The following is a 56,146-nucleotide window of genomic DNA, read 5'->3' as shown; positions in this document are numbered from 1 at the left end:
TTGGTGACGGTCGGGTCGTCGTAGCGGCGGCCGATCAGGCGCTTGACCGCGTACAGCGTGTTGGACGGGTTGGTGACGGCCTGGCGCTTGGCGGCCTGGCCGACCAGCATTTCGCCGCTGTCGGTAAAGGCGACCATCGACGGGGTGGTACGCGCGCCTTCGCTGTTCTCGATGACGCGGTTCTCGTCCCCTTCGCGGATCGCGACGCACGAATTGGTCGTGCCGAGGTCGATGCCGATAACCTTGCTCATGTATCTTCTCTCCTGTCAGCGGCCCGGACCGGCCCGAAGCACCGGAATGGACCCTAGAAAATCTGCCGTGTGGTGGAATGACCGGACTGTTTTACCACATCCGCCCGTACCGCCATGGCCGTATCCAGCATGTATTCAGCCATGGCGCCTGTTTCAAGGGGCGCCGTCGCCGGGCGGCGCCTCCCCAAGGTTCAGCCCGCCGCCGGCGGGGCGCCCTTGGAGACGACGACCATCGCCGGCTTGAGCAGGCGGCCGTGCAGCGTCCAGGCCGGGGTCCAGGCCTGGATCACGGTGCCATGGGCGTGCTCGTCGCTATGCTGTTCGGCCATCGCCTGGTGGTGGTTGGCGTCGAACGGGTGGCCGGCCGGGTCGGTGGCCGAGATGCCGTTGCGCTCCAGGATGCCCAGGAACGACCGCTCGGTGCTTTCGATGCCCTCGCGCATGCGGGTGATCAGCGGGTCCTCGCCTTCGGCGGGGGCGGGCAGGCTGCCGAGCGCGCGCTTGAGGTTCTCGGCGGCCTCGACGACGTCGCGGGCGAATTTCTGCGTGGCATATTGCCGCGCATCGTCGACCTCGCGCTTCGTGCGGGTGCGCAGGTTCTGCATCTCCGCCTCGGAGCGCAGCCATTTCTCGCGCATTTCCTCCACCGCCGCTTCCAGCTCCTGGATGCGGGGGTGGGCGGCCTCGGCCTGGCCGCTTTCCGGCCGGATCGGGTCCTGATCGGTGCCGGGGTGTTGGCCCGGCGCGGACGCCCCGGTCTCTCCGCTCGGAGAGTCGGCGACGTGGGTGGGGTCTGTATCGTGGCTCATGCCTTCTGAAGTAGGTGAGCCCGCGCGCTTGGACAAGGCGTCACGACCACCATCAACGTGATGTTCATGCGGCTTTCTGCCCTGCATGCCGCCCCGCGCGGGGCAGGAATGCGCCGGATGAAGATGGATGGATCGTCATGAGCCGGCAGTCATGACATCGGCACATGGCCGGGGCTAAGATGGCGCCTGGACTGTACGGGGCCGCATCGCCGCCCCCGGCTGGACACAAGCAAGGCCGACCCCGGCCTGGAAGGGAGCGAGAACGCCGCGATGGAGCCGACGAAACACACGATCGCCCTGGTCGACGACGACCGGAATATCCTGGCGTCGGTCCAGATGACGCTGGAGGCCGAGGGGTTCAACGTCCGCACCTATACCGATGGCGAGAGCGCGCTGCACGGGCTGATGAGCCGCCCGGTCGACCTGGCGGTGCTGGACATCAAGATGCCCCGCATGGACGGCATGGAACTGTTGCAGCGCCTGCGGGCACGCTCGCAACTGCCCGTCATCTTCCTGTCCTCGAAGGACGAGGAGGTGGACCAGCTGATGGGCCTGCGGCTGGGGGCCGACGACTACATCACCAAGCCGTTCTCGCAGCGGCTGCTGCTGGAGCGCATCCGCGCCCTGCTGCGTCGCAACGAGGTCAACCGCGTCGATGCCGGGGGGGCGGCCGCCGGCGGCAGCCTGGTGCGCGGCGACCTGTCGCTGGACGAGACCCGGCACCAGTGCCTGTGGCGCGGCAAGGATATCCAGCTGACGGTGACGGAATTCCTGCTGGTCAAGGCGCTGGCGGCGCGGCCGGGGCTGGTCAAGTCGCGCGACCAGCTGATCGATGCCGCCTATGGCGAGAACATCTATGTCGACGACCGGACCATCGACAGCCATATCAAGCGCGTGCGCAAGAAATTCCGCCAGGTGGACGAGGATTTCAACCAGATCGAGACGCTGTACGGCATCGGCTACCGGTACAAGGAAGAATAATGCCGGTGCGCGGCGAGGCGGACGGCGTGCCGCCCTCGGGCGTGGTGGCGCGGGTGCGCGGAGCGATGGCGTCGTGGGCCGAGATCCAGAGCCACGACGCGGCCTCGGCCTTCCACGAATATCGCACGCGCTTGGTCTCGCCGCTGATGCGGCGCATCCTGCTGGTCAATGCCCTGCCGCTGATGCTGCTGGCGCTGACGCTGGTGTACCTCAACCAGTTCCAGAACAGCCTGCTGGAAGCCGAGGTGATGGCCCTGCGCGAGCAGGCGCGCATCTATGCCGGCGCGCTGGGGCAGAATGCGGTGACAGCGGGGCGCGGGGGCGACCCGGCGCTGGATGCCGCCCAGGCGCGGCCGCTGCTGCTGCGCCTGACCGAGCCCAGCCCCAGCGCCCATGCGCGGCTGTTTGCCCCCGACGGGCAATTGGTGGCGGACAGCCGGGTCGAGGCGGCGGCGGTGCGCCACCATCGGGTGCGGGGCCAGATCGATGCCCAGCCCCTGCCCTCGCCCGTTGCGGGCGACGATGGGGACGACCGGGTTGTGGACAGCGCGGCCAATGCGGGGTTTGCCGAACGGTTCTACGACCGGCTGCTGTCGATGCTGCCGACCCTGTCGGGCACGCGGATCATCACGCTGGACACGCCCGATACCGATCCCTCGGTCCAGCCTGTCGCGGGGGGTGGGCAGGCCGCGCCGGAAATGCCGCCCTATATCCGCCGGACCGCCAACCGGCACCTGATCGTGACCGTGGCCGAGCCGGTGATGCATGAGGGCCAGACGGTCGGCATCATCCAGCTGACGCGCCAGGCGCGGGATGTGGACCGGTCGCTGTTCGCGGTGCGGTCGTCGATCCTGTCGCTGGTGCTGCTGGCGCTGGCCATTACCGTGCTGCTGTCGTGGTACCTGTCGCTGACCATCGCGCGGCCGCTGCTGCGGCTGGCGGCGTCGGCCCATGTCATCCGCGAATCCTCGGGCCGGTCGGACAGCGTGCCGCCGCGCCTGCTGGCCCGCCGGGACGAGATCGGCGAGGTGGCGCGGGCGTTGCAGGACAGTGCGCGCGCGCTGTGGGCGCGCATGGATGCGATCGAGCGCTTTGCCGCCGATGTCAGCCACGAGATCAAGAACCCGCTTTCCTCGATCCGCTCGGCGATCGAGACGCTGCTGCGGATCGAGGACCTGAACCGGCAGCGCCGGCTGCTGTCGATCATCAATGACGATGTGCGCCGGCTGGACCGGCTGATTACCGACATTGCCGATGCCAGCCGGGTGGATGCCGAACTGTCGCGCACCCGGGCCGAGCCGGTGGCGGTGGTGCCGATGCTGTCGGTGCTGGCGGAAATCCACCAGGCGACGCGCCGCCCGGGCCAGCCGGTCATGAGCGTCAGCAGCGCCGGGTCGCCCGAGCGGCCGCTGACGGTGATGGCGGTGGAGGACCGGCTGGTGCAGGTGCTGCGCAACCTGATCGGCAATGCGATCTCGTTCTCGCCGCCGGACGGGCAGATCGTGCTCAGCGCCGCCGCCGCGCCCGGCGGGATGGTGGAAATCGCCGTGACCGACCAGGGGCCGGGGATACCGGCCGCCAAGCTGGGCAGCATTTTCGACCGGTTCTATTCCGAACGGCCCACCAGCGAGAATTTCGGCCAGCATTCCGGGCTGGGCCTGTCCATCAGCCGCCAGATCGTCGAGGCGCTGCGCGGCACGATCCGGGCCGAGAACCGGGTGGGGCCCGACGGGCAGGTGGCGGGGGCCCGCTTTGTCGTGACCCTGCCGCGCGGAGGCTAGGGCGCGCTCGGCAGGTTGGTGTCGAAGAAGCGCATGGTCCACAGATAGGCGGTCTGCCAGTCCTGCGCGCGCAGGAAGGCGTGGCGCTCGGCGGGAAGGGCGTGGTCCTCGAACGGGACGTTCAGTGCCGTCAGCATGCGGGCCAGCAGGACGGATTGTTCGAATTCCACCGTGCGGTCGTCGTCGCCGTGGACCAGCAGCACCGGTGCATGCCAGTGCGCGACGTCGGCGGCGGGGGACGATTGCCATTCGGAGACCCGCGCCTGCTGTTTTTCTTCGGGCGACAGGCCGGGATGGTCGGGCTCGGTCAGGTCGTGCACGCCGTGGAAATCGGCCCCGGCGGCGAACAGGCCGCTGTCGCGGGCCAGGGCCAGTGCCGTGAGGTAGCCGCCCCAGCTTCCGCCCCAGATGCCGATCCGGCCCGGGATCACGTCGGGGCGGGCGCGCAGGTACAGGCCGGCCGCATGCACGTCGCGATATTCGGTGGCGCCGGCGCGGCCGATGCCGGGGGCGTCGCGGAAGGCCAGGCCGTAGCCGGTTCCGCTGCGATAATTCACCGACAGCACGACATAGCCGCGTGCCGCCATGAGCTGGTTCATGAGATAGGCGTTGGAATAATACCCCATCGGGTGGAAGGCCGGCAGCATCTGCCGCTCCGGGCCGCCATGGACGAAGATCAGGGCCGGGTGCGGGCCGGGCGTGCCGGCCGGGGGCAGGAACAATTGCCCGTGGATGTCGCGCCCGTCCTCGCTGTGGACATGCACGATCCGGGGGGCGACGAAGGTGAACCCTTCGGGGGACGCGGGGGCGACCGGTAGCCGGCGGGTGCCGTCCCGAAGCACGACCGGATGGGCGGGCTGCGTGATGCCCGTGGCCGTGACCGCGATGGCGGGGCCGGCCGTGACGAGGTCCATCACCTGTTCGTCCTCGCCCGTCAGCGGGCTGGCGGGGCCGCCGTCGAGCGGCTGGGACCAGGCGCGCCAATGGTCCGGATCGCCGGCATTGGCGGTATAGAGCAGGTGCGTGCCATCGGCCGCGAGGCGGTAGGAGGCGATTTCGGCGCCGTCCGGCGTCAGGCAGCGTGGTTCCGCCGGATTGGCCGCGACCGGGAGCGCGCAGAGGCGCAGCCAGCCGCTGCCCTCCCACGGGAGGAGCAGCCGGCCGTCGCGGGTCCAGGACAGGCCGACGCCTTCCGGCGCCCAGAAGCGGCTGCCCGCGCCTTCCGGCGCTGTCCAGAGCGTGCGTTCGGTGCCGGTGGCGATGTCGTAGGCCTGCACCGACCAGAAGCGCCCCTTCCCCGGTTCCGCCGTCAGCAGGGGATCGCGCGTGCGGACGAAGGCGATGGTGTGGCCGTCCCACGAGAAGGCCGGCATCCGGTCGTGCGCCATGGCGGCGGGCAGGAAGACGGGCGGCGCGTCGGCGGCCTTCGGCTGCCACAATGCGATGAGGGCGTGCGAGCCGCGATCGATCTCGATGGCCAGCCTTGTGCCGTCGGGCGACCAATGCAGGGCGGTGATCGCGCCCGGTGTCGTCAGCACCGCCCGCGCGCTGCCCCCTGCCCTGCCGACCAGCAGCGTGCCGCCATGGGCGAAGGCCAGCAGTTTTCCGTCCGGCGAGAAGGTGGGCGCATATCCCTCCCCCGCCGTGACGATGTGCCCGTCGGGCAGGACGACGCGCACCGTCTGCTTGCCCGGGACCGGCGCATTGCCGGCATTGGGCGGGGCGTCGTTGGAATATTCCGGGTCGCCGCCTTCGACGAAGGCGAGCATCTGGCCGTCCGGGCTGAGGGCGAGGCCCCAGAGGTCGGTTCCGTCATCCTGCGTGTAGGCCGTGACGCGGTGCGGGGCCGCGCCGCCGTCCGAGACCAGGATGTTGCGCACGCCGCCCCGGCGTTCCACCCACGCCACGCGGGGCGCGTCGGCCGCGCCGGCCATGCCGGTGGCGTAGGGCATGGCCAGCAGGCCGGCCAGGCGGGGTGCGTCCTCCGCCGGCGTGGCGTGGGCGGGGACGATGGTGATGGCCAGCAGGGCGGTGGCGGCCAGAAGGGAGGATCGGATGGGCATGCGGTTTATTGTCCGGCTCCGGCGAGGGCGGTGAACAGCGCTTCCTCGACGCGGGTGAAGGAGGAATAGGTGCCTGGCCGTTCCTGCCCGTCGTCGGGGAAGCCGTCGGCCGCGAACAGGAAGCCGTCGCCGGTTGCCGGGTCGTACCAGAACCCCGACCGCAGACCGTACGCATCGCCCAGATGGCCGGCCAGGTCGCCGGAATAGCCCTTGTAGGGCCGGGTTTCGCGCCCCGAGGAATCCCGTGCGCCGGTCAGGCGGGCGATGCTGAGCCCGTAGGCGGCGATCGGGTAGGGGCAGGTGCCGTTATGGCCGTCATACTGCCAGGTCGGTGTCAGCATCCGGTCGATGCTCTGGGGCGAGAGCAGGCGCACGCCGTCCAGCGTGCCGTGGCCGAGCATGAAGCGTACGAGGCGGGTCAGCCCCTGCATCGACACGCGCAGGCCGCCCTGGGGCGAGAACAGGGTACCGTTGGTGCCCGGCATGTAGGCATCGAGCGCCGCCCTGCCCCAGCCCTTGACCGGCAGCGTGTCGGTTTCGGCCTGCCAGCCCGTGGGCAGGTGGTGATAGAGGGTGGCCAGGCGGTCGGGATGGGCCAGGGCGGCGGGGTTGTAGCCGCCGTCGATCCCCAGCGGGCCGAGCACATGCGCCTGCTGGAAACGGTCGAACCGTTCGCCGCTTGCGCGCTCCATCATCGTGCCGATCAGGCCGTAGCAGAGATTGCAGTAATCGAACCATGTCCCCGGCGGATGGCCGTCGGCATGGGCGAAATGGTAGCCGGGGTCGCCGGGTTTGCGGGCGGGGTCGAACAGCTCCGCGATCCGGCGGCCGGGCGGGATGGTGTAGCTGTCGGCGTCGCGGATGCTGGATGTGTGGTTGAGCAGCATCCGCACCGTGATCGGCACCTGCGGGAAATCGGGATTGCGCAGGCGGAAGCCCAGATAGTCGGACGCATCGCGGTCGAGATCGATCCGGCCCTGTTCGACCAGTTCCATCAGGCCGATGGTCGTCACGATCTTGGAGATGGAGGCGATGCGGAAGAGCGTGTCGGGCCCGACGGGTACCGTTTCACCCGGTGTCTGGCGGGCGAAGCCGCCATAATAGCTGTAGGCGACCTGGCCGTGGCGCAGGCGCACGGCTGCGATGGCGGCCAGGGGCCGGGCCTCGGCCTGCGTCAGCACGCGGTCCATTGCGCGGTCGGTGGCTGTCCGGGCCCGTGCGGCCGGGGCCAGGGCTGCCAGCGTGAGGAGGGCGAGGCCGCAGGTGCGGAGCGGGCTCATCGCGGTTTCTCCGGCTGGAGGGTCAGCCGCCGGACGGCGGCGGCGTTGACGCTGTGGGTGCCGAAGGACAGTGGCTGCATGGCGCCGCGCAGCCAGACGGGCAGGAAATCGGCGTAATGCGGCGAATGCGGGTCCGCCGACTGGCCGGGGAAATTGAGGAACAGGGATTTGTCCCAGTCCCCGACATCGCACACCATCAGGTAGCTTGCCCCGCCCGTTGCGGCGTAGGCATTCGGGCCGCCCGCGTGCGGGCTGTACCAGCGGGCCATGACGGTGTAGGGGTCGCCGCCGCTTTGCGCGGCCGGGCCGCCGATGGCGGGAAAGGCGGCCGCCACGGCCGGGACCGTGGCCAGCGGGTGGTGCAGCGTGATGGTGTGCAGCGCCCCCCATCGCCATGCGGCCGGCAGGGGGCCCAGGCGCGTGCGCAGTTCGGCCACCGCCGCGCCGAACGTGTCGGCCAGCATCCTGTCCCGCCCCTGTGCCGGGTCGGGGCCGAACCGGGAATCGGGTGACTGGAACAGGGAAAGCTGCACCGTGGCGCCCACCGGGCCGGGCAGCAGGTCGCGCAGCGACGGAGGGATGATCAGCGCGTGCAGCGCGCGTTCCAGCCGGGTCCACCAGACTTCGTACAGCGCCGCCGCCGCGCTGTCGGCGTCCACGCGGCCGTTCCAGGCCCGCAGCAGCGCGGCCTCGGCGGCCAGTGCGGGCGGGAGGTCGGGCAGCAGCCGCACCATTTGCAGGGCCGGCACGGACAGGGTGTCGTGTTGCAGCGCCACGCTGTCGGCCAGCGTGGCGCGCGGGGTTGCGTCCAGCATCTGGGCCACGCGCTCGTGACGGAACCGGTCGCGCCATTCGAAGCTGACGCGGCGCTGTTCCGCCGGGTAGTCGGGGGGCAGGTTCATTTCGTTGGAGTTGCCGAACCAGCCGCGCGCCGGGTTGAAGCTGCTGGGCAGCGCCTCCAGCGGCTGGAGCCCCTGCCAGTCGTACCGGCCGTCGCCCGGCGCGGGCATCAGCCCGTCATGGCCGTCGGCGCGGTGGGGCAGGCCGCCTGCGGCCTGCCAGCCGATATTGCCGTCGATATCGGCGTAGGTGAAATTGGTCGGGCTGGTATGGACCCGCAATGCCTCGCGGAAGCTCGGCCAGTCATGGGCGAGGTTGATGCCGATATTGGCCAGCAGGCCGTTCGCGCCCGGTGCCAGCCAGGTGGCCGACACCGCCGTTGCGCGGTTGCGTGCCGGATCGCGCGATACCACCGGCCCGTGCACCGAATGGAAGAGGCTTACCACCCGGTCGGGCTCGCCGTGGACCGCGATCCGTGTCTCGACCTGTTCCATGCGCTTCCAGCCGCCCTGGTGGGCGTAGCGCAGCGGGTCGTGCGGGTCGGTGCGGAGGATGAACAGATCTTCCTGGTCGATATGGAAATTCGTGCGGCCGAAGGCGATCCTTGCATTGTGGCCTTGCATCACGCCCGGCATGCCCGCCGAGCCGCCGCCGATGACGTCCAGCCCCGGTGCCGTCAGATGCACGACATGGCGCGGGCCCGGCGCGCCGAATTCCAGATGCGGATCGTTTGCCAGGATCGGCCGGCCGGTGGCGGTACGGCTGGGGGCGATGACCCACGCATTGCTGCCTTCGTTCCGTCGCCGCGTCGCGTCCTCGGCCGCCGCGTGCAGGCCTTGCAGCGGCAGGGGGGCTTGCAGCACCGCGAACAGCCCCAGATCGCCCACACCGACCGCGCCGACATCCAGCCCGTCGGGCACCCGCAGCGTGTGGGCGGGTTCCAGCGGGGTCATGATCGTATCGTAGGCCAGCGCGCCGCGTGCGGCCAGCTGTGCGCGGCGGATTTCGGCGCTGGTGTTGCCCGTGACCTCGGCGCGGATGCGGATCAGGTCCAGCGCGTCCCATTCCAGCGGCGTGCAGGCGAAAAGGGCGAATTCGGGCGGCAGGAGGGCCGGCGTGGCCGTGACCTCGGCGATCCGGGCGTTGATGCCGGCGACATAGGCGCGCGCGCATGCCTGCACCAGCGGCGAAAAGGCGGCGAGTTCGCGCCCGGCATCGCCCCGGAACAGCACCAGCCGGTTGGCCGTATCGGACGGCACGAAGGCCGGGCCGAACAGTTCGGCCAGCCGCCCCAGCGACCGGCGGTGGCCGAAATCGAGCTCCCACAGCCGGTCCCGCGCCACCAGATACCCATCCGCGAAGAAGGCGTCGGGGATGGTGCGGGCGCGTACATGCGGGACGCCCCAGCGATCTTCCAGAATCTCGACCGGCTGGGCGAGGCCGGGCAGGACCGGGAGGGAGGTTGCTGCCCCGGCGCCGCGCATCGGCAGGGACAGGGTTGCGGCGACGCCGCCGAGAAGAACCGCGCGACGGGTTGCCTGCATCAGAACCTTGCCTTTCTTACCCGATGGCCCGGGCGTCGGCCCCGGACACGATCTCTTTCAGCCGCATGGCCGAGCCGACCGACAATGTGAAGCCGAGGGCGCCGTGGCCGACATTGAGCAGCAGGTTGCCGTAGCGGGTTCGCCCGATCACCGGGACGCCGGTCGGCGTTGCGGGGCGCAGCCCGGCCCATGGCGTGTCCTCGCCCTGCCCCAGCGCCCCCGGCAGCGTTTCCGCGACCAGTGCGCGCAGTGCCGCGAGGCGCCTTGGGTCCGGTACCGTGTCTTCCGACCCGATATCGACCATCGCGGCCACCCGCAGCCGGTCGCCCAGCCCGGCATAGACCACGCGATTGTCGTAATCCGTCACGCTGACCGAGGGCACGGTGCCGGGCGGTGGCCGCGTGGTGAGGCTGTAGCCTTTCAGGCCGTAAAGCGGCAGGTCGATCCCCAGCGGCTGTGCCAGCGCGCGCGAGGCGATGCCGGCCGCGAGGACGACCAGATCGGTCTCGAACGGGCGGCCATCGACGCCGACGGCGCATCGGCCGGCCGGGCCGGGGCCGAGCGTGGCCGTGCCCCGCACCAGGCGAAAGCCCGGTTCCGCCGACAGGGCCTTGCGCAAGGCGGTGCAGAACAGGAAACAATCCCCGACCTCGTCGTCCGGCGAGAAGATCCCGCCCGCGAGCCGGGGCTGCAATCCCGCGAATGCGGGTTCGACCGCCGCGCATTCGGACGGCGACAGGGTGCGCTGCCCATTCGGATCGGTGACGGCGCGTGCCGCCTTGCGGAAGGTCGATGCGTCGCGATACAGCACCAGCTTGCCCGGGCGGCGCCACAGGAAATCGTCCAGTCCGGCGTTGCGCCATGTCTGGAGTTCCGCCTGTCCGCTCAGTGCAAGATCGAGCAGGATCGCGGCATTCTTGCGATTCATGTGCCGGTTGCAGGCGTGGAGAAAGGCGAGCAGCCAGCGCCACTGGCGCGGATCGGCCCGCAGCCGCAGCGCGATCGGCGCCTGCGGGCGCAGCAGCCAGCCCAGCGCGTCGCGCGCCACGCCGGCATCGGCCAGCGGGCTGACATAATGGTAGCTGAGCTGGCCGCCATTCGCGAAACTGGCTTCCCGCCCGACATCCTCGCCACGCTCGACCAGTGTGACCGTGTGCCCGTCGCGGACGAGGGCATAGGCGGCGGCGAGACCGATGACGCCCCCGCCGATGATGGTGATGGTCCGTCTGCCGGCCATGAAATTCCCGAATAGGCTGGGCGCGTGGGGACGAGGGGGCCCCGTGCGCCGTCATGATGGACAAAGCCTAGAAGTCCGGGAGCATTCCAGCCAATGCAAAGAGACCGTCCTCTTATAACCTGTGGTTAAGTGGTTGTTTTGTTAGGAAAACGAATTGGAAAGGGTTTCTGTTCTTTTTTGGAAAAAAGAACCAAAAAACTTTTGATTTGTTCAGGGATTTTTTGCCGGGGCATGGGAGGCTCCTGAACGGATCAAAGTCTTTTTGCTTCTTTTTCTTCAGAAAAAGAAGAGGCTTCCTTCCTGGGGTGCAGATCCTGCGCATCGAAGCTGAAATCGGACCCGATCACGCGCATGCTCATGCCCACCACCTTGCCCGAGACATCGCGTTCGAACTGCACATAGGAATCGTCTTCGGCATCCTGCCCGCGATCGTCCCACCGGACGACGAACAGGTCGTGCGGCAGGGCCGAGAGGGTTCCCGCCAGGCCATCGGCGTGGCTGAATGCCATGCGCAGGTCCTGCCCTCGCAGGCTGACGGTGATCGGGCCGCGCCAATCGTCGCGATAGGTGCCCGCGTATTCCTGCCGCGCGCTTTCGGACAGCGTGATGAAGGGGCGCGCGGGCGAGCCGGGGCCGGTGGTGGTGGCCGCCTTGGCCGTCGCCGCGTCTTCGGCGTTCTTGGCATCCCGCCAGTGGGCGACCCAGTCCGCGCTGGTGCCGGTGGCGACATAGGCGCTGAGGGTCGTCGCGATGGAATAGGTCGCGTTGTAGTCGTCATGGTTGGTCAGGATGACGATGCCGGTCTTCTGTTCCGGCAGGAAGGTCACGTAGCTGACCATGCCGTCGATGGTGCCGGTGTGCCACACGCGCTTGTAGCCGAAGAAATCCTCCATGAACCAGCCATAGCCATAGGCGCGGAAATGGGTTCTGGTCGCCTCTGCCGTGCTGGGCAGCGGCAGCAGGGCGTGCGGTGCCCACAGCGCGTCGCGGCTGGCCTGGCTGAAGACCTGCCTGCCGTCCGGCGCGCGGCCGCCGGCGAGATAGGTCTGGGCCCAGCGCGCCATGCCGTCGGCACTGCACCAGATGCCGCCGGCGGGGGCCACGGCGGGCAGCAGGCGCGTGGCCTTGTCGGGCAGGGCGCCGCTTTCGCCTTCGCCGGTGGCGACGTCCGTCTGGCCCCTGACCGGGGGCGTGCTCTGGCAGGCGGGCAGGCCGGCCGCGTCGATCAGCCGTTTCTGGACCACCTCTTCCCAGCTTTGCCCCGTCAGCCGCTCGACCAGGGCGCCGGCCACGACATAGAGAAGGTTGTTGTAGGCGTACTGGGTGCGGAACGGCGCGGTGAAGGGCATGAAGGGCAGGCCGGCCAGGACTTCCGGCCGGGTGAGCGTGCTGTGGGAGAACAGCATCAGGTCGCCCGCGCCCAGGCCCATGCCGCTATGGTGGGTCAGCAGGTCCGACACCCGGAAATCGCGCGTGATCGACGGATCGGCGACGCGGAATTCCGGCATATGGTCGATCACGCGGTCGTTCCAGTCCAGCTTGCCCTGCTCGACCAGTTGCGCCAGCGCCGTCGCGGTGAATTCCTTGGTGTTCGACCCGATGGCGAACAGCGTGCGCCCGTCGACCGGCGCGCTGGCCTTGTCCTCGGCCCGGCGCCCGTAGCCGTGGCTGAACACGATCTGCCCGTCATGCACCACCGCCACCGCGACGCCCGGCACGTTGAAGGCCTGGCGGGCGCGTTCGACCGTCGTGGCGATTTCCTGCTCCGTCAGGCCCGGCGGCAGGGAGGCCGCGCGGGCGGGGCACGAGGCGGACAGGAGGGCGGCCGCCGGGACGGCCATCATGCACGCATATCGGAAACGCTGGATCATCGACGGCCCTGGATGTGAAATTCCGGCCCCCGGTCATGGATGGGCCGCAACGGAAAGGGGTCCATTGAAAGCACGAAACGTTTCGCCCGTCGCGTCCCCAAATGCATGTCTCCCTTAACCTGGGGTGAAGGGCTTTCCGTACGTCATTCCGCCAGCGCGGCCAGGTCGATTTCGAGTTCGCTGCGCAGCAGGGCGAGGATGTTCTGCGAGATATGCGACAGCGCATGGTCGGCGCGGAACAGGACGGTGCAGGTCACGTCCAGCGGCGGGGAGAGCGGGCGCGGCCGGGGCAGGCCCGGGTGATGCAATGCGGTCAGGGCATCGACGATGGCGCAGCCCCCGCCGAGGCGCACGAGTTCGGCCGCCATGAAATGGGTGCGCACCCGCACCGGGGGCGTGGTGGGAATTCCGGCCTCGTCCAGCGCCATGTCGAGCAGGCGGGCCGTGGGATCGTTCTCGCTCAGCCCGATATAGCGGGCGGGGTCGATCGCGGAGAGGCTGACGGGGCCGCCTCCGCCTTCGCGGTCGATCATCAGCAGCGGGATATCCGCGATATGCAGCGCGGTCAGTCCGTCACGCGAATAGTCGCCGAACACGATGCCGAGGTCGAGATCGTGGTTGAGGATACGCGACACGATTTCCGTGCCGTGCAGCGCGTCGATCGTCAGTTCCATGCCCGGATGGGCGGCGCGGTAGCGCTGGACCACGCGCGGTACCAGGCTGAGCCCCAGGCTGGGCACGCAGCCGATGCTGATGGAATGCCCGTCGCGCGCATAGCGCAGATTGTCGGTCAGGCGTTTGAGGTCCGACAGTTTTTCGAAAATGGCGTTGACGTGCGGCAGCATGATGCGGGCCTCGCGCGTCGGTACCAGCCGGCCGCCCGCGCGCTCGAACAATGCGAAGCCCAGCGATTGTTCGGCGTAGCGCAGAACCTTGCTGGCGGCCGGCTGCGAGACATGCAGCAGTTCGGCGGCACGCCGGAGCGAGCCCGTCGTCATGATCGCGTAGAAGACTTCGATCTGGCGCAGGCGCATTCTGGGTCCTTCCGGGGAGGTGGAGTTCTGTTCTTTTTTGAAAAAAGAACCAAAAAACTTTTGATTCGTTCAGGAGCTTTTTGCTGGGGACACGCGATGTCCCTGAACGGATAAAAGTCTTTTTGCTTCTTTTTCTTCAGAAAAAGAAGAGAACATTGCGTCGGATTTCACGAGGGATGGACCCGCCGTATGGTTCCGCCCTGCGCAAGCCCGTTCGCCTGGAGCAGGAACGCGACGATGGCCCGTGTATCTTCCGGCGACAATGTGCCCGGCGCCATCAGCGGCATGGCGCGATGGACATAGGATTCCAGTTCCGCCACCGGGGCGCCCGCCCAGTTCGCGACGAAGCGGCCGGTCAGGGCCGGGGTCTGGAAATTGCCCTCCAGCGTCGGGCCATGGCACATCGCGCATGCCGCGCGGTAGAGGTCGGCGCCGTGGGTCGCCTCGGCGGCCGGGCGGGCCGAGGCGATGCCGGGCAGGAGGGCGATGAGGGTGAAGAGGATGGCCTGGCGCATCGTCATGTCAGCCGCCCACCATCGGCATGCGGGCGAACAGGTCGGCGAACACGCCGATGGCGCGCGCGGCTTCCGCCGGGTCGGGATGTTCGAAACTGTTGCCCACGCCCGTCATTTCGCCCAGCCCGTCCAGGTCCACGGCCTGGATCATGACGCCGTCGGTCTTCGACAGCAGGGCGGCGCCCCGGTAATCGAGGCCGTACGGGGCCTCGGGCCGGGGCGGCAGCCAGGCCGTCTGGCCCCGGACGGGGATCAGGCTGTCGTCGCGCCACCATTCCCGCGCCGCGTAGCCGGGGCAGTTGATGATCGCCTTTTCGGGCAGCGAGGCCAGGTCGTGGGGGGTATGGAATTCGCGGATGACGATGCGGCCGCCGGCCTGATGGAATTCGGACAGCAGCAAATGGCCGTAGGCGCCGAAATTGTAGATCATCAGGGAATGACGCCGCGCATGCGGAGCGGCGAAGGGGTTCTCGGCGTCGGGAATATCCTCGACGGCCGGGACGATGTCGCGGATCCTGCTTTCGTAGGTTGCGAAATCCTCGGTAGCGCGCGGCATCGTTCCGGGGGCGCCGGCGGGCGGGGGTGGGGCGGGCCGGTCGTCGAAAGGCTTGTCGGAGAGGATGTAATTATCCTCGAACATGATCGGCGCGCCGGGCAGGCCGAGATAGGTGCGGTAGGTCGCCCAGGAAAAACGGGCCATCTGCTCCCACTGGTCGGCGAAGGCGGGGCCGGCGGTCTGGGTCAGGGCGATGCGGGAATCCGGGGTCCAGCTTCCGTTCGCGCGGACCGAGCGCGTGTGGGGCAGCAGGTCGCGCGTGTAGATCGTCACGTCGAAGCCCGCGCGCTGTGCCGTGAGCGCGCTTGTCAGCCCGACGATGCCGCAGCCGATGACCGCGACCTTGCGGTGCAGCGTGGCCGCCACATTGCCGACCACCAGGTTGGCCGACCCCCAGGACAGGGACCAGCCGCTGCCGCCATGGCCGTAATTATGGAAGATCGTCTTGTCGCCGATCCGCTCGACATCCAGCCGGGGGCCGGCGGCGCGAAAGGGGCGGATGCAGACCTTGAGGTCGGTGATCTGGTCCACGCGCGGGTGCAGCGGTGCCAGACGGGGGCGATGCGGCGGGACAAGTGCGTCCCCTGCCGTGGCGCTGTGGGGCAAGAGGGTGCGCTCGCCCGCCATCATGGCCACGGCGCCCAGTGCGGCGCCGCCCGCGAACACGCCCCGGCGTGAAATCCTGCCTGTATCCATAATCGCGCCGCCACCCCGCTGCATGAGAGACTGTCTGCAAAATCGTCCTGCGGGCGTGGCCCCGGCGCGTTGTCCGCGCTGCGCGGTACGCCCGCCCGGCAGGGCGGCTTTGCAGGCAGCCCCTTGTCGATCGCTCCTTCCTCCTTCGCCGATCGTGGCCCGCTTAGGAAGGCGAAACTTTTCCACAGGTGATAACCCAAGGCTAAGGCATGGGAATCTCGGTGAATTGGTCGGGCATGAAAACGAAGATTATAACGGTTTCGCAATGCGTGGCTCCATGCCCGAGGAGAGTGACCGTGCCGCTATCCGGATTTCGATTCTGGCTGATCCGCGCCGGTGCCGTCCTGTGCGGGCTGGCGCTTCCGGCCGGGGTGGCGTGGGCGGCCCGCGCGGACGCGATGGCGGATTCGGTGGCGCGGATCGTGGACGGGCGGCCGGGTTTCTTCGCCGTCTATGCCGCGCCGTCGGGGAAGGCGCCGGATGTGTGCCTGCATTGCGACGAGCCGATCAATGCCGCCAGCACCATCAAGCTGTTTGTGATGGATGCCGCCTATGCCGCCTTTCGCGACGGCACGCTGAAGCCCGACGAGGCGATTGTCGTCCATAACCGTTTCCACTCGCTGGTCGGCACGGGCAGTTTCGCGCTCGACCAGAAGGAGGATTCCTACGATCCGCTCTATGCCCAGGCGGGCCAGCCTGTCACGGTGATCGAATTGCTGCGGGTCATGATCCAGTACAGCAGCAATCTTGCGACCAACCTGATGATCGAGCGGCTGGGGGTGCTGCCCATTCGCGCCGTCGTGGCGCGGCAGGGGCTGGAGGGCATCGTCTTCGGCCGGATGATCGAGGATTTCGATGCCGATGCCCAGGGCATCCGCAATCGCGTCACGGCGCGCGGGCTGGGCGGGTTCCTGCAGAAGCTGGACCAGGGGGCCATCGTGGGGCCCGAGGAAAGCCGGGCCATGATCAGCATCATGCTGGGCCAGACCTTCAACGATATCATTCCGCCTCCCCTGCCCGGCGGGACGCCGGTGGCGCACAAGACCGGGTGGGTCAACGGCGTGCGCAACGACGCCGCGATCGTGTTCCTGCCGAACGGGGCGCATTATATCCTCGTGGAACTCAGCCGCGACCTGCCGGACGAGGCGGCGGGGATCCGGGTGCTGAATGCGGTTTCCGGGACGGTCTTCACGGCCTATCACCGCCGCCTTGGCGGTCCCTAGCCGAGGGCAGGCGCCAGGCGGGCGGCGAGGTAGAGCCGGTTCATCAGGCGCAGCTCGTCCGGCGCGCCGGGTGATGTCGGTGCGGTGTTCAGGACCATGCCCAGCATCGTCTTCATGTTGTTGAGCACGACGGTTGCGATATCGTCGGCCTCCCGCGGGTCAAGCTTCGGCGCGCAGGCGCGCAGCGCGGCGGAAATGCCGCCCAGGGCCGTGGCCCGCGACTGGCGGCTGAGTTCGGTCCGGTCGGTGCGGACATCCATCAGGGCGGGCAGCGATTTCACACGCGGATAAAGCGTGGCCAGGAGATCGATCAGGATATCGGCCAGTTCCTGGGGCGTGGCGCCAGCCGCGCGGTGGCCGAGCGCGTCATAGGCCTCGCGCAATATGTCGAGATGCCGGCGCAGCAGGGTATCGGCGATTGCCTCCTTGTTCGGGAAAAAACGATAGAGGGACCCGATCCGGGCGCCGGCACGCTCGGCGATCGCGGCCATGGTCGTGGCCTCGTAGCCGCGTTCGGCGATGAGGTCGGAGGCCGCCGCCAGCAATTCCGCCACCCGCTGGCGGCCGACCGCGCGCTGGGGCTGCAACGCGGCGCGATGGGTGCTTGACGAAGTTGAGCCCATGCTCAAATAATGCCCCTGCTTGAGTTCGTCCTCAAATTCTATCGAACCCCGCCGGTGCCGACAACGCGCCGGGGGAACGAAGGCAACGATATCGGAACCGCATGATGATATCCCTCCCCGCTTCCCGGACCGCCCTGGTGTTGATCGACCTCCAGAAGGGCATTGTCGGCCGCGCCGTGGCACCGCACTCGGGGGACGAGGTGGTGGCGCGCGGCAAGCGCCTGGCCGGCCGTTTCCGGGCGGCCGGCGCGCCGGTGGTGCTGGTCAATGTCGCCTTCGCGCCCGATTTCGCCGATGCGGTGCGGACGCCGGTCGACCGGCCGTTTTCCCCGCCGCCGGGCGGCTTTCCCGAGGACTGGACCGAACTGGTGGACGGGTTGGCCGAACCGGGCGACCTGACGGTGACGAAGCGGCAATGGGGGGCCTTCTACGGCACGGACCTGGACCTGCAACTGCGCCGGCGCGGCATCACGACGATCGTGCTGGGCGGGATTGCGACCAATATGGGCGTGGAATCGACCGCACGGGCCGCGCATGAGCATGGTTATGCCGTGGTGGTGGCGGAGGATGCGACGTCGGGCCTGTCGGCGGAGATGCATCGCTTTGCCTTCGCGCAGATCTTTCCGATGCTCGGCCGGGTGACGGCTGCCGATGCCGTCGAACTGACGGCCTGAACCGCCGCATGACTGGCCCCGGCTTTTCGGCATGAGCCGCGCGGCGGAGGCGGGCGCGTCGCCCGGGGAGAGCGACCGGCTGCCGCCCGGCATCTGGAAAATCGCCAGTGTTGCGGCCATTGGTTCGTTCATGTCGCAGCTCGACGCCACGATCGTCAATGTCTCGCTGCCGGGGCTGGCGGGGACGCTGCATGCTGCGTTCCCGACCATCCAGTGGGTCATGAGCGGGTATCTGCTGGCGCTGGCGCTGACATTGCCGCTGAATGGCTGGCTGGTCGATCGTATCGGGGCGCGGGCGCTGTATCTGTGGTGTTTCGCCGCGTTCACCCTGGCATCCGGCCTGTGCGGGCTGGCATGGTCGGCGCCGTCGCTGATCGGTTTTCGCGTGGTGCAGGGGATGGCGGGCGGCTTTCTGGCGCCGATGGCGCAGATGCTGGTGGCGCGCGCCGCCGGCCGGCACATGCCGCGCGTGGCCAGCATGGTGGTGATGCCGGTCCTGCTGGCGCCGCTTCTGGGGCCGGTCGTCGCGGGCGGGATCCTGACATTTGCCTCCTGGCGCTGGATCTTTCTCTTCAACCTGCCGGTCGGGCTCCTGGCTTTTGTGCTCGCGTGGCGTTTCCTGCCCGACGATCGGCAGCAGGTGCGCCCGCGCGTGCTCGACCTGGTTGGTCTGGCGCTGCTTTCGCCGGCTCTTGTGTTCTTTCTTTACGGTATCGACCGTCTTGGCCAGCGCGTGGGCGGTGCGCTGGTGTGCGGTGGGCTGTTGCTGTTTGCGGTGTATGGCGCGTGGGCGCGCCGGAAGGGCGATGGGGCGCTGATCGATTTGCGGCTGTTCGGGGGGCGGGTCTTTTCCGCCTCGGTCGGCACCATGTTCCTGCTGAACGGTGCGCTGTTCGCGGGGCAGATGCTGGTGCCGGTCTGGCTGATCCATGGCGGTGGCCTGTCGCCCGACCGGGTCGGCTGGCTGATGACGCCCATGGGGCTGGGCATGATGTGCACCTATCCGCTGATGGGGTGGCTGACGGACCGGTTCGGTATCCGCAGGCTGACGCATTGCGGCGCACTGGTGGCGTTTGCGGGGACCCTGCTGCTTGTGTTTTTTGCCTTGTACGGGGTCGCTTTTTCGATCCTGGCCGGTGCGCTGTTCCTGCGGGGGGCGGGGATGGGGGCGATCGGCATTCCGTCGATGAGCGCGGGATATGCCGCGGTGAAGCGGCAGGACCTGCCGGTGGCGACCACGGCGCTGAATATCGTGCAGAGGCTGGGCGGGCCGATCTGGACGACGCTGTGCGCGATGACCCTGGGCGGGCAGGCATCGGCCGGCCCGTTCATGGCATCGCGGGTCTTTGCCGTGGCGTTCGGCGTGCTGTGCGTGCTGCATGCGCTGCTGTGCCTGACGACCCGCCTGCTGCCGGTGCGGCTGGCCGGGAAACCGGCGGGATAGGGGGTTGGGCGGTCTGCCCGGATGGTCTGCCCGGTTGGGGTCTAATGAAGGATTGATATGATTTTATACTGTTATGTTTTCATGCTTGTTTTTGGTGTTTGTTTCCATGTTCGTCTGGAACATGATTTTAGTTATGATGCCGGGCGTTTCGAATTGACGAAAATTGTCCCCGATCCTTATGCTGACGGGGTCGGCACAAGATTTTCGGATGGCACACGATGCGCGGAACCGTTCTCGATTATGATCCCCGGATTGGAGAAGGATTGATCAGCGGGGACGACAATAATCGATATACGTTCAAGGGAACGAGCGTACGGTCCGATTTTTCCGCGCTGAAGAAAGGCGTGAAGGTCGATTTCGACAAGAGCAATGGCGAGGCGCTGTCGATCTTCGTCATGTCCGAGCCGCCGCTGGGCAGCATCAATATCGATATCAACGGCTCGGGCGAGAAATCGAAGATTGTTGCGGGGCTGCTGGCGTTTTTCCTGGGCGGGTTCGGGATTCATAAATTCTATCTGGGGTACAACAAGGCCGGGATCGTAATGCTGCTGATTACGATGTTCGGCTTTATCTTTTTCGGCATACCGGGGGCGGTGATCTGGCTGATCGCCTTTATCGAGGGCGTTATCTACATCTCGAAATCCGACCAGGATTTCTATGAGACGTATGTTGCCCATCAGAAGGAATGGTTCTGAGGGCCCGACCGGAAATGCGCGCTTGCGGACACGCGGCGAGGGAAAATCCGGGGTCATCGGATATATCCGATGACCAGAAAAAAAGAATGAAAGATCCCGGATCGATATCGTTCCATCTTTCGTAACGACCGGGTTTCCAAAGGGCGACTGCCCTTTGGTGGGTCAAGGGCAAAGCCCTTGCTGCCCCCTACCCCGGCGCGTTGCCGTACCGGCGATAGACCAGTGGCGGCGGTGTCTCCGGCAGGTCGGCCAGGATCCTGCTGATCCGGGCGTGGTCGGGCGAGCGGGTGCAGACCGGGTCGGTTGCCGCGGCGTCGCCCAGCAGGGCCAGGGCCTGGCAGCGGCAGCCGCCCCAATCCTGTTCGCGCAGGTCGCAGCCGCGACAGGGTTCGGGCATCCAGTCCGTGCCGCGAAACAGGCGGAACAGGGGGGCGTCGGCCCAGATGGCGGCCAGGCTGTCGGTGCGGATGTCGGGGATGGGGACGCTCTTGATCGTCTCGGCGGCGTGGCAGGGCAGGACGTGGCCGGTGGGCGAGATATTGACGAAGCGCCGGCCCCAGCCGCCCATGCAGGGCTTGGGCTGGTCGGCGTAGTAGTCGGGGGTGACGTAGTCGATGGCCAGCGTGCCCGCCAGACGGGTGCGGGCGTCCTCGACCGCGCGGGTTGCTTCTTCGAGCTGGGCGCGGCTGGGCATCAGGGCGGCGCGGTTGACGAGGCCCCAGCCGTAATACTGGGTATGGGCGATTTCGGCCCGGCGGGCGCCCAGCGAGACCGCCAGGTCGAGCATGCGGCCGATGCGGCCGACATTGCCGCGATGGATGACGAAATTGGTCGTCAGCGGCATGCCTTCGGCCACGATCAGGCGCGCGGCGGCCAGCTTCTTTTCCTGCGCGCCGGGCATGCCGCCCATGGTTTCGGCCGGGGCGGTGTCGACGTCCTGGAACGAGAGCTGCACATGGTCCAGCCCGGCCTCGGCCAGCTGGGCCAGGGTGGCCTCGGTCAGCAGCACGCCGGAGGTGATGAGGTTGGTGTACAGCCCCAGCGCTGCGGCGCGGCGCACGAGGTCGGGCAGGTCGCGGCGGGCCATCGGCTCGCCGCCGGAGAAATGGACCTGGAGCACGCCGAGTTCGGCCGCCTGTTCCAGCACGCGGAGCCAGTCGTCGGTGGTGAGTTCGTGCTCCCGCCCGTCCAGCGCCAGCGGGTTGGAGCAGTACGGGCACTGGAGCGGACAGCGGTGCGTCAGCTCGGCCAGCAGGCTCATGGGCGGTGGGACGGGGATGTGGGTCATGCGGTCAGTACCTGCCGCTGGGCCAGGCTGGCGATCATTTCCAGCACGTCGTGGGCGATGACCGGGCGCGGGGCGGCGAAGCGTTGGGCCAGGATGTCGATGATGGCGGCGACCGGGCGCGTGCCGTCAACCAGGCGCAGGATCTCGGCGGCGATCGGGTCGGCGATGAAGGCGCGTTCCGGTGCCTGGATCACCCACTGGTCGCGCACCCGGTCATGTTGCAGGCGGGTCCCGCGCAGGAAGCGGACGACCGTGTCTTCGGCGACCGGCGGCGGGGCGGGGGCGTCGGTCATGCGGGGTCGGGCGTGAAGGCGCCGGGGGGGATGCGGCCGGGGACGACATAGGCGTAATCCAGCGCGTCCAGCATCGACCACAGTACGGCGCATTTGAAGGTCAGCGCGTCCAGCACCGATTTCTGCTCGGCCACGGTGCGGGCGTGTTCGCGGACATAGGCCAGGGCGAAGTCGGAATCGCGGGGGGCCTGGGTCAGCCGGGGCTGGAAATAGGCCAGCGTTTCCGGGGTGACGAAATCATAATGGTGCAGCATGCCCGACACGCGCTCGCTGATGATGGTGGGCGAGAACAGCTCGGTCAGGGACGAGGCGATGGCCTCCAGGATCGAGCGGTCGCGCACGAACTCCACATAGGCATCGACGGCGAAGCGGGTGGCGGGCAGCAGCCCTTCCAGCGACTCGACATAGGCGCGGTCCAGCCCGACGCCGTCGGTGAGCTTCAGCCAGCGGGCCACGCCGCCGGTGCCCGGCGCGTCGCCGTCGTGATCGACCAGGCGGCGCCGCCATTCGCGCCGCAGCTCTGCCGTGGGCAGCCGGGCCAGCAGCGTCGCGTCCTTGGCGGGGATGCGGCACTGGTAATAATAGCGGTTCAGCGCCCAGGCCTGCACCTGGCCCCGGGTCAGCCGCCCGTCATGCAGCGCGCGGTGGAACGGGTGCAGATTGTGGTAGCGGGCGGCGCCGATGGCACGCAGCGCGGCCTCCAGTTCGTCCGGGGAAAGCGGAAGGCTGGTCATGCCGTCATCCTCATGCCGTCGAAGGCCACGTCCCATCCCGCGTCGCGCGCGGCGGCGCGCTCGGGGCTGTCGGCCAGCAGGACGGGGTTGGAATTGTTGATGTGGATCAGGATCCTGCGCCCGATTTCGAGGTCGGAGAGCGCGTGGATGGTGCCGTCGGTGCCGCTGACGGACATGTGGCCCATGCGCTGGCCGGTCTTCTGCCCCACGCCTGCGCGCAGCATTTCGTCGTCGGTCCACAATGTGCCGTCAAAGAACACGATATCCGCCCCCCGCAGGCGGGCCCGCAGCGCGTCGGTCATGCGGGCGCAGCCGGGAATGAAGAAGACATGGCGTGTGCCGTCGGTGATCGCCAGCCCCACCGTCTCGCCATTTTCGACGATGGCGGCGGGGTCGGGGCCGGTTTCGGCATAGAGCGGCACCTTGCCGGGTACCGCGAAGGGGGTGATCGTCAGCCCGGCCGGTTTTCCGTCGGGCAGGGCGAGCGGGTAGGGCTGGTCCAGCGCCAGGGCCAGGCGCGGCACGATGGCGCGGTCCAGGGCCTCGAAGATCGGGTTGGCGTCCAGCAGGTCCAGCACCGGGCGGGTGCCCAGCAGGGTGAAGGGCTGGCGCTCGCGCAGGGTGAGCAGGCCGGTCACGGTATCGACCTCGCCGCCGGTCAGGATCACCCCGGCGATGGGGGTGGAGCGCAGGCCCTGATGCGGGTGCAGCGCCGGCGTCTGGTTGATCTGCGTGCGCAGGTCGGGCGAGGCGTTGACGACGAACCAGTGGGTGCCGTCGCCGCTGATGGCGATTGAGGCCTGGGTCCGGGGCAGGGCGTCGGGGTCGCCCGCGCGGGCGCGTCGGCACCCGGCTGCATTGGAATTCCATTGCGGAAAGCCGCCGCCGGCGGCCGCGCCGAGAACGATGATGTCGATCATGGCGCAGATATCTAGAACAGAAACGCCGCCCGCACGAGGCTGGGCGGCGTTTCGTGCGGCTTATTTCTTCTGGCCGCAGACGTAGCTGTTGATTTCCGCGCCCAGCGGAACTTCGGTGATCTTCGGAGCAGTCCAGGCCATGTGATCCTCCATCATTCAGGTCATGAAGGCGGGGCTCCCGCTTTCAGATCGGATGTGACGCCCGATGGTCGCGGCTTTCAAGCCTTGATCGCGGCATTTTCCGGACCATCGGGGTTCCGAATGCTCACGTTTCTGTGAAAATGGGGCGACCGGGGGGGGCATGCACCGCGTCGGACGCGTGGCACCAATGTTGATGCGCGTTATGCCTTGCGTCGGCGCGGGCGGGGGACTACGCCCCATGCAACGGCGGTCGGGCGGGTCCTGTCCGCCGAATGCTGTTGGCGAGGCTGGGGCATGATGCTGGCTCCCGAGAGTGAAGAAGCGGATTCGTTCGAGACGCGCCAGCAGCAACGGGCCATCGAGGTCGTGCGCCGCAGCCGTTTCAGCGCGCAGACCATCTGCCTGCTGATCCTGACTGTGCTGGCGGTCTTCTACACCTTGTATTTCGCGGCTGCGATCATCCTGCCCATCGTGCTGGCGCTGGTGGCCAACCTGCTGCTGTCTGCGCCCATGCGCGTGCTGCATGCGCGGTTGCGGCTGCCCAAGACGCTGGCGGCGCTGATCCTGATCCTGTGCCTGTTCGGGGTGGTGGGGGCGATCGGCACCGCGATTTCGGTGCCGGCCGCAGGGTGGATCAGCCGCGCGCCGCAGACCATGGCCGCGATCCAGGCCCATATGGCGGTGCTGCACGGGCCGCTGCGGATGATCCAGGCCGCCAACGAACGGATCGAGAGCTTTCTGGCCGTGGTCAGCGGCCGGGGCCACGAGGGCGCGCAGGGCGCGCTGCTGGCGCCCGCCGCGCCGTCGGCCGAGGGGGGGCTGGGCACGTTCGGCTCCAGCGTGCTGCTGGGCACGCGGGCGTTCGTGGGCCAGCTCTTTACCATGATGCTGATGCTGTTCTTCCTGCTGGCGCAGGGGGACAGCCTGCTGCGGCGCTTCGTGGAGATCATGCCGACCTTTGCCGACAAGCGCCGGGCGGTGCAGATCGCCTACCAGATCGAGCGCAACGTCTCGCTGTACCTGACGACGATCACGATCATCAACGTGCTGGTCGGGCTGGCGAACATGCTGCAATGCTGGGCGTTCGGCCTGCCCAACCCGCTGCTGTGGGGGGTGCTGGCCTTTCTGCTGAACTATATCCCGATCATCGGTCCGCTGACCGGGATCGTGATCTATTTCGTCATCAGCCTGTTCGTGTTTCCGTCGGTGCTCCAGGCGCTGCTGCCGCCGATGGTCTATCTGTGCATCCATCTGATGGAAGGCGAGACGATCACCCCGATGGTGCTGGCCCGGCGCTTTACGCTGAATCCGGTGCTGGTCATGGGGTCGCTGATGTTCTGGGACTGGCTGTGGGGGGTGTGGGGGGCGTTCCTGTCGGTGCCGATGCTCGCGGTGTTCAAGATCATCTGCGACCATGTGGAGGTGCTGACCCCGATCGGCCATATCGTGGGCGGCCCGACGCGTGGGCCGAAGATGCATCCGCCGGCGGTTCTTCCGGAGCCGAGTCCCGAGGTCGAGTGAGGGATCCCAGGGCGCTCCCTGGACCCGGCAGGGCCTGAGGCCCTGCACCCCAATTATTTGATGACGAATGGGTTTCCAAAGGGCTTTGCCCTTTGGTGGGTCAAGGGCAAAGCCCTTGGCGGGCTATCCCTTCAGGCGGCCTCGCCAGCGGCCAGGGCTTCCAGCCGCTCCATCGCGGTGATGCGCACGGTGTGGCCCTTGCCGATCGCGACCAGGCGTTCGGTGCGCATCCAGCTGAGGGTCCGGCTGACGGTCTCGATGGTCAGGCCCAGATAGTCGGCCATGTCCGAGCGGGTCATGGGCAGGGGGACGTCCTCGGAGGGGTTCGGGACCTCGCGCACGCGTTCCAGCAGGAAGCTGGCCACCCGTTCGCGCGCCGTCTTGCGGCCCAGCAGCAGCATCTGGTTCTGGGCGGCCACCAGTTCGTTCGAGGCTTCGGCCAGCAGCCGGCGTTCCAGGCGGGGGAAATCGTCCATCAGCTGGCGCATGCGCGCCCGCGAGAAGCGGCACAGCCGCACCGTGTCCATGGCCTCGGCGCCGAAGGCGTACTGGTCCGACACCGCCAGGCCCAGGAAATGGCCGGTGGTGGCGAAGCCCGTGATCTGCCGCCGCCCGTCGGGCAGGGCCTTGAACAGTTTCACGTTGCCCGAGGTGATATTGTAGAAATCGGTCGCCGGGGCGCCTTCCTCGATGAAGGTGCGGCCGGGCAGGACCAGCGTTTCGACCGCCGTTTCGGCCAGCCGGGCGATGTCGTCATCGTCGATGACGCTGCACACGCTCTGGGCCCGGATGCCGCAACTGAGGCAGTAGCCGGGCTGCCGGTGGGCGCCGGCCAGGATCAGGCGGCGCGGGCGCGCATCGCGCTGGCAGGTGGTCTGGTCAGACATATCGTCCGGGTTCCTCCCGGTTCTGGCCCGCCGGAGGGCGGGCCGGTCGTTTCGGCGCGGGCGGCCATCCGTCCGCTCGGGCCGGAACATACCGCAGAATGCGGGCTGAATTGATCTGAATCAATGTCTTTTACTGCATCGGACCCAAGCGTGCGGGAATGGAAGGTTTCTGCCGCGCCCGACGATGAATGCCGACCCTGCCCTTGTCGTCGGTCTGTTGCGGGCCGAGGACGCCGCGCTGGCCTATCCGCTGGTGCGCGCGGCCTATCCCGCGATGGCGCGCGGAACGTGGATGCGCCTGGCCCGGCGTGCCCTGCGCACGGGCCCGCGCGGCCGGCACGGCATCCTGGTGGCGCGGCATGGCCCGGCCTGCGCGCCGTGCGGGCTGATATCCTTTCGCTGCGATCCTGATATGCGCCACGGGCGGGTCCTGACGGCGGAGCATTTCGTTGCACTGACGTTCGGCGAGGTCTGGTCGGTGCTGGATGCCTTTCTGCCCGCGCTGGAGAATATGGCCTGCAAGGCCGGCTGCGGGAGCGCGCGCGTGATCCTGCCCGGGAACCAGCAGGCGCTTCTGGCGCGGATGGCGGCCCGGGGGCGGGTTGCGGGCCACCCTGTGGCGATTCGCACACTGATCGAGATCTCGCAGAATATGGCTTGATTTATGTCAAGGCGATGACAGGCGGTGCGTGATCAATGCACACCACACGATGTTGTTTATCGCTGAAAGTTGAAAGGCGCACACGATGAAATTGACCCGTAGCCTCGTCGTTCCGGCCCTGGCCGGCCTGTTGGCGCTGGCGCCGGGCGCGGGACGTGCCCAGACGGCGACGCCGTCGGCCTATGTCAATGCGCCTGTTGCCGCCGATGCCGTTCCGCCGCCGCCCTCGCGCCGCAGCCATTGCGGCCTGTTCGAGACCTGCGCCAGCACCAAGATCGGCCTGGGCAAGGGCGATTTCCTGATCCGCCTGTCCGCGCTGGGCGTGCTGCCCGAGGACCGCGACAGCAAGCTGTGGATCAACAACGCGGCGGTGCCGGGCCGGATCAAGACCACGCGTCAGGTCACGCCGGAGCTGACGTTCGAATATTTCTTCACCGACAACCTGTCGGTGGACCTGATCGCGGCCAGCTCGCGGCATGAGGTCGCGGCCGAGGGTGTCGGCGGGGCGGCCCATGTCGATGTCGGCAGCGCCTGGGTGCTGCCGCCCACCGTGACCTTCGCGTGGCATTTCCGGCCGCACAAGCGCTTCAACCCCTATGTGGGTGTCGGCGGCACGATGGCGTGGTTCCATAACGTCTCGCCGGCCGGTGGTCTGGTGCAGAAGCTCAATGTCGGCTTTACCGGCGGCCCGTCGGTCAATGCCGGCTTCGACTACCAGCTGGTGGGCAACTGGTTCTTCAACTTCGACGTGAAGCAGATGTTCATGCGGATGCATGCATGGGCCAACGACCGCGGCACGAGCAGCCCCTTCATCAAGGCGCATGACTCGCTCGACCCGACCGTGGTCGGTGCCGGTATCGAATACCGGTTCTGATCCAGTGGACACGTTGCCCCCTTCCGACGTTCTGGTTCGGTATGGGGGCAACTTGCCGCGCTATACCAGCTACCCGACCGCGGCGCAGTTCGACGCCACGGTCGGCGCCGCCGAAGCCGAGGCGTGGCTTCGGGCGGTTCCGGCGGGAACACCGATCTCGCTTTACCTGCATGTTCCGTTCTGCGACGTGCTGTGCCTGTTCTGCGGGTGCAATACCTCGGTGGTGCGCGATTCCGGCCTGCGGGCGGCCTATGGCCTGCTGCTGATCGACGAATTGCAGCGGGTGGCGGCACGGCTGGGCCCCGATCGCCCGGTGCGGCATGTGCAGTGGGGCGGCGGCACGCCGACGACCCTGCCGCCTGCGACCATGCGGGCCGTGATGGAGACGCTCCACCGGCTGTTTCGCGTGGAGGCGGGTGCCGAAATCGCCATCGAGCTCGATCCGCGTTTCCTGCCCGAGGATTATCCGCCGCTGCTGGGGGAGTTGGGGTTCAACCGCGCCAGCCTCGGGGTCCAGGATCTCGACCCGGTGGTGCAGGCGGCCAGCGGGCGGGTGCAGAGCCTGGAACAGACCGAGGATTGCGTGCGCCGGATGCGCTCGGCGGGGATTTCCTCGATCAATGTCGACCTGATCTACGGGCTGCCGTACCAGACCACCGACGGCGCGGGCGACACCGCGCTGACGGTCGCGGACACGCTGCGGCCGGACCGGCTGGCGGTGTTCGGCTATGCCCATGTGCCGTGGAAGCAGAAGCGCCAGGCCCTGCTGCCCCAAGGCGCGCTGCCGCCGCCGGCGGAGCGGCTGGCGCAGCGCGCGCGCATCGACGCGGCCCTGCGCCTGGCGGGCTATCGTGCCATCGGGCTGGACCATTATGCGCGGCCCGGCGATGCGCTCTGCCGTGCCGCCGAGGCCGGGACCCTGCACCGGAATTTCCAGGGTTATACGGTCGACCCCGCGCCGGTGCTGATCGGGATCGGTGCCTCGGCGATTTCCAGCTTCCCGCAGGGCATGACGCAGAACGTGCCGGCCCAGGCCTTCTATGCGCGTGCCATGGAGACGATGCCCGACAGCCTGCCCGCCGTGCGCGGCGTGTGCCGCACCGCGGACGACCGGCTGCGCGGTGAGGTGATCGAGCGGCTGATGTGCGACCTGAAGGTCGACCCGGCGGCGGTGGGGGCCCGCCATGGGGCCCCGGCCTCGTGGTACGACGGGGCGTGGCCGGCCCTGCGGCAGGCCCAGGCGGACGGGCTGGTGGTGCTGGACGGCACCGTGATCCGCGTGACCGAGGAGGGGCGGCCTTTCCTGCGCAATATCGCGGCGGTGTTTGACGCGCATCATGCGCCCGCGGGCGTCAAGCGCCATGCCGGCGCGCTGTAGCCCTGCCGTGACGGGAACGGACGGGCCGGAGCCCAACCGGCCGGCTGCGTCGGTGCGGGGGGCCGAGGCCCGGGCGTGGCCGTTCGCGCACTGGCTGCTGGACGACGTGCTGCCGCCGGCGGCCCAGGCCGCGCTGCTGGCGTGGGACCCCGGGGCGGCGTCCCATGGCGGGGATACCGGCGGGCGGCGCGATGCCCGCAACGGCCGGCGCGTCTTCGTTACGCCCGCAACGCGCCGCGAGCCGGGGCTGGACCTGCTGGCGCGGCTGTTCGATGCGGCCGAAACGCGCGAGGCCATTGCCGCGCGCTGCGGTGCCCGGCTGGCGGGGACCGCCCTGCGGCTGGAGCTGTGCCTGGATACGGACGGGTTCTGGCTGGAGCCGCATACCGATATCGGGGCCAAGAAGCTGACCCTGCTGGTCGCGCTTTCGACCGGTGCCGGGGCGGCGGAGTGGGGTACCGACCTGATGACGGCGGATGGCCGGGCGGTGGCGCGGGCCAGCGGCGCGTTCAATTCCGGCCTGATGTTCGTGCCCGGCGAAGAGAGCTGGCATGGGTTCGTGCGCCGGCCGATCCTGGGCCTGCGCCGGTCGCTGATCGTCAATTTCGTCTCGTCCGAATGGCGGGCGACCGGGGAGCTGGCCTTCGGCCCCCCGGCCTGACCCTTCCGCCGGTTTTGCGTTCCGCCCCCGTTCGGTTCTAGGAAGGCATAAATCTTCCAACCAGGCCGTGGCGTTCATGGCGCAGCAGCAGGACGAGGCGAGAAGGGCGATGACCGAACACGCACGCGAGACGATGGAATTCGATATTGTCATTGTCGGTGGCGGCCCGTCCGGTCTGGCGGCGGCGATCCGCCTGCGGCAGCTGGTGCCGCAGGCCAGCGTGTGCCTGATCGAGAAGGGCAGCGAGATCGGGGCCCATATCCTCTCGGGTGCCGTGATCGAGCCGCGCGCGCTGGACGAATTGCTGCCCGACTGGCGCGAGACCGGGGCGCCCCTGAATACGCCGGTTACGGAGGAGGCGATGCTCTTCCTGACCGAAAGCCGGGGCTATTCGGTGCCGATGCTGGACCGGGTGATGCCGCACATGCGCAACCACGGCAACTACATCGTCAGCCTGGGCGATGTGTGCCGCTGGCTGGCCGGGCGCGCCGAGGAGATGGGGGTGGAGATCTATCCCGGGTTCGCCGGCGCGGACGTGCTGGTCGAGGACGGGCGGGTCGTGGGCGTGGTGACGGGCGACATGGGCATCGGCCGCGATGGCGAGCCCGGACCGAACTATGCGCCGGGCATGGAGCTGCGCGCGAAATACACGCTGTTCGCCGAAGGGTGCCGCGGGTCGCTGACCAAGCGGCTGATGGCGATGTACAACCTGCGCAAGGGCGTGGACCCGCAGACCTACGGGCTGGGCATCAAGGAATTGTGGGAGGTTCCGGCGGAGCAGCATCGCCCGGGGCTGGTGCAGCACAGTTTCGGCTGGCCGCTGGACGACCGGACCTATGGCGGCGCCTGGATGTATCATTTCGGCGAGAACCTGGTCTCGTACGGTTTCGTGGTCGGGCTGGATTATCCCAATACCTGGCTCTCGCCGTTCGATGAGATGCAGCGCGTGAAGCTGCACCCGTCCTTCCGCGCCACGTTCGAGGGCGGCCGCCGCATCGCGTATGGCGCCCGGGCGTTGTCGGAGGGCGGTATCCAGTCGATTCCGCGCCTGACCTTTCCCGGTGGCGCGCTGATCGGCGATACGGCGGGCTTTCTGAACGTGCCCAAGATCAAGGGCACCCATACCGCCATGAAATCGGGCATGCTGGCGGCCGAGGCGGTGGCCGAGGCGATGGAGGGCGGCCGGGCCGAGCCGACATCGTATACCGCGCGGGTGCGCAAATCCTGGCTGTGGGAAGAGCTGCGCGCGGTGCGCAATGTGCGCCCCGCCTTCTCGCGCTTCGGGATGAAGGGCGGTGCCCTGTATGCGGGGATCGACGCCATGCTGCTGCGCGGCCGGGCGCCGTGGACCCTGCATCATCGCCATGCGGATAACGAGGTCCTGGAATCGGCCAGCCAGTCGGCGCCGATCGCCTATCCCAAGCCGGACGGCAAGATCACCTTCGACAAGCTGTCGTCGGTGTTTCTCTCCGCAACCAACCATGAGGAAGACCAGCCCGTTCACCTGAAGCTGCGCAGCGACGCGCTGTGGAAGACGGTGAACTGGGATGTGTTCCGCGCCCCCGAGAGCCGCTACTGCCCGGCCGGGGTCTATGAGGTCGCGGATGCCGAGACCGCGCCGCGCCTGCAGATCAACGCCCAGAACTGCGTGCACTGCAAGACCTGCGACATCAAGGACCCGGCGCAGAATATCGACTGGGCGACGCCCGAGGGCGCCGGCGGGCCCAACTATCCCGGCGGGATGTGATTTTTCGGTGAAATGGGCTATGGGGGGCGCCCTCCCCTCGGGTGAGTGCCCGCTGACAGACAGGCGAAGAGGTCCATGAAGGTTCTTGTTCCCGTAAAGCGCGTGATCGATTTCAACATCAAGCCGCGCGTGAAGGCGGACGGCACGGGTGTCGAGACCGCCGGTGTGAAGATGTCGATGAATCCCTTCGACGAGATCGCGGTCGAGGAAGCCGTGCGCCTGAAGGAAAAGGGCATCGCGACCGAAGTGGTGGCGGTGTCGGTCGGCGTGCAGCAGGCGCAGGACACGCTGCGCACCGCGATGGCGATGGGGGCGGATCGTGCCATCCTGGTCCTGACCGACGTGGCGGTGGAGCCGCTGGCGGTGGCCAAGATCCTCAAGGCGCTGGTCGCGAAGGAAAATCCCGACCTGATGCTGCTGGGCAAGCAGGCGATCGACGACGACATGAACGCCACCGGCCAGATGCTGGCCGGTCTGCTGGGCTGGGGCCAGGGCACGTTCGCCAGCAAGATCGAGATCGCGGATGGCAAGGCGACCGTGACGCGCGAGATCGATGGCGGGCTGGAGACGCTGACGCTGGCGCTGCCGGCCATCGTGACGGCCGACCTGAGGCTGAACGAGCCGCGCTATGCCTCGCTGCCCAACATCATGAAGGCGCGCAAGAAGCCGCTGGAGACGATTGCGCCCGCCGACCTGGGCGTGGATGTGACGCCGCGCCTGACCATCGTCTCGGTGGCCGAGCCGCCGGCGCGCCAGCAGGGCATCAAGGTCGAATCCGCCGCCGACCTGGTGGCCCGTCTGCGCAACGAAGCGAAGGTGATCTGATCATGGCCGTACTCGTTTTCCTGGATCATGAGTCCGGTGTCATCCGCCAGGCGTCGCGTTCGGCCGTGACCGCCGCGCGGGCGCTGGGCGAGGTGCACGTGCTGGTGACGGGCGATGCCCCGGTGGCCGAAGCCGCCGCGCGGATCGACGGCGTGGCCAAGGTGCTGCGCGCCGCCGGTGCCGCCGCCGCCCATGAACTGGCCGAGCCGCTGGCGGCGGTGATCGCGGACCTCGCCCCCGGCTACAGCCATATCCTCGCGGCCTCCGGCGCCAGTGGCAAGAACGTGCTGCCGCGTGCCGCCGCCCTGCTGGACGTGCAGCCGATCCCCGACGTGGTGTCGATCGTCGATGCCGATACCTTCGTGCGCCCGATCTATGCCGGCAGCGCGCTGGCGACCGTGAAATCGTCGGACGCGAAGAAGGTGCTGACGGTGCGCGCGTCCTCTTTCGACCCAGCCCCGGCCGAGGGCGGTGCCGCCCCCATCGAGCAGGTGGCGGTGCCCGAGGGGCCGGTGCTGTCGGAATTCGTCTCGATCGCGCTGTCGCAGTCCGAGCGGCCCGAGCTGGAATCGGCGCGGGTGATCGTCTCGGGCGGTCGCGGCATGCAGAACGAGGAGAATTTCAAGCTGCTGAACCCGCTGGCCGACCGGCTGGGTGCCGCCATCGGTGCCTCGCGCGCCGCCGTCGATGCCGGTTTCGTGCCCAACGACTACCAGGTGGGGCAGACCGGCAAGATCGTGGCGCCGGACCTGTATATCGCCGTCGGTATTTCCGGTGCGATCCAGCATCTGGCCGGGATGAAGGACAGCAAGGTCATCGTCGCGATCAACAAGGACCCGGAGGCGCCGATCTTCCAGGTGGCCGATTACGGGCTGGTGGGGGATCTGTTCGAGATCCTGCCGCAGGTCGAGGCGGCGCTGGATACGGCGGGCTGAAGGGGGGGAGGGTCGGGCTCTGCCCGAACCCGCAAGGGGCCGGCGGCCCCTTGACCCCGATTCGTTATTCTTCGCCCAGGACCGCGCGGGCGCGTTGGACGATTGTTTCGTATTCTTCCTGGTCCAAGTGCCCCTCGTGCAGCATTGCGCTGGCGCGGGCCAGCGCGTCCCGGGCATGGGCGGCGTCGGGGATCGGGTAGCGGCGGCCGGGTAGGGCGAAGGCGCTGTCGGGCAGGGCGTTGCGTTCTTCTTCTGTCAGGCGGGACATTGGGTGGTCCTTTCCTTTGAGGGTCCGTTCAGGCTCGCGCCGCTTCGTCGGCGATCTGCTCTTCCTCGTCCAGTTCGTTCAGTTCGGCCATCGCGCTCTTCGCGGTCCGGCCGGGCAGTTCGGTGGCCAGGCCGGGGACGATCCGTCCGGGCTTGAGGTTGCGCACGACCGAGAAGGCCGTCAGCACCGCCCAGGTGCCGAAGACCACGCTGCCTAGCACCTGCCCCACCTGCACCCCGCAGGGGCCGAAGCGCATGCCGATCCAGACGAACGGGATGGTGCCCAGCGTTGCCCGCCCCCAGTTGAACAGGGTGGAGTAGAGCGGGAAGCCCAGATTGTTGAAGGCGGTGTTGGCGACGAACAGCATGCCGATGAACAGGTAGCCGCCTACCGTCCAGGTGCAGAACAGGCGGATCAGGTCCGCCGTGGCGCCCTGGGCGGCGAAGGCGCGCACCACCAGGTCCTGCGCCGGCAGCAGGATCGCCCAGGTCAGCGCCACGCAGATCGCCACCAGCTTCAGTGACGCCACCAGCGTCTGGCGCACCCGGTCGAGCTGCCCCGCGCCCTGGTTCTGCGACATGATGGGCCCCACCGAGCCCGTCAGCGCGAAGACGAAGGCGAAGGCGACGGGCACGATCCGGTCGATGGTCGCCTGCCCGGCCACCGCCGCCAGCCCGAACGTGGCCATGGCATGGGTGACGAACAGGCCGCCGATGGGGGTGGCCAGGTTGGTCAGGATCGCCGGCATGGCCACCCCGCCGACCAGCCTGGCATCGTGCAGGATGTAGCGGCTGGAGGGCATGGCCAGCAGGTCGTGCCGCTTGACCGCCAGATAGCCCAGGATGGCCACCAGCGCGCGCGACAGGATGGTGCTGATGGCGGCCCCGGCCAGCCCCATATGCAGCCAGAAGATCAGCAGCGGGTCGAGCATGGCCGAGGCCAGCGCGCCGATCAGCGTCACGTTCATGGAATATTTGGCGTCGCCCACCGCGCGCAGCAGGCTGGAACAGCCCATGCCCGTGGCCACCAGCCACAGCGCGGGCGAGACGATGCGGATATACTGGCCGGCCTGTTGCGCCACCCGCCCCGTCGCGCCGAACAGGTGCAGGATCGGGGTCGAAAACAGGGCCGTCGCCAGCCCCAGGGCGGCGGTCGCGACCGTCATGACCAGCAGGAAGGACGAGGCGATGCGCCGCGCCCGGTCGTGCCGGCCGGCGCCGATCTGGCGCGCCGTGACGGCGCCGAGGCCGATCGACATGCCGATGGAGACCGCGATCTGGACATAGCCGACCGCGCCGGTGAAGCCGATGGCGGCTGTCAGTGCCGGGTCGTCGAGTCGCGAGATGTAGAACAGGTTCAGCAGGTCGACGGCGAACACGGCCATCAGCCCGATTGCCCCGGTGCCGGCCATGACGACGACGTGGCGCATGATGTCGCCGGAACAGAAACGGGCGGGACGGCAGGCTTTCATCGGACGGTGTCCTTGCCCGCCCCGGCTGCGCGTCCGGCCGCGCCCCTGGTGCCGCGTGCGGCCCTGCCTGAGGGTCCTGGGATCATTGTCCCGATGATAGCCTCTTTCCCGCCGGGCGAAAGCCCGATCGTGCAGATCGTGCATGTGGCGCGCGGACCGATGGCCCGTTTGCGGCACATGGCTGGAGCCGGCGGCGGGGCGGACGTGCTGCGGTCAGGACCGGACCGGTTCGATGGCCGACAGGCCGGCCAGGAAGATGCGCACCCAGCGGCGGATATTGGCCTCGATCTCGTCCGGGGCCACCAGGTCGCGGGAATGGAACAGCTCGCCCAGGATCAGCTTGCCCACCGTCATGTTGAACAGGCCGGTGCCCAGGTCCTCGGCGTCGTCGATGGGCAGGGTGCCGGCCGCCTGCTGGCGCAGCAGCCAGTCCTCGATCTGGTTGCAGTTTCCGCACAGTTCGATGCTGTGCATGATCCGCCGGATTTCGGCGGAATCGCGGATTTCGCCGACGATGGCGCGGACCAGGCACATCCGGTCCGGCGCCAGAACACGGGTTGCGATGGTCACCAGGATATGGACCAGCTCGGCCTCGGGCGCGATATCGGGGGGGCACTGGACCGCCATGTACTTGATGTCGAACAGCCGCTCGCTGATCAGGGTGCGGAACAGGTCCTCCTTGGAGGCGAACATCTGGTAGATCGTCTTCTTGGACATGCCCGACAGGTGCGCCAGCTTGTCCATCGAGGCGTTATGGTAGCCGTGATCGTCCAGGACCTGGCAGGCCGCGTTCAGGATCAGTTCCCGCCGTTCGCCGCCTTCCAGCACTGGGGGGCGACCCGGGCATCGCTTCTCCGGGCACTCCTCCGGCTCGCGGGGGTGGGAAAGCACGAGATCCGACATCGTCGCCCCGGTAGCGGGCATTCCGGCTGTTCCTTCCTGTCTTGAGAGGTGCGGTCCGTGGCCTGTCCGGGTGGCCGCCCGCCCGGCCGTTCCCCTGGGTGGGGGTGCCATTGACCGGAGTTTAGAAACGAAATAGTTTCCGATCAAGAAAACCACTCGGTTTCCATATGCCGGTACTGCATGGGACGGTTTCGCGGGGTCATGGCCGCTGCGATCGCGTTTCCCGGCCAGGTCCGGCGACCTATGTTTCCGCAGGGCTCAATCACGCAATGACGTACCCCCGTCCCCATCGCGCCGTCCTTCTTGCCGCCTGCGCGTCTCTGGCGCTGGCCGGATGCAAGCCCCAGGGAGCGCCCCCCGCCCCTCCGCCGCAGCAGGTCGGCGTGCTGACGCTGCGCGCCGCGCCGTTCAGCGTCACCACCGACCTGCCGGGCCGGACCGAGGCGATCGAGATCGCCCAGGTCCGCCCGCAGGTGAACGGGGTGATCCAGAAGCGCCTGTTCGTCGAAGGCACCGACGTGACCGCCGGGCAGCAGCTCTACCAGATCGATCCGTCGGCCTATCAGGCGACCTACGACGCGGCTAAGGCGCAGCTTCTGCACGCGCAGGCGGCCCGGGTGACGGCGCAGGCGAAGCTGGACCGGTACGGGCCGCTGGTGCGCGCCCATGCCGTCAGCCGGCAGGATTACGACGACGCCACCGCCGCGGCGCGCGAGGCCGATGCCGACATCGCCCAGGCCCGCGCCAATGTGGAAAGTGCCACGGTCAACCTGAACTATACGCGCGTGCTGTCGCCGATTTCCGGCCGGATCGGCCGGTCGCTGATGACGGTGGGCGCGCTGGCCACGGTCGGGCAGACCTCCAACCTGTCGATCGTCACCCGGCTGGACCCGATCTATGTCGACGTCAACCTGCCGGCGACGCGGCTGCTGGAACTGCGGCGCGAGCTGGAGCAGGGGCGCCTGCAGCGCGCGGGGCAGGATGCCGCCACCGTCACCCTGACGCTGGAGGACGGCAGCACCTACGAGCAGCCGGGGCGGCTGGAATTCTCGGAAGTGAACGTGGACGAGACGACGGCGACCGTGGTGGTGCGCGCGGTGATGCCGAATGCGGCGCACATGCTGCTGCCGGGCATGTATGTCCACGCCCGGCTGGAAGAGGGCGTCGACCCCACCGCGCTACGGGTGCCGCAGGATGCGGTGACGCGCAATTCGCACGGCGACCCGACGGTCATGGTCGTGGGGGCGGACAACAAGGTTGCCCTGCGCGGGGTCACGACCGGCCCGGCGGCCGGGACCGACTGGATCGTGACCGCCGGGCTGAAGCCGGGCGAGCGGGTCGTGGTCAGTGGCCTGCAGAAGATCCACCCCGGAGACACCGTCTCCCCCACCGAGGCGGCTGCCCAGCCTGCCCCGCAGGGCAAGGCGGGATAAGAATCGATGTCGCGCTTCTTCATTGACCGGCCCATCTTCGCATGGGTCATCGGGCTGGTGATCATGCTGGTGGGGGCGGTTTCGATCTTCCGCCTGCCGATCGCCCAGTATCCCTCCATCGCGCCGCCGCAGATCGCGATCAGCGTGACCTATCCGGGCGCGTCGGCCGAGACGGTGAACAACACCGTGGTCCGGCCGATCCTGCAGCAGATGTACGGGCTGGACCATCTGGAATATGTCTCGGCGCAGTCCTACGCCAGCGGCCAGATGGAAATCGACCTGACGTTCGAGCAGGGGACCAACCCCGACATCGCGCAGGTCCAGGTGCAGAACAAGCTGCAGCTTGCCCAGCCGCGCCTGCCGACCGAGGTGACGGCCCAAGGCCTGACCGTGACCAAGGCCGTGAAGAACTTCATGCTGGTCCTGGCCTTCATTTCCACCGACGGCAGCATGTCGGGCTTCGATATCGCCGATTATGTGGCGTCGAACGTGTCCGACCCGATCAGCCGTGTCTCGGGCGTGGGCGACCACACGATGTTCGGCTCGGAATATGCCATGCGCATCTGGCTGGACCCGGGCAAGCTGTTCAAATACGGCATGACGATCAGCGACGTGCAGACGGCGTTGCAGGAGCAGAACATCCAGATCTCGTCGGGTGAGATCGGCGGGCTGCCGGCCAAGCCGGGCGCGCGGATGGATGCCACCATCATCGGCCCGACGCGCCTGACCTCGCCCGAGGAATTCGGCAATATCCTGCTGCGTGTGGCGCAGGGGGGATCGCAGGTGCGTATCCGCGATGTCGCGCGGGTCGAGCTGGGGCCGCAGACCTATAATATCAGTTCGTTCTACAACAACCAGCCGAGCGTCGGCATGGCGCTGAAGCTGGCGCCGGGTGCGAACCAGCTGACGACCGAGACCGCCGTGCGCGCCGAGATCGCGCAGCTGGAGAAATTCTTCCCGCCCGGGCTGAAGGTCGTCTATCCGCTGGATACCGAGCCCTTCATCGTGCTGTCGATCAAGGAAGTCGTCATTACCCTGGCGGAGGCGATCGCGCTCGTCTTCGTGGTGATGCTGATCTTCCTGCAGAATTTCCGCGCGACGCTGATCCCGACCATTGCGGTGCCGGTCGTGCTGCTGGGCACGTTCGCCATCCTTGCGGCGCTCGGGTTCTCGATCAACACGCTGACCATGCTGGCCATGGTGCTGGCGGTGGGCCTGCTGGTCGATGACGCCATCGTGGTGGTCGAGAATGTCGAGCGCGTGATGTCGGAGAAGAACCTCTCGCCCCGGGAGGCCGCGCGGGTCTCGATGGACGAGATTTCGGGCGCGCTGGTGGGCATCGTGCTGGTGCTGACGGCGGTGTTCCTGCCGATGGCGGCCTTTGGCGGCTCGACCGGCGTGATCTATCGCCAGTTCTCGATCACCATCGTCGCCGCGATGTGGCTGTCGGTGCTGGTGGCGCTGATCATGACGCCGGCCCTGTGCGCCACGATGCTGAAGCCCGGCACGCATGAGAAGACCCGGGGCCTGGCGGGGTGGTTCAACCGCACCTTCGCGCGCATCAACACGGGCTACCAGTCGGGCGTGCGCTGGATGCTGGCGCGCAGCGCGCTGTCGCTGGTGCTGTATGTGGTGCTGACCGGGCTGGTGGTCTTCCTGTTCGCCCGCCTGCCCCAGGGCTTCCTGCCCGACGAGGACCAGGGCCTGATCTTCGGCCAGGTGACGATGCCGGCGGGGGCGACCAAGGAGCAGACGGCCGCCGTCAACCGCAAGATCACCGACTACATCCTGAAGAGCGAGAGCGACAACGTGGCGTCGGTCTTCGCGATGAACGGGTTCAACTTCGCCGGGCAGGGCCAGAATGCGGGCGCCTTCTTCATCCGGCTGAAGGACTGGGACCTGCGCCCGGGTGCCGCGCGCTCGTCCTCGGCGATCGCGATGCGGGTGATGATGCATTTCTGGGGCGATCCCGAGGCGCAGATCTTCGCCATCAATCCGCCTGCCGTGCTGGAACTGGGCAATGCGACCGGTTTCGACCTGGAGCTGGAGGATCGTGGCCATGTGGGGCACGAGAAGCTGCTGGCCGCGCGCAACCAGATTTTGATGGCGGCCGCGCAGGACCCGCGCCTGATGGCGGTGCGCCCCAACGGCCTGGAGGATGCGCCGCAATACAAGCTGGATATCGACCGCGAGAAGGCGAACGCGCTGGGCGTGACGAATGCCGAGATCAACACCATGATCGAGGGCGCCCTGGGGTCGATCTACGTCAACCAGTTCATGCGCGACGACCGTGTGAAGCAGGTCTATATTCAGGGCGAGCCCGACGCGCGCATGCTGCCGCAGGACCTGGACAAATGGTACCTGCGCAACGTGGCCAACGGGCTGGTGCCCTTCAACGCGGTGGCCTCGGGCCACTGGGTCGTGGGCCCGCAGAAGGTCGAGGATTATAACGGCCTGAACGCCTACGAGATTTTGGGCCAGCCCTCGGCGGGCTACAGCACCGGCACCGCGATGGTGGCGATCCAGGAGGCGCTGGCCAAGCTGCCGCCGGGCATCGGCTATGAATGGACCGGGCTGTCGTTCGAACAGATGGCCTCCGGCGGATCGACCGGGCCGCTCTATGCGCTGGCCGGGACGGTGATCCTGCTCTGCCTGGCTGCGCTGTACGAAAGCTGGGCGGTGCCCTTCGCGGTGATGCTGGTCATTCCGCTGGGGGTGATGGGCGCGCTGACGGCCACGCTGTGGCGGGGCCTGGCCAACGACGTCTATTTCCAGGTGGGCCTGCTGACCACGGTGGGGCTGGCGGTGAAGAACGCGATCCTGATCGTGGAATTCGCCAAGGCCTTCTTCGAATCCGGCGACAGCCTGCTGGACTCGGTGGTCAAGGCGGGGCGCGAGCGGCTGCGGCCGATCCTGATGACGTCGATCGCCTTCGTCTGCGGTGTGTTTCCGCTGGCGATCGCGACCGGTGCCGGGTCGGGCGCGCGGGTCGCGATCGGCACCGCCGTGGTGGGCGGCATGCTGTCGGCCACGCTGCTGGCGATCTATTTCGTACCGCTGTTCTTCGTGCTGGTGCTGCGGCTGTTCCGGGTTCGCCGGGTGAAGGACCGTGTGGACCCGCATGCCGATCTATCCCGTCCCGCCGGGCCGTCCGGTCAGGAGAGCTGAGTTCATGAACGGGTTTCTTTCTCCGCGCCGGGCCGGGCTGATGGTCCTGGCGGCGCTGTCGGGATGCACGATGATCCCCGACTACAAGCGGCCGGCCCTGCCGGTCGCCTCCACCTGGCCGCAGGGGCCGGGCTATCATGCCGGTGCGCCCGGGCAGATCGGCACCGCGGCGGCGGACCTGGGCTGGCGCGAGTTCTTCGTCGACCGGCGCTTGCAGGCCCTTATCGCGCTGGCGGTACGGGAGAATCGCGACCTGCGGTCGGCGGCCTATGCCATCGTGCAGGCGCAGGGCCAGTACCGGGTGCAGCATGCCTCGCTCTTTCCGCAGATCGGATCGACCGGGCAGGGGATCTACCAGGCGCCGTCGGGCAATGCGGGCCTGAGCTTCGCGCCGGGCTTGCAGGAAGGGAAGAGCGGCCAGCCCTATGCGGATGGGCATGTCTTCAAATTCTATCAGGCGGGCATCGGCTTCTCGTCGTACGAGATCGACCTGTTCGGCCGCGTCCGCAGCCTGTCGCGCGAGGCGGCGGACCAGGTTCTCAGCCAGGCCGCCAACCAGCGCAGCCTGCTGATCAGCGTCATCTCGCAGGTCGCGACGACCTATGTCGCGTGGCTGGCCGACAGCGAGCAGCTGAAGGTGACGGACCAGACGCTGGCGTCGCAGAAGGAGACGCTGCGCCTGACGCAGGCCGGCTTCGACCAGGGCGAGGCCAATCAGCTGACCCTGCGCCAGGTCGAGACCCAGGTGGAGCAGGCGGCGGCCAACCATGCCCAGTACCAGCGCCAGGTGGCGCAGGACGAAAACCAGCTGGTGCTGCTGATCGGGGCGCCCCTGCCCGCCGACCTGCCGCCCCCGGCGCCGTTCGGGCAGCAGACGGTGCTGGCCGACCTGCCGGCGGGCCTGCCGTCCGACCTGCTGGACCGGCGGCCGGATATCCAGTCCGCCGAATTCTCGCTGCTGTCGGCCAATGACGATATCGGCGCGGCGCGGGCCGCCTTCTTCCCGCGCCTGACCCTGACGGCGTCGGACGGGGTTTCCAGCCTCCAGTTCCGCAACCTGTTCACCCAGGGCGCCACCACCTTCGGCGTCAATCCGCAGATCCAGATTCCGCTGCTGACCTGGGGCCAGAACGAGGGGACGCTCCAGGCCTCCAAGGCGCTGCGCAACCAGCGGATGCAGGCGTACGAGAAGGCGATCCAGACCGCGTTCCGCGAGGTCTCGGATGCGCTGACCGCGCGGGCGACCTATCTGGACCAGTCGCGGCAGCTCGACGCGCTGGTCACGTCCTCGGCCGATGCCTATCGGCTGGCGCGGATGCGCTTCGATGCCGGGGTGGATTCGTACCTGAACACGCTGGACGCGCAGCGCACGCTGTATGGCGCGCAGCAGAGCCGGATTTCGGTACACGAGGCGCGCTACCAGAACCTGATCACCGTCTATCGGGCCCTGGGCGGCGGGTGGACGGAACGGACCGTGCCGCCGGGCCGCGTTGCCGCGGCGGCGACGCAGAAAGGCTGAGCGGACCGGGCAACTGTTCGGGATATGCAGGGCGGGTCCTTCGGGGCCCGCCCTTTTTTCATGCCTGCACGAAAAATTGGCACCGACTTGAAATAACATTGAATGGAACGTGATCGTTTATTGTGCGTTGCGATGTATTGTGCGGTGCAACAAAATCATCAAACGGCATTTATTTGCATATTTCGTTTGACCGGTAGAAAAAAACCCGTCATTAAAGCTTCATCAGAGTGAGAAGACCGGAACGGCCCACTCTAGAGAACAAGAAACCCGTGGCGATACGATCGCGGGACTTACAAACGGGGGATCGAACCCTCGGACTGACCTTAAAAAAGGTGCATCTTTCACGATGCACCTTTTTTTATTGGGCTGCCTGCGATATGCGCGGGTCCTCGTTTCTGAGGACAGGCCCGGATTGAAACCGATTTCCCACGACCCAAGGCTGGTTATTGTCGTCATCATGGTCACCGTCGCCATGGGGGCGCTGGATGCCATCTCGCTGACGCATCTGAAGGTCTTTACCGGCTACATGACGGCGACCGTCATCCTGATCGCGGTGCATCTGACCTCGGGGGAATCGATTGCCGGGCCGGGGGTGGTGGCGATTACGGCCTATCTGGCCGGGGCGGCGCTGGGCGGGCGGCTGGTCCGGCGATCCTGTTCGCGCCGGCGCACGGTGGCGGATCTGCTGATGGCGGTGGGCGCGCTGGTGATGGTGGCGGCGCTGGTGTGGTGGCAGGACGCGGCCTGGCGGTATTACGGCACGCTGGTGGTCCTGGCCGTTGCCATGGGATTGCAGACTTCCGCGACCCGTCACGCCCAGGTCACGGACCTGACCCTGCCGGCCGCCACCATGCTGCTGCACGGGCTGATGCATGACAGCCGGCTGGCCGGCGGCCCGGCGAAAGGGGCCTGGCGGCGGGTGGCGGCGATCCTTGCCCTGTTCGGCGGCGCGGTGCTGGGGGCGCTGATGTCCAGCGTTTCGGTGCCGGTCGCGATCGGGCTGGTGGGGCTGCTGGTCGGCACCGCCGGGTGCCTGCTGTATGTGGGCGACCATCCCTTGTTGGAGCGGCTGGAGACGTTGGGGCCGTCCTGAGAGGGCGGTTGCGCGCCAAGGGCTTTGCCCTTGACCCACCAAAGGGCATCGCCCTTTGAAAACCCATTAGTTATCAAATAAATGCGTTTCCAAAGGCTCAGCCTTTGGCGGGGTCAAGGGGCAGAGCCCCTTGATACTTACGGCACCTTGGCAACGCGCAGCGTGTTGGTGCTGCCCGCGACGCCGAAGGGCAGGCCGGCGGCGATGACGATCCGGTCGCCCGAGCGGGCCAGGCCGCTGGCGACGGCGGTTTCGATGGCCTGGTCGACCACGTTTTCGACCGTGCGGACCGGTGTTTCCTGGCCCACCGATTGGGCGGTGACGCCCCACACCACGCACAGGCGGCGCGCGATCTCGTCGGTCGGGGTCAGGCCGATGATCGGGCAGGAGGGTCGTTCGCGCGAGATGCGCAGGGCGGTGGCGCCGGCCAGGGTGAAGGCGACGATGGCCCGCGCGTCGGCGGTGGTGGCGATCTGGCCCGAGGCGGCGGCGATGGCGTCGGCCACGAAGCCTTCCGGCGCCGGACAGCTGGCCTGCATCATCGACTGCCAGACCGCGTCTTCCTCCACCCGGCTGACGATGCGGCTCATGATGCCGACCGCCTCCAGCGGGAACTGGCCGGCCGCCGTTTCGGCCGACAGCATCACGGCGTCGGCGCCGTCGAACACGGCGGTTGCGACATCCGACGCCTCGGCGCGGGTCGGGGTGGGGGCGTTGATCATGCTTTCCAGCATCTGGGTGGCCACCACCACCGGTTTGCCGAGCTGGCGGCACAGGCGGATGATGTGCTTCTGGGCCAGCGGCACGGCCTCGGGCGGCAGCTCGACGCCCAGATCGCCGCGCGCGACCATCACCGCGTCGGACAGGCGGACGATCTGGTCCAGATTGTCCATCGCCTGCGGCTTTTCGATCTTGGTCATGATCCACGCGCGGTTGCCGGCGATGGCGCGGGCCTCCTGCACGTCTTCGGGGCGCTGGACGAAAGACAGGCCGATATAGTCGACCCCGAGATCGAGGGCGAAATCGAGGTCGCTGCGGTCCTTTTCGGTCAGGGCCGGGATCGGCAGCACGATGTCGGGCACGTTCACGCCCTTGCGGTCGGACAGCACGCCGCCGACCGCGACCACGGTATCGAGATGGTCCACCCCGACCTCGCGCACCACCAGGCGCAGCTTGCCGTCGTCGAGCAGCAGGTTGCTGCCGACGGTGGCGGCGTGGATGATTTCGGGGTGGGGCAGGCGCACCCGGCGCTCGTTGCCCGGGGCGGGATCCAGGTCGAGGCGGAAGAAGGCCCCGGTGGGCAATGTGACCTTGCCGTGCTCGAACGTGCCCACGCGCAGCTTGGGGCCCTGGACGTCGGCCAGGATGCCGATGGGGCGGCCCAGCTCGGCCTCGACCGCGCGGATGATCTCGTAGCGGGCGGCGTGGTCGGCGTGCGTGCCGTGGGAGAAGTTCAGGCGGAACACGTCGGCCCCGGCCTGGGCCAGCGCACGGATGATCTCGTGGGTGGACGAGGCCGGGCCCAGCGTCGACACGATCTTGGTGCGCCGCGGGTGCAAGGCTGTGGCGGAGGACATGGGCGTTTTCTCCTTCTGGATTCTGTCCGCAACCGGTTCGCTGCGTCCTGCTTCCGGCGGGTGCCGTCGTCTTTGCCTCTTCAGCCCGCGCGGATCGTCAGGACGGTTGAATGGTCTCCTGCGGCAGCAGGCCCCAGACCGCGTTGCGGTCCAGCCAGCCCGAATAATGTTGGACGCTGACACGGCACCAGCTGGTGCCGGCCGCACAGGTACGCAGGATGCCGACCGTGCCGGGCTTGAGCACCGCGACGAGGGGCGAGCCGGCATCCGGAGACGAGCGGAGCATGACCGCTCCGGGAATGGAAGCCGCCGCGGCCGGATCGGCGAGCCGTGCGACTTCACGACTGTCTGAATGGCCGGCCGGCGGACTGGTTGCCGCCGGGGGGGACGGCGGTGCGGCCGGCGTGCCGGCGGCGGGGGATGCGGCGGGCGCCGGGGGCGTAGCCTGTGCCGGGTCGACCGGCGGCAGGCCGGGGATGACGAAGCTGCGTGTGCCCACCAGCGTGGCCTGCTGCACCCAGCCTTTCTGGCCGTCGGAATCCTCGACCAGGCGCCAGACGTCGAACTCGCGCTCGATTTTCACCGGCAGGTCGCGGCGGTGATAGACCCATTCGATCGGGTAACGCTGCCCGGGGCCCGAGCGCATGTTGACCTCGTCGGCGCGCAGTGCGGCGAAGCGGGGCAGCGGCAGGCCGGTGATCGCGCCCTTGTCCGTCGGGGCCGGCGGTCCGGCGGGGGCGGCCGTCGGCGGGATGGCGACGGCTGCCCCGCCCGCCGGTGTCCCCGTGGCAGCCGCTGCCGCCAGGCCCGCCGCCGCGACCGGTGCCGCGATGGCTGCCGCGTGGCGGGCATGGGACCCGATGGCGGCATGGCGATGGGGCGCGGTGCCGGCATGGGCGGTGGCGTGCGCGGGGGCCGGATGGCCGTGGCGATGCGTCGTGGCCGTGGCGGAGGTTGCCGCCGGATGATGCTTGTGGTGGACGGTGCCGGTCGCCCCGGCCTTGCTGCCCTTCGTGGCCTTGGTCGTCGCCGTGGCGGGGTGATGATGGTGGTGGTGCGGCGTGCCGGAGGGCTCTGCCGTGGCCGCCGTCGCGCCATGGGGCAGCAGGGGGGCCAGCAGCGCCGCGCAGAGCATCCAGCCGGCGCGACCGCGCGGGCGGGTATGGTGCGGCGCGGGGGAATGGGCGAGGAAGGAAGAGGGCATCATGGCTGCATCCCTGCCAAGGCGCGCGGCGCACGGCAAGGGGGTTTGCGGCCCCGGAGGCATCGCGGAGCCCGTTGCCCGGTCACAGGCTGATGACCTGTCGGCCGCGCGCGGCGTCGAGAAAGGTAGGGATGCCGGCCACGATCACTTCCGGCAGCAGGGCGTCGGCTGCCAGACCGGCCATGCGCAGGCCGGATTCACAGGCCATCAGCGTGCCGTCCAGCGCCAGCACCGCTTCGCGCAGCGTGTCGAACCCGGCCACGCCGCTGGCCTGCACCGTGCGGTCGGCGCCGGCATCGCGCAGCCCCTGCCAGTTGCGTGCCAGAGCATGGACCCCGTGGCCGGAGGCGAACAGCAGCACCGGCCGGTCCACCGCCAGCGCCCCGGCGGCGAGGACCAGGGCGTAATGCGCACGCTCGAAACCGCCATCGAGCAGCAGGATCGCCAGCCCTTCGCGCGCCGGATTTTCGTGCGTGGGGTCAGTCGGCATGGATCGCGCAGGCTCCGCTGGGCACCGTGCCGGCCGTGTGGGCCGACAGGTCGTGGATGGTGGGGTGGGCGCCGCAGAGCGGGCAGTCCGGGTCGGGCGGGAGGCGGATGGTGTGGAAGCGCGCCGCCAGCGCGTCCCAGACCAGCAGCCGGCCGGCGAGGCTCTCGCCGATATCGAGCAGTTCCTTCAGGGCCTCGGTGGCTTGCAGGGTGCCCATGACGCCGGTGACGGCGCCGAAGACCCCGGCCTCGGCGCAGGAGGGTACCGCGCCGTCGCGCGGGGGGGCGGGATAGAGGCAGCGATAGCACGGGCCGCCGCGATGGGGGCGGAAGGTCGAGAGCTGCCCCTCGAAGCGCAGGACGGCGGCCGAGACCAGGGTGCGCCGTTCCAGCGCGCAGGCGTCGGCCACCAGGTAGCGGGTGCCGAAATTGTCGCTGCCGTCGCAGACCAGGTCGTAGCCGGCGACCAGCGCCCGGGCATTGGCGGCGTCCAGCCGTGTCGCATGGGTGTCGACGCGGACCAGCGGGTTGACCGCGCGCATGGCCTCGGCCGCCGAGTCGACCTTGCGCCGGCCGATCCGGTCGGTCGTGTGGGCGATCTGGCGTTGCAGGTTCGACAGGTCCACCACATCGTCGTCGACCAGTCCGATCCGGCCGACCCCCGCCGCCGCCAGATACAGGCCCAGCGGCGAGCCCAGGCCGCCCGCGCCGACGATCAGCACGCTGGCGGCGCGCAGCGCGGCCTGCCCCGTGCCGCCGATTTCCGGCAGCAGGATATGCCGGGCATAGCGCTGGATCTCGGCCTCGGAAAAATCAGGAATCATGCGTCCTGCCCTGTTTCAGTCCCTGCTGGCAGCCCCGGATGGATGCGGAAATATGGCGCCTGGACTGACGTTTTATAACAATTTGTATCAATCGGCATGAAACGCATGCATGGCCGATATGTTTATCGTATGCTGTGGGAGCAAGACAGAGGCGATTTTTTTGATGAACCGTTTCATGCGTCTGATGCCAGCCGGTTACATGGTCGCCGTTCGGCGGCAACAGGCGCGGCGCATCTGCGCGGTGACGCTGGTCATGTCCCTGTCCCTGTTCGTCGCCTCGCCTTTCGTCACGCTCTGGTCGGTTTCTGCGGCCATCCAGTCGCACGATACGCGCACGCTCGGCACGTTCCTGAACTGGCGCGCCATTCAGGCCAGCCTGAAATCGCAGATCATCAGCGGGATCGTCACCCAGCCGGCCAGTGACGACGACCTGCCGGAATTCGGGTCGTCCTTCGCCGCAACGGCGGTGTCGCGGGCGATCGACGTGCATGTGAATGCCGCCAATCTCGATACGCTGATGGGGCAGGTCATGCCGGCGGCGACGCAGACAGTGTCCGTCGGCTCGCCCGTCGCCATGCTGCATCATGTGCGCATCCGTTTCCTCCGCCCCGACATGTTCGAGGCCCGGGCCGTGATGCCGGGCCACGAGCGCGAGACGCCGCTGCGGTTGCAGATGCGCATCCAGGGATGGCGGTGGAAGATCACCGAAGTCGATCTGCCGGCCAGCCGGGCCGATCATCCCGCGATCGAGGCCTCGGCCGCAGCGCCGGACCGGGTTGCCCTGCTGTCGCGCTGACGGCGATCATTCTCCCTGTGGGCGCGCTGGCCGTGGGCAGGGTTTCGCGCATTGCCTTCCCCGGCTCCACCCGGGCCTTCGGGGCCCGGGCGGGACGGGTATGGGGTTCAGCGGCGCGCGCGGGTCGCGGCCGTTTCGGCCGGCAGGTCTTCTTCCAGGATCGTGATGTGCAGGGCGTAGGAAACCTCGCCCTCGTCTTCGTCCCGGTGAACGGTGCCGATGATTTCGCCCTTCACCGCGACCTCGACCGACAGGCCGGCGCGCGGCGGCGGATTGACCGTGAGTTCGGGCGAACCCAGCAGGCGGCGCAGGCACACCTGGAGGCGGGCGATTTCGGAGGCGGACATGCTGCTCATGGAATGCTCTCTGTCGGATAGGGTGGGCCGCCGGCGCGGCCCGGTGACGGGGCGGACGCCGTCCGTGCCCGATCTGATGCTGCCCGCTATAGGCATTCGACGGCCCGCCCGCAACCGCGTCGGAGCGCGGAAAAGCCGCCTTCCCGCCTCAATCGTCTGATTGTCCTGTTCCATCAGCACCCTGTTCCGGAGGCCCTTTTGTTCATCCGCCGTGCCCTGCTCGCCCGCCTGTTCACGCCGCTGCGCCTTGCCCTGCTGGCGACGGGGCTGGTGCTGACATTCCCCGCCATCGGTGCCGAGGCGGTGACGACGGCCTTCGGGCCGCTGGAAGCCGCACAGCCGCTGACCGCGCGGGGGCTGGCCGAGCGGATCCGGCAGGACGGCGCCCACGAGGTGGCGCGGATGCTGACCCGCGAGCGGGAATGGCCGCGCGTGCGCCGCGCGGTGGCGGCGGGATGGGAGAACTGGATCGCGCTGCTGCCTGACCTGATACCGGCCGCCGACCAGGCAACCGGCCGCGCGCTTCAGGGGGCACTGCGCCGGGCGCTGCCCCGCAATCCGCGTGCGGTGCTGGCGATCCTCGACCGGACGAACAGCGCCGAGCTGGGCGGGCGGACGATCTGCGCGCCGGTGGCCGAGCCCGCATCGTGGCGGCCCCGGGCGCTTACGGCGATCCGGGGGGTGCATGATATCCATCTGATCGACCAGGGGGCCGATTGCCTTCATGCGCTGGAGGAGGTGCCTTGAGCGGGGCGTGCCGCCAAGGGCTTTGCCCTTGACCCACCAAAGGGCAGTCGCCCTTTGGAAACCCGGTCGTTTTCCGGCGATTGGGGGCAGGGCGGAGCCGTGGTGGGGCGATACGGTTAGCCTTCGTCCTTCCAGCCCAGGCGTGCGAGGGCCGCGCGCATATGGTCGGGTGGAGGGGCGATGGCGGACACCGGCGGTTCCAGGGGCAGGGAGAGGGCGCGGTTCATCAGGTGCAGCATGGTGCCGTCCTGGCCGGCTGCGTCGCCGTAGAGCGGGTCGCCCAATACCGGGCAGCCCAGGCTGGCGCAGTGCAGCCGGGCCTGGTGGGTGCGCCCCGTCAGCAAATGCAGTTCCAGCCAGCTGATCTGGCCGTCGGTGGCCAGCAGCCGCCATGTGGTGCGCGAATCCTGCCCGGTCGGGGTCTGGATCATGCGCCAGCCCTGTTTGTCCGACTGTTTGGCCATCGTCATCGTCACCATGCCGCTGTCGGCGGGGGGACGCCCGTGGACGACGGCCCAGTAGGTCTTGCGGGCCAGGCCGTTGGCGAAGGCTGCCTGTGCGGCCAGGAGCGGCTGCTTGCGCAGGGCGATCAGCAGGCAACCCGAAGTGTCGCGATCCAGCCGGTGGGCCAGCCATGGGCCGTCGGGCCGCCGCGATAGCAGCGGGAAGGAATCCTCGACCGAGGGGCCGCCGCCGGGGCCGGGGTGGACGGCGAGGCCCGGCGGCTTGTCGATGACCAGGAAGCGGGGATCGCGGAACAGGACCGGGAACGGGTCGGCCCCGTCGCCCAGGGTGCGCGGTGCGGGGGCGCGTGCCGGCGGGGGGGCCGGACGGGGCGGGGGGCGGCGGGTGCGCCGGGTCATTCGTCTTCGTCGGTTCGGCGCAGCAGGACTTCGCGCCGGCCGACATGGTTGGCCGGGCTGACGATACCCTCTTTTTCCATCTGCTCGATGATCTTGGCCGCGCGGTTGTAGCCGATGGAGAGATGGCGCTGGATGAAGGAGGTCGAGGCCTTGCCCTCGCGCGCCACCACGGCCACCGCCTGGTCGAACAGGCTGGTTTCGTCGTCGTAGCTGCCGGCCAGCCCGTTGCCGGAGGACTTGCCGCTGCTGCCGCCGCCGCCATCCTCGTCCTGGGCCGAGATCACGTCGTCGTCGTAGATCGGCTCGCCCTGGCTGCGCAGGAAGCGGACCACGTCCTCGACCTCGCCATCCGCGACGAAGGGGCCGTGGACGCGGGTGATCCGGCCGCCGCCCTGCATGTACAGCATGTCGCCCTGGCCCAGGAGCTGCTCGGCCCCCTGCTCGCCCAGGATGGTGCGGCTGTCGAACTTGCTGATGACCTGGAACGAGATGCGGGTAGGGAAATTGGCCTTGATGGTGCCGGTGATCACGTCCACCGACGGGCGCTGGGTCGCCATGATCACGTGGATGCCCGCCGCGCGGGCCTTCTGCGCCAGGCGCTGCACCGCCGTTTCGATCTCCTTGCCCGCGACCATCATCAGGTCCGCCATCTCGTCGATCACCACGACGATATAGGGCAGGGAGTCCAGCGCGAGCTGCTGTTCCTCGAAGGTCGGGCGGCCGGTTTCGGGGTCGTAGCCGGTCTGCACGCGGCGCGAGACGACCTCGCCGCGCCGCCTTGCGTCGGCTACCCGCTCGTTATAGCCGCCGATATTGCGCACTTGCAGGTGCGACATGGCGCGGTAGCGGCGGTCCATTTCCCGCACCGTCCATTTCAGCGCGGCGACGGCCTTGGCCGGTTCGGTGACGACCGGCGTCATCAGGTGCGGGATGCCTTCGTAGATCGACAGTTCCAGGATCTTGGGGTCGATCAGGATCAGGCGGCATTCCTCGGGCGACATGCGGAACAGCAGCGACAGGATCATCGCGTTGACGCCGACCGACTTGCCCGAGCCGGTGGTGCCGGCGATCAGCAGATGCGGCATGCGCGCCAGGTCGCCATAGACCGGCATGCCGGAAATATCCTTGCCCAGCGCCAGGCAGAGCTGCGACGAGGCGTGGTGCCAGGCATCGTCGGTGAACAGTTCGGACAGGTACACCGTCTCGCGCCGTGCATTGGGCACTTCGATGCCGATCACGTTGCGGCCCGGCACGGTGGCGATGCGCACGCTGAGCACCGACAGCGACCGCGCCACGTCGTCCGCCAGGCCGATCACCCGGGCCGAGCGGATGCCCGGCGCGGGCTCCAGCTCGTACAGCGTGACCACGGGGCCGGCATGGATCTGCCCGATCTGCCCCTGCACGCCGTAATCGGACAGCACGGTTTCCAGCAGCCGCGCATTGGCCTGCAACGCGTCCTGCGACGGCCCGGTCTGGGCGTGCGACGGCGCGGGTTTCAGCAGGTCCAGCGGCGGCAGGCGCCACGGGTCGCGGCCGTCGGAGCGGGGGGGAGGCGCGTAATCGCCCCGGTCGGGAGCCGCGCGGGGGGCGGCGGAGGGTGGTTCGGCCGTGTCGGGGCTTCTGCCGAACAGCCGGCCCATCAGCGAGGGGCGCGGGCCCTCGACCGTCGGCGCGGCCGGCGGGGCGGCGGGGCGTGGGGCGTCCGGTACCGGCCGGGGGGCTACGGCCTGTGTGGCGGGGCCGCCCAGCAACAGGGGCGGGGCTTCGTCGGTGGTGTCGCTCTCCATGCCCGGGGGCTGGACCCAGCCCGTGCCCAGCGACGGGCGGGCGGGCGGCCGGGCGGCCGGGCGAGAGGCGGCGGCGGGCCGTGCCTCGGGTGCCGGGCGCTCGGTGCGGAGGGGGCGGGGCGGTTCGGGCGCGCGTGCCTGGGCGGACAGATCGGGGCGCGGCGGGGGGACCGTGCCGTCCAGCGTGCCGCTCCAGCGACCCGTGTCGGCGGCGGGGCGGTCGGCCGGGGCAGGGGGGGCGGGCATGCGGCGGGCCAGGCGCATCGGCTGCCGGGCGACGAGGCGCACGGCCCGGGCGATGGCCGCCCATTCGGTGCGGGACAGGCCGATCCCGAGCGGTACCAGCAGGATCGTCAGCAGCAGCCCGAGCACCCAGACGGCCAGCCGCCCGGCCGGGCCCAGCAGCGAGGCGCCCGCCTGGATCGCGGTATGGGCGATGGACAGGCCGAACGCGCCGCCCAGGCCGGATTCGGTGGGCCAGTGCGGGGCCGGCAGGAACGGGGCCAGCACCGGCACGGCCGCCAGCAATGCGCCCATGACCGGCATGGCGCACAGCACCGCCACCGCCCGCAGCAGGATCGACCCCATGGCCGCGTGGCGGATGACGCGCCAGCCCCATGCCATCATCGCCAGGATCGGCAGGGCGCAGGTGATGCCGACATTCTGCAGCAGCACGTCCGCCAGGTAGGAACCGGCCATGCCCAGCAGGTTGGTGGGGGGCTGGGTGCTGGCGGTGTTCATCGACGGGTCGAGCGGATTGTAGCTCCACAGCGACGCGGCCAGCGCCAGGGCCAGAAGCCACAGCACCATGCCGCCCATCTCGGCCAGTCTCTGCCGTGCGGCGGACCGGATGCGCGGCGCGTTCAGGGAGGCAGGAATGTAGCGGCCAAAGCTCGGCAAATGTTCGGGTCCTGTACGCTGGGCCGTCATCGGGGGGGAACGGGCGGGGCTGCCCCGATTGCAGGCACGATGAAGCGGACGGTCCGGCCGGGAACGGGCCGGCCCCCGGTCCGGAAACGGAGGAAGTATAGCCCGCCCTTTCCCGGATACAGAAGGGCGGTTCGGCCGTTATTGCGGCATTGCGCCGGCCCGCCAGATCGAAAGCCGTGCCGCGCCGTGGTGCCGCTCGGCCAGGGGGGCCTCGGGCAGGATGGGGGCGCAGGTCGGCAGGGGCTCGTCGGCGCCGGTCTCGATCACGACCAGGGCGCCGAGGGCGATCCAGCCGGTCCGGGACAGCGCCGCCAGGGCGCGTTCGGGCAGGCCCTGCCCGTAGGGCGGGTCCAGCAGCAGCAGGTCGCACGGGCGGGCGGCGGCGGGGGGGCGGGTGATGTCGCCGCGCAGGGTCGTGCGCCCGGCCGCCCTGCAGGCGGCGATGTTGGCGCGCAGGGCGGCCAGGGCGGCGCGGTCGGTTTCGAAGAACGTGCAGTGGACCGCGCCGCGCGACAGGGCTTCCAGCCCCAGCGCGCCGGTGCCGGCGAAGCCGTCCAGCACATGGGCCTGTGCCATCAGGTCGTAGCCGCCCCAGGGCGCGTGCAGCAGCATGTCGAACAGGGCCTGGCGGACCCGGTCGGCGGTGGGGCGGGTGGTGCGGCCCGGGGGTGCCACGAGCGCGCGGCCGCGCCATTGGCCGGCGACGATGCGCATCGGCCGGTCAGGACCGGCGCGCGGGACGCGGGGCCGGGCCCAGCCCGGGGATCTGCTCGCGCAGGACCTTTCCCGGCACTTCCTCGAGTTCCGAGCGTTGCAGGGTGCCGAGCTGGAACGGGCCGTAGGCGGTGCGGATCAGCCGGCTGACATGCAGGTTCAGCCCGCGCATGACCTTGCGCACTTCGCGGTTCTTGCCCTCGCGCAGGGCGACGGTCAGCCACGCATTGTCGCCCTTGCGGGAATCCAGCCCGGCTTCGATCGGGCCGTAGCGCACGCCTTCGAACACGCTGCCGTCGGCCAGGGACTTGAGCTGAGCCTCGTCCACCATGCCGAAGACGCGCACGCGGTAGCGGCGCAGCCAGCCGTTGGAGGGCAGTTCCAGCCGCCGGGCCAGTTCGCCGTCATTGGTCAGCAGCAGCAGGCCCTCGCTGTTCAGGTCCAGCCGCCCGATGCTTATGACGCGGGGCATGCCCTCGGGCAGCGAGGCGAAGACGGTCGGCCGGCCCTCGGGGTCGCGATGAGTCGTCACCAGCCCGTCGGGCTTGTGGTAGCGCCAGAGCCGGGTGCGCTCGGGGGATTCCACCACCGTATTGTCCACCTGCACGACGTCGCCCGCCGCGACGAAGGTGGCGGGATGGGCGACGGGCTCGCCGTTCAGGCGCACGCGCCCTTCCTCGACCATGCGTTCGGCATCGCGGCGGCTGGCGATGCCGGAGCGGGCCAGCCATTTGGCGATCCGTTCGCCGCGCTCGGGTCGGCTGGTGTCGTCGCGCTTTGTCATCTCGATCCCGAAGCCTCTATCAGGGCGGAAAAAATATGTCTGTCCGCCAAGGATATGGCGAATTCCGGGTGCCATTGCACGCCCAGGCAGAAGGGATGGCCAGGATATTCGATGGCCTCGGCCACGCCATCGGGCGCCACGGCGCAGATGGCGGCCCGGCCCGGGTCGCGCACGGCCTGATGATGGGCGGAATTGACGGCGATCCGCGTGGCGCCGGTCACCCGTGCCAGAAGGGTGCCGGGCAGGATGTCGACCTCGTGGCCGGCCTGGTCGCGCGGATTGGGCTGTTCGTGCGCCAGGGGAGCAGCGACCTCGTCGGGGATATGCTGGACCAGGGTGCCGCCGAGCGCCACGGCCAGCAATTGCTGGCCGCCGCAGATGCCCAGCACCGGCAGGCCCGACGCAATGGCGCCCTGTGCCAGCGCCAGTTCGGCCTGGGTGCGGCCGGCCTTGAGGGTGACGCTGTCGTGGCGCCGGCCCGCGCCGTACAGGACCGGGTCGAGGTCGAACGCGCCGCCGGTGATGACCAGCCCGTCCAGCCGCGCCAGCATGGCGGCCGCCAGGTCGGCGCGATGGGGCAGTGCGACCGGCAGGCCGCCGGCATCGGCGATGGCGTCCATGTAATTGCAGCGCAGGGCGTACCACGGAAAGCGCGAATAGCCGCTCCCGTCGGGGATGGCGGCTTCGCTGTCCAGGGTCACGCCGATCAGGGGGCGGGATCGGGTCATCCCGCCTGACCTAGAGGAATATCGTCGTCAGGGAAATCCGCTATGCGTGAAACCGCCTGTCGCCGGCGGCGGCAGGCGGTCGCGCCCGGTCTCATCGGTATGTGCCGCCCGGGCTGTCACCGGGGAGCATCCGGCATCTCGTGGAAAACCGGAACCTCGCGGCGTCAGCCGTCGGAGACCATCGAATGCAGGCTCGCGGTCATTGTATGGTGCCCCATCAGCTCGGGTTCGCAGGCGGAAAAACCGATGACGATTGCCGCAGCGGCCAGGATCAACGTGAGTGTATTCATCGTCAGCCTCCTGTTTCATATCGGTCCCGATTGTTACAGGATACGTTACCGGGGGTTGTGTTACACTGTCATTCGTGACGCGGCCTGTCCATTAAAATCAACATTTTTTCCCCGGTTCGCCCTGTTCGGGTGGCCCCTGGCGCGGTGTGGCGCTGTAATATCTTGTGAACGCCGCAGCGCCCCCGTCGCCGGCATAGGGAGGCGACGGGATGGGGTGTGACGCGAACGCGGGCGACGAGGACGGAGTTTCATGACCGGGCGACGACAGGACCTGATTTTCTGCGGTTTCTCGCCATCTTTCGGCCGGGTGTCGCGCGATGCCGGCTGACCGGCCCCCCGCCGACCCGATGGGCATGGCGCTGGACGAGGCGCGGGCCGCCGCCGCCCGGGGCGAGGTGCCGGTGGGGGCGGTGCTGCTGGGGCCGGACGGCAGCGTGCTGGCGCGGGACGGCAACCGGGTGGAGGCCGCGCAGGATGCGGGCGCCCATGCCGAAATGCTGGTCATGCGGGCCGCCGCCCGGCGGCTGGGCAGCCCGCGCCTGACCGGGTGCACGCTGGTGGTAACGCTGGAGCCCTGCCCGATGTGCGCGGCGGCGGCGGTGCATTTCCGGGTCGGGCGCATCCTGTTCGGCGCCTACGACCCCAAGGGCGGGGGGGTGGAGCATGGGCCGCGCCTGCTGGCCCGGCCGGACTGCCTGCACCGGCCCGAATGGGTGGGCGGGGTGCGCGAGCGCGAGGCGGGGGATCTGCTGCGCGGGTTCTTCCAGGCCCTTCGGCGGTGAGAATTTGCGGGAAGCGCTTAGATAACGCATCCTTCATCGACAGGTACGGGACAGGTTTGGTCGGTCCACGTACTCTGCTGGACGATCCCTCAGAAGGGGCGGCGTCTTGCCCGGTCGCCCCAGCAACAATCAGGAATGCTATGACTGACGAGTTTCAGCCGAAGATGTCTTTCCGCCCTCGCCGGATGCGGGGCAGTGTTTTGGCCGCGCTGGTCGCCGGGACCATGCTGGGGGGCGCGGTGCAGGCCGTGACGGCGGACACGGCACGGGCTGACGAGACAGGGGTGATCCGGCCCGATACCCAGATCCAGACCCTGCCCAATTTCGTCAATCTGGTGAAGCAGGTGCGCCCTGCCGTGGTCTCGATCACCGCCAACATCCGCATGGACGATGCGGACGAAGAGGGCGGGATGCAGGGCCAGCAGCAGATGCCCTTTC

The 56,146-nt window shown here is 68.7% G+C and carries 53 protein-coding genes (2 of these 53 cut by a window edge); 22 read left to right on the top strand and 31 right to left on the bottom strand.

All coding sequences use genetic code 11. The annotated features are described in order from the left end of the window. Both dnaK and HLH27_RS03870 read right to left on the bottom strand, forming a co-directional pair. Positions 1-251, bottom strand: partial view of a molecular chaperone DnaK gene (dnaK, locus tag HLH27_RS03875; RefSeq protein WP_182947948.1) — the 5' end (the start) only. 1,654 nt of this gene lie to the left of the window's left edge; only the first 251 of its 1,905 coding nucleotides appear in the window; it begins with the start codon at positions 249-251; the stop codon falls past the left edge of the window. 191 nt (positions 252-442) lie between these two features. Next, positions 443-1,060, bottom strand: coding sequence for a nucleotide exchange factor GrpE (locus HLH27_RS03870; protein WP_182947946.1), 618 nt, complete (start codon positions 1,058-1,060; stop codon positions 443-445). A gap of 270 nt (positions 1,061-1,330) precedes the next feature. Between HLH27_RS03870 and HLH27_RS03865 the strand changes: the two genes are divergently transcribed. Further along, positions 1,331-2,041: a response regulator transcription factor gene (locus HLH27_RS03865; protein WP_182947944.1), complete on the top strand. Its 711-nt coding sequence runs from the start codon at positions 1,331-1,333 to the stop codon at positions 2,039-2,041. Between the two features lie 65 nt (positions 2,042-2,106). After that, complete coding sequence (locus HLH27_RS03860; protein ID WP_246375454.1) at positions 2,107-3,822, top strand: stimulus-sensing domain-containing protein; 1,716 nt, start codon at positions 2,107-2,109, stop codon at positions 3,820-3,822. Here HLH27_RS03860 and HLH27_RS03855 read toward each other — a convergent pair. The 8 genes from HLH27_RS03855 to HLH27_RS03820 all read right to left on the bottom strand — a co-directional run bounded on the left by HLH27_RS03855 (position 3,819) and on the right by HLH27_RS03820 (position 15,458). Then, the gene (locus HLH27_RS03855) at positions 3,819-5,885 is read right to left on the bottom strand and encodes a S9 family peptidase (protein ID WP_182947940.1); all 2,067 of its coding nucleotides are present in this window, start codon (positions 5,883-5,885) and stop codon (positions 3,819-3,821) included. The genes HLH27_RS03860 and HLH27_RS03855 overlap by 4 nt on opposite strands. A gap of 5 nt (positions 5,886-5,890) precedes the next feature. Next, complete coding sequence (locus HLH27_RS03850; protein ID WP_182947938.1) at positions 5,891-7,165, bottom strand: serine hydrolase domain-containing protein; 1,275 nt, start codon at positions 7,163-7,165, stop codon at positions 5,891-5,893. Further along, a complete protein-coding gene (locus HLH27_RS03845; protein ID WP_182947936.1) occupies positions 7,162-9,549 on the bottom strand; it encodes a penicillin acylase family protein in 2,388 nt (795 codons plus the stop codon). The genes HLH27_RS03850 and HLH27_RS03845 overlap by 4 nt, the downstream gene beginning before the upstream one ends. Before the next feature lie 16 nt (positions 9,550-9,565). After that, on the bottom strand, positions 9,566-10,786 hold the full coding sequence (locus HLH27_RS03840; RefSeq protein ID WP_182947934.1) for an FAD-dependent oxidoreductase: 1,221 nt from the start codon (positions 10,784-10,786) through the stop codon (positions 9,566-9,568). Between the two features lie 251 nt (positions 10,787-11,037). Beyond that, positions 11,038-12,630, bottom strand: a complete 1,593-nt coding sequence (locus HLH27_RS03835) for a serine hydrolase (RefSeq protein WP_246375412.1) — start codon at positions 12,628-12,630, stop codon at positions 11,038-11,040. A gap of 170 nt (positions 12,631-12,800) precedes the next feature. Further along, complete coding sequence (locus HLH27_RS03830) at positions 12,801-13,691, bottom strand: LysR family transcriptional regulator (protein WP_182947930.1); 891 nt, start codon at positions 13,689-13,691, stop codon at positions 12,801-12,803. A 167-nt stretch (positions 13,692-13,858) separates the two neighbouring features. Further along, complete coding sequence (locus HLH27_RS03825) at positions 13,859-14,212, bottom strand: c-type cytochrome (RefSeq protein WP_182947928.1); 354 nt, start codon at positions 14,210-14,212, stop codon at positions 13,859-13,861. Position 14,213: 1 nt separating this feature from the next. Next, positions 14,214-15,458, bottom strand: coding sequence for an FAD-dependent oxidoreductase (locus tag HLH27_RS03820; RefSeq protein WP_220790265.1), 1,245 nt, complete (start codon positions 15,456-15,458; stop codon positions 14,214-14,216). A gap of 296 nt (positions 15,459-15,754) precedes the next feature. Here HLH27_RS03820 and HLH27_RS03815 point away from each other — a divergent pair, with 296 nt between their 5' ends. Further along, positions 15,755-16,681 carry a serine hydrolase gene (locus HLH27_RS03815; RefSeq protein WP_338029832.1) on the top strand — a complete coding sequence of 309 codons (927 nt, stop codon included), beginning with the start codon at positions 15,755-15,757 and terminating at the stop codon, positions 16,679-16,681. On the opposite strand, the gene HLH27_RS03810 is transcribed toward HLH27_RS03815, so the two are convergent. Further along, positions 16,678-17,304: a TetR/AcrR family transcriptional regulator gene (locus tag HLH27_RS03810; RefSeq protein WP_182947924.1), complete on the bottom strand. Its 627-nt coding sequence runs from the start codon at positions 17,302-17,304 to the stop codon at positions 16,678-16,680. The two genes, HLH27_RS03815 and HLH27_RS03810, sit on opposite strands and share 4 nt — an antisense overlap. Positions 17,305-17,408: 104 nt before the next feature. Between HLH27_RS03810 and HLH27_RS03805 the strand changes: the two genes are divergently transcribed. From HLH27_RS03805 to HLH27_RS03795, 3 genes are all read left to right on the top strand, one after another. After that, positions 17,409-17,978, top strand: coding sequence for a hydrolase (locus HLH27_RS03805; protein WP_182948145.1), 570 nt, complete (start codon positions 17,409-17,411; stop codon positions 17,976-17,978). A gap of 31 nt (positions 17,979-18,009) precedes the next feature. Then, positions 18,010-19,422: a DHA2 family efflux MFS transporter permease subunit gene (locus HLH27_RS03800; protein WP_182947922.1), complete on the top strand. Its 1,413-nt coding sequence runs from the start codon at positions 18,010-18,012 to the stop codon at positions 19,420-19,422. 218 nt (positions 19,423-19,640) lie between these two features. After that, positions 19,641-20,117 carry a TM2 domain-containing protein gene (locus HLH27_RS03795; RefSeq protein WP_182947920.1) on the top strand — a complete coding sequence of 159 codons (477 nt, stop codon included), beginning with the start codon at positions 19,641-19,643 and terminating at the stop codon, positions 20,115-20,117. A gap of 187 nt (positions 20,118-20,304) precedes the next feature. Here the strand turns inward: HLH27_RS03795 and pqqE are convergent, their stop codons facing one another. From pqqE to pqqA, 5 genes are read right to left on the bottom strand one after another with little or no spacing between them, the layout of a single operon-like run. After that, on the bottom strand, positions 20,305-21,405 hold the full coding sequence (gene pqqE / locus HLH27_RS03790) for a pyrroloquinoline quinone biosynthesis protein PqqE (RefSeq protein WP_182947918.1): 1,101 nt from the start codon (positions 21,403-21,405) through the stop codon (positions 20,305-20,307). After that, entirely contained in the window at positions 21,402-21,698 is a 297-nt protein-coding gene (gene pqqD / locus HLH27_RS03785) for a pyrroloquinoline quinone biosynthesis peptide chaperone PqqD (protein WP_182947916.1), read from the bottom strand. The genes pqqE and pqqD overlap by 4 nt, the downstream gene beginning before the upstream one ends. Continuing rightward, entirely contained in the window at positions 21,695-22,432 is a 738-nt protein-coding gene (gene pqqC, locus HLH27_RS03780; RefSeq protein ID WP_182947914.1) for a pyrroloquinoline-quinone synthase PqqC, read from the bottom strand. The genes pqqD and pqqC overlap by 4 nt, the downstream gene beginning before the upstream one ends. Next, the gene (gene pqqB / locus HLH27_RS03775) at positions 22,429-23,352 is read right to left on the bottom strand and encodes a pyrroloquinoline quinone biosynthesis protein PqqB (RefSeq protein ID WP_182947912.1); all 924 of its coding nucleotides are present in this window, start codon (positions 23,350-23,352) and stop codon (positions 22,429-22,431) included. Before pqqB ends, pqqC begins: the two co-directional genes overlap by 4 nt. 60 nt (positions 23,353-23,412) lie before the next feature. Continuing rightward, positions 23,413-23,493: a pyrroloquinoline quinone precursor peptide PqqA gene (gene pqqA, locus HLH27_RS03770; protein WP_012224451.1), complete on the bottom strand. Its 81-nt coding sequence runs from the start codon at positions 23,491-23,493 to the stop codon at positions 23,413-23,415. Between the two features lie 294 nt (positions 23,494-23,787). On the opposite strand from pqqA, the gene HLH27_RS03765 reads away from it, so the two are divergent. After that, complete coding sequence (locus HLH27_RS03765) at positions 23,788-25,014, top strand: AI-2E family transporter (protein WP_182947911.1); 1,227 nt, start codon at positions 23,788-23,790, stop codon at positions 25,012-25,014. A gap of 131 nt (positions 25,015-25,145) precedes the next feature. On the opposite strand, the gene HLH27_RS03760 is transcribed toward HLH27_RS03765, so the two are convergent. After that, positions 25,146-25,901, bottom strand: a complete 756-nt coding sequence (locus tag HLH27_RS03760; RefSeq protein ID WP_182947909.1) for a Crp/Fnr family transcriptional regulator — start codon at positions 25,899-25,901, stop codon at positions 25,146-25,148. A 184-nt stretch (positions 25,902-26,085) separates the two neighbouring features. On the opposite strand from HLH27_RS03760, the gene HLH27_RS03755 reads away from it, so the two are divergent. From HLH27_RS03755 to HLH27_RS03725, 7 genes are all read left to right on the top strand, one after another. Next, entirely contained in the window at positions 26,086-26,562 is a 477-nt protein-coding gene (locus HLH27_RS03755; RefSeq protein WP_182947907.1) for a hypothetical protein, read from the top strand. Between the two features lie 85 nt (positions 26,563-26,647). Beyond that, a complete protein-coding gene (locus HLH27_RS03750; protein WP_182947905.1) occupies positions 26,648-27,436 on the top strand; it encodes an OmpW/AlkL family protein in 789 nt (262 codons plus the stop codon). A gap of 13 nt (positions 27,437-27,449) precedes the next feature. Continuing rightward, positions 27,450-28,814, top strand: a complete 1,365-nt coding sequence (gene hemN / locus HLH27_RS03745; RefSeq protein WP_246375449.1) for an oxygen-independent coproporphyrinogen III oxidase — start codon at positions 27,450-27,452, stop codon at positions 28,812-28,814. Further along, positions 28,798-29,475: a 2OG-Fe(II) oxygenase gene (locus tag HLH27_RS03740; protein WP_246375410.1), complete on the top strand. Its 678-nt coding sequence runs from the start codon at positions 28,798-28,800 to the stop codon at positions 29,473-29,475. Before hemN ends, HLH27_RS03740 begins: the two co-directional genes overlap by 17 nt. Before the next feature lie 109 nt (positions 29,476-29,584). Next, positions 29,585-31,222: an electron transfer flavoprotein-ubiquinone oxidoreductase gene (locus HLH27_RS03735; RefSeq protein WP_182947902.1), complete on the top strand. Its 1,638-nt coding sequence runs from the start codon at positions 29,585-29,587 to the stop codon at positions 31,220-31,222. A gap of 75 nt (positions 31,223-31,297) precedes the next feature. Beyond that, positions 31,298-32,047, top strand: coding sequence for an electron transfer flavoprotein subunit beta/FixA family protein (locus HLH27_RS03730; protein ID WP_182947900.1), 750 nt, complete (start codon positions 31,298-31,300; stop codon positions 32,045-32,047). A 2-nt stretch (positions 32,048-32,049) separates the two neighbouring features. Continuing rightward, entirely contained in the window at positions 32,050-32,982 is a 933-nt protein-coding gene (locus HLH27_RS03725) for an electron transfer flavoprotein subunit alpha/FixB family protein (RefSeq protein WP_182947898.1), read from the top strand. A gap of 64 nt (positions 32,983-33,046) precedes the next feature. Here the strand turns inward: HLH27_RS03725 and HLH27_RS03720 are convergent, their stop codons facing one another. The 3 genes from HLH27_RS03720 to HLH27_RS03710 all read right to left on the bottom strand — a co-directional run bounded on the left by HLH27_RS03720 (position 33,047) and on the right by HLH27_RS03710 (position 35,645). After that, positions 33,047-33,250, bottom strand: a complete 204-nt coding sequence (locus HLH27_RS03720; protein WP_182947896.1) for a hypothetical protein — start codon at positions 33,248-33,250, stop codon at positions 33,047-33,049. 28 nt (positions 33,251-33,278) lie between these two features. Then, entirely contained in the window at positions 33,279-34,721 is a 1,443-nt protein-coding gene (locus HLH27_RS03715) for an MATE family efflux transporter (protein WP_246375409.1), read from the bottom strand. Between the two features lie 213 nt (positions 34,722-34,934). Then, entirely contained in the window at positions 34,935-35,645 is a 711-nt protein-coding gene (locus tag HLH27_RS03710; protein WP_246375407.1) for a TetR/AcrR family transcriptional regulator, read from the bottom strand. A 248-nt stretch (positions 35,646-35,893) separates the two neighbouring features. Here HLH27_RS03710 and HLH27_RS03705 point away from each other — a divergent pair, with 248 nt between their 5' ends. The 4 genes from HLH27_RS03705 (at position 35,894) to HLH27_RS03690 (ending at position 42,837) form a co-directional block, all read left to right on the top strand. Then, positions 35,894-37,057 carry an efflux RND transporter periplasmic adaptor subunit gene (locus HLH27_RS03705; RefSeq protein WP_182947895.1) on the top strand — a complete coding sequence of 388 codons (1,164 nt, stop codon included), beginning with the start codon at positions 35,894-35,896 and terminating at the stop codon, positions 37,055-37,057. 6 nt (positions 37,058-37,063) lie between these two features. Further along, complete coding sequence (locus HLH27_RS03700) at positions 37,064-40,225, top strand: efflux RND transporter permease subunit (protein WP_182947893.1); 3,162 nt, start codon at positions 37,064-37,066, stop codon at positions 40,223-40,225. A gap of 4 nt (positions 40,226-40,229) precedes the next feature. Beyond that, complete coding sequence (locus HLH27_RS03695) at positions 40,230-41,744, top strand: efflux transporter outer membrane subunit (RefSeq protein ID WP_182947891.1); 1,515 nt, start codon at positions 40,230-40,232, stop codon at positions 41,742-41,744. Between the two features lie 412 nt (positions 41,745-42,156). Further along, complete coding sequence (locus HLH27_RS03690) at positions 42,157-42,837, top strand: YoaK family protein (RefSeq protein ID WP_182947889.1); 681 nt, start codon at positions 42,157-42,159, stop codon at positions 42,835-42,837. 137 nt (positions 42,838-42,974) lie between these two features. On the opposite strand, the gene pyk is transcribed toward HLH27_RS03690, so the two are convergent. From pyk to HLH27_RS03670, 4 genes are all read right to left on the bottom strand, one after another. Beyond that, positions 42,975-44,414 (bottom strand): pyruvate kinase, encoded by a 1,440-nt coding sequence (gene pyk, locus HLH27_RS03685; protein ID WP_182947887.1) that lies wholly within the window; start codon positions 44,412-44,414, stop codon positions 42,975-42,977. Between the two features lie 97 nt (positions 44,415-44,511). Continuing rightward, on the bottom strand, positions 44,512-45,549 hold the full coding sequence (locus HLH27_RS03680) for an SH3 domain-containing protein (protein ID WP_182948138.1): 1,038 nt from the start codon (positions 45,547-45,549) through the stop codon (positions 44,512-44,514). A gap of 151 nt (positions 45,550-45,700) precedes the next feature. Further along, the gene (locus HLH27_RS03675; protein ID WP_182947885.1) at positions 45,701-46,108 is read right to left on the bottom strand and encodes a DsrE family protein; all 408 of its coding nucleotides are present in this window, start codon (positions 46,106-46,108) and stop codon (positions 45,701-45,703) included. Further along, entirely contained in the window at positions 46,098-46,931 is an 834-nt protein-coding gene (locus tag HLH27_RS03670; protein WP_182947883.1) for a HesA/MoeB/ThiF family protein, read from the bottom strand. The genes HLH27_RS03675 and HLH27_RS03670 overlap by 11 nt, the downstream gene beginning before the upstream one ends. Before the next feature lie 175 nt (positions 46,932-47,106). Here HLH27_RS03670 and HLH27_RS03665 point away from each other — a divergent pair, with 175 nt between their 5' ends. Beyond that, positions 47,107-47,727 (top strand): DUF2939 domain-containing protein, encoded by a 621-nt coding sequence (locus tag HLH27_RS03665; protein ID WP_246375404.1) that lies wholly within the window; start codon positions 47,107-47,109, stop codon positions 47,725-47,727. A gap of 107 nt (positions 47,728-47,834) precedes the next feature. Here the strand turns inward: HLH27_RS03665 and HLH27_RS03660 are convergent, their stop codons facing one another. Beyond that, complete coding sequence (locus HLH27_RS03660) at positions 47,835-48,083, bottom strand: DUF3126 family protein (protein ID WP_182947879.1); 249 nt, start codon at positions 48,081-48,083, stop codon at positions 47,835-47,837. Between the two features lie 198 nt (positions 48,084-48,281). Between HLH27_RS03660 and HLH27_RS03655 the strand changes: the two genes are divergently transcribed. Continuing rightward, positions 48,282-48,830 (top strand): hypothetical protein, encoded by a 549-nt coding sequence (locus HLH27_RS03655; RefSeq protein WP_182947877.1) that lies wholly within the window; start codon positions 48,282-48,284, stop codon positions 48,828-48,830. Between the two features lie 116 nt (positions 48,831-48,946). On the opposite strand, the gene HLH27_RS03650 is transcribed toward HLH27_RS03655, so the two are convergent. The 6 genes from HLH27_RS03650 to HLH27_RS17180 form a co-directional block, all read right to left on the bottom strand. Beyond that, entirely contained in the window at positions 48,947-49,693 is a 747-nt protein-coding gene (locus HLH27_RS03650; RefSeq protein ID WP_182947875.1) for an RluA family pseudouridine synthase, read from the bottom strand. After that, a complete protein-coding gene (locus tag HLH27_RS03645; RefSeq protein ID WP_182947873.1) occupies positions 49,690-52,380 on the bottom strand; it encodes an FtsK/SpoIIIE family DNA translocase in 2,691 nt (896 codons plus the stop codon). The genes HLH27_RS03650 and HLH27_RS03645 overlap by 4 nt, the downstream gene beginning before the upstream one ends. A gap of 168 nt (positions 52,381-52,548) precedes the next feature. Further along, the gene (gene rsmD / locus HLH27_RS03640; RefSeq protein WP_182947871.1) at positions 52,549-53,124 is read right to left on the bottom strand and encodes a 16S rRNA (guanine(966)-N(2))-methyltransferase RsmD; all 576 of its coding nucleotides are present in this window, start codon (positions 53,122-53,124) and stop codon (positions 52,549-52,551) included. Positions 53,125-53,131: 7 nt separating this feature from the next. Beyond that, entirely contained in the window at positions 53,132-53,908 is a 777-nt protein-coding gene (locus HLH27_RS03635) for a pseudouridine synthase (RefSeq protein WP_182947869.1), read from the bottom strand. Then, positions 53,905-54,636 carry a gamma-glutamyl-gamma-aminobutyrate hydrolase family protein gene (locus tag HLH27_RS03630; RefSeq protein WP_182947867.1) on the bottom strand — a complete coding sequence of 244 codons (732 nt, stop codon included), beginning with the start codon at positions 54,634-54,636 and terminating at the stop codon, positions 53,905-53,907. The genes HLH27_RS03635 and HLH27_RS03630 overlap by 4 nt, the downstream gene beginning before the upstream one ends. A 164-nt stretch (positions 54,637-54,800) precedes the next feature. After that, positions 54,801-54,926, bottom strand: a complete 126-nt coding sequence (locus tag HLH27_RS17180) for a hypothetical protein (protein ID WP_275943884.1) — start codon at positions 54,924-54,926, stop codon at positions 54,801-54,803. 317 nt (positions 54,927-55,243) lie between these two features. On the opposite strand from HLH27_RS17180, the gene HLH27_RS03625 reads away from it, so the two are divergent. Further along, a complete protein-coding gene (locus HLH27_RS03625) occupies positions 55,244-55,708 on the top strand; it encodes a nucleoside deaminase (RefSeq protein ID WP_182947865.1) in 465 nt (154 codons plus the stop codon). Positions 55,709-55,848: 140 nt separating this feature from the next. Further along, positions 55,849-56,146, top strand: partial view of a Do family serine endopeptidase gene (locus tag HLH27_RS03620; RefSeq protein WP_182947863.1) — the beginning only. 1,268 nt of this gene lie beyond the right edge of the window; the window shows 298 of its 1,566 coding nt (coding positions 1-298); it begins with the start codon at positions 55,849-55,851; the stop codon falls past the right edge of the window.

This window comes from Gluconacetobacter takamatsuzukensis, assembly GCF_014174275.1.
GTDB lineage: Bacteria > Pseudomonadota > Alphaproteobacteria > Acetobacterales > Acetobacteraceae > Gluconacetobacter > Gluconacetobacter takamatsuzukensis.
This window is presented reverse-complemented; position numbering and strand designations above follow the sequence as displayed.

Coding starts and splice junctions, on each gene's coding strand:
- HLH27_RS03870 (WP_182947946.1), bottom strand. CDS start 1,060: ATGAGCCACGATACAGACCCCACCCACGTCGCCGACTCTCCGAGCGGA.
- HLH27_RS03865 (WP_182947944.1), top strand. CDS start 1,331: ATGGAGCCGACGAAACACACGATCGCCCTGGTCGACGACGACCGGAAT.
- HLH27_RS03860 (WP_246375454.1), top strand. CDS start 2,107: ATGGCGTCGTGGGCCGAGATCCAGAGCCACGACGCGGCCTCGGCCTTC.
- HLH27_RS03855 (WP_182947940.1), bottom strand. CDS start 5,885: ATGCCCATCCGATCCTCCCTTCTGGCCGCCACCGCCCTGCTGGCCATC.
- HLH27_RS03850 (WP_182947938.1), bottom strand. CDS start 7,165: ATGAGCCCGCTCCGCACCTGCGGCCTCGCCCTCCTCACGCTGGCAGCC.
- HLH27_RS03845 (WP_182947936.1), bottom strand. CDS start 9,549: ATGCAGGCAACCCGTCGCGCGGTTCTTCTCGGCGGCGTCGCCGCAACC.
- HLH27_RS03840 (WP_182947934.1), bottom strand. CDS start 10,786: ATGGCCGGCAGACGGACCATCACCATCATCGGCGGGGGCGTCATCGGT.
- HLH27_RS03835 (WP_246375412.1), bottom strand. CDS start 12,630: ATGATGGCCGTCCCGGCGGCCGCCCTCCTGTCCGCCTCGTGCCCCGCC.
- HLH27_RS03830 (WP_182947930.1), bottom strand. CDS start 13,691: ATGCGCCTGCGCCAGATCGAAGTCTTCTACGCGATCATGACGACGGGC.
- HLH27_RS03825 (WP_182947928.1), bottom strand. CDS start 14,212: ATGACGATGCGCCAGGCCATCCTCTTCACCCTCATCGCCCTCCTGCCC.
- HLH27_RS03820 (WP_220790265.1), bottom strand. CDS start 15,458: ATGGATACAGGCAGGATTTCACGCCGGGGCGTGTTCGCGGGCGGCGCC.
- HLH27_RS03810 (WP_182947924.1), bottom strand. CDS start 17,304: ATGGGCTCAACTTCGTCAAGCACCCATCGCGCCGCGTTGCAGCCCCAG.
- HLH27_RS03805 (WP_182948145.1), top strand. CDS start 17,409: ATGATATCCCTCCCCGCTTCCCGGACCGCCCTGGTGTTGATCGACCTC.
- HLH27_RS03800 (WP_182947922.1), top strand. CDS start 18,010: ATGAGCCGCGCGGCGGAGGCGGGCGCGTCGCCCGGGGAGAGCGACCGG.
- HLH27_RS03795 (WP_182947920.1), top strand. CDS start 19,641: ATGCGCGGAACCGTTCTCGATTATGATCCCCGGATTGGAGAAGGATTG.
- pqqE (WP_182947918.1), bottom strand. CDS start 21,405: ATGACCCACATCCCCGTCCCACCGCCCATGAGCCTGCTGGCCGAGCTG.
- pqqD (WP_182947916.1), bottom strand. CDS start 21,698: ATGACCGACGCCCCCGCCCCGCCGCCGGTCGCCGAAGACACGGTCGTC.
- pqqC (WP_182947914.1), bottom strand. CDS start 22,432: ATGACCAGCCTTCCGCTTTCCCCGGACGAACTGGAGGCCGCGCTGCGT.
- pqqB (WP_182947912.1), bottom strand. CDS start 23,352: ATGATCGACATCATCGTTCTCGGCGCGGCCGCCGGCGGCGGCTTTCCG.
- pqqA (WP_012224451.1), bottom strand. CDS start 23,493: ATGGCCTGGACTGCTCCGAAGATCACCGAAGTTCCGCTGGGCGCGGAA.
- HLH27_RS03765 (WP_182947911.1), top strand. CDS start 23,788: ATGATGCTGGCTCCCGAGAGTGAAGAAGCGGATTCGTTCGAGACGCGC.
- HLH27_RS03760 (WP_182947909.1), bottom strand. CDS start 25,901: ATGTCTGACCAGACCACCTGCCAGCGCGATGCGCGCCCGCGCCGCCTG.
- HLH27_RS03755 (WP_182947907.1), top strand. CDS start 26,086: ATGAATGCCGACCCTGCCCTTGTCGTCGGTCTGTTGCGGGCCGAGGAC.
- HLH27_RS03750 (WP_182947905.1), top strand. CDS start 26,648: ATGAAATTGACCCGTAGCCTCGTCGTTCCGGCCCTGGCCGGCCTGTTG.
- HLH27_RS03740 (WP_246375410.1), top strand. CDS start 28,798: ATGCCGGCGCGCTGTAGCCCTGCCGTGACGGGAACGGACGGGCCGGAG.
- HLH27_RS03735 (WP_182947902.1), top strand. CDS start 29,585: ATGACCGAACACGCACGCGAGACGATGGAATTCGATATTGTCATTGTC.
- HLH27_RS03730 (WP_182947900.1), top strand. CDS start 31,298: ATGAAGGTTCTTGTTCCCGTAAAGCGCGTGATCGATTTCAACATCAAG.
- HLH27_RS03725 (WP_182947898.1), top strand. CDS start 32,050: ATGGCCGTACTCGTTTTCCTGGATCATGAGTCCGGTGTCATCCGCCAG.
- HLH27_RS03720 (WP_182947896.1), bottom strand. CDS start 33,250: ATGTCCCGCCTGACAGAAGAAGAACGCAACGCCCTGCCCGACAGCGCC.
- HLH27_RS03715 (WP_246375409.1), bottom strand. CDS start 34,721: ATGAAAGCCTGCCGTCCCGCCCGTTTCTGTTCCGGCGACATCATGCGC.
- HLH27_RS03710 (WP_246375407.1), bottom strand. CDS start 35,645: ATGCCCGCTACCGGGGCGACGATGTCGGATCTCGTGCTTTCCCACCCC.
- HLH27_RS03705 (WP_182947895.1), top strand. CDS start 35,894: ATGACGTACCCCCGTCCCCATCGCGCCGTCCTTCTTGCCGCCTGCGCG.
- HLH27_RS03700 (WP_182947893.1), top strand. CDS start 37,064: ATGTCGCGCTTCTTCATTGACCGGCCCATCTTCGCATGGGTCATCGGG.
- HLH27_RS03695 (WP_182947891.1), top strand. CDS start 40,230: ATGAACGGGTTTCTTTCTCCGCGCCGGGCCGGGCTGATGGTCCTGGCG.
- pyk (WP_182947887.1), bottom strand. CDS start 44,414: ATGTCCTCCGCCACAGCCTTGCACCCGCGGCGCACCAAGATCGTGTCG.
- HLH27_RS03680 (WP_182948138.1), bottom strand. CDS start 45,549: ATGCTCTGCGCGGCGCTGCTGGCCCCCCTGCTGCCCCATGGCGCGACG.
- HLH27_RS03675 (WP_182947885.1), bottom strand. CDS start 46,108: ATGCCGACTGACCCCACGCACGAAAATCCGGCGCGCGAAGGGCTGGCG.
- HLH27_RS03670 (WP_182947883.1), bottom strand. CDS start 46,931: ATGATTCCTGATTTTTCCGAGGCCGAGATCCAGCGCTATGCCCGGCAT.
- HLH27_RS03665 (WP_246375404.1), top strand. CDS start 47,107: ATGCGTCTGATGCCAGCCGGTTACATGGTCGCCGTTCGGCGGCAACAG.
- HLH27_RS03660 (WP_182947879.1), bottom strand. CDS start 48,083: ATGAGCAGCATGTCCGCCTCCGAAATCGCCCGCCTCCAGGTGTGCCTG.
- HLH27_RS03650 (WP_182947875.1), bottom strand. CDS start 49,693: ATGACCCGGCGCACCCGCCGCCCCCCGCCCCGTCCGGCCCCCCCGCCG.
- rsmD (WP_182947871.1), bottom strand. CDS start 53,124: ATGCGCATCGTCGCCGGCCAATGGCGCGGCCGCGCGCTCGTGGCACCC.
- HLH27_RS03635 (WP_182947869.1), bottom strand. CDS start 53,908: ATGACAAAGCGCGACGACACCAGCCGACCCGAGCGCGGCGAACGGATC.
- HLH27_RS03630 (WP_182947867.1), bottom strand. CDS start 54,636: ATGACCCGATCCCGCCCCCTGATCGGCGTGACCCTGGACAGCGAAGCC.
- HLH27_RS17180 (WP_275943884.1), bottom strand. CDS start 54,926: ATGAATACACTCACGTTGATCCTGGCCGCTGCGGCAATCGTCATCGGT.
- HLH27_RS03625 (WP_182947865.1), top strand. CDS start 55,244: ATGCCGGCTGACCGGCCCCCCGCCGACCCGATGGGCATGGCGCTGGAC.